We start from the raw sequence: 57671 nt of genomic DNA, 5'->3' as shown, positions 1-57671 counted from the left end.
TCGTGAACCAATATTTCCAGGATTGCACTGATTTCAAGAACAAGGTCGACCTTTTCAGATCTTCTCAAGACGATACAAATTCAATCGTGCTGAACATTCTCGACAATCCCGAAAAAACTTCCTGTAAATAAAAAAAGCTCCGTAATTGGAGCTTTTCTTTTATAAATTGGCGATCGCCCGCTTGATTCGCGAAATCGTCTCGTCTTTCCCGATCAATTCGATGATGTCGAACAAATGCGGGCCTTTTAAGGCACCCACAAGGCTCAAACGCAACGGTTGCATGACTTTGCCCATTCCGATCTCGTTTGACGCCATCCAGTCTTTTACGATCGTTTCTACGTTTGCCGATGTGAAATCCTCGATCGATTCGAGCAATTGAAACAAATCGCTCATCAATGCCGGCGTTTCTTCTTTCCAGTTTTTGGATGCTTTCTCATCGTATAAAGTTGGGGCTTCGAAGAAATAATCTGAAAGTTCCCAGAATTCCGAGACGAAATGCGCGCGTTCCTTGATCAACGAGACAATTTTCGCAAGTTTGGTTTCGTTGGTTGAAATTCCCTTTTCAGATAGCGTAGGAGCGAACAACTTCGCCAATTCCTCATCAGATTTCGAGACAAGATATTGGTGGTTGAACCATTTGTTTTTCTCCGGATCGAACTTTGCGCCGGCTTTGTGCACGCGATTCAAATCGAAACTTTGTGACAATTCGTCCAGCGAGAAAAGTTCTTTTTCTGAGCCGTCGTTCCAGCCCAACAGCGCGAGGAAGTTTACGACAGCTTCGGGGAAAAATCCTTTTTCTCTGTAACCCGATGAAAGGCCATCTTCCGTTTTCCACTCGAGCGGAAACACCGGAAAGCCCAATTTGTCGCCGTCTCTTTTCGATAATTTTCCGTTTCCGACAGGTTTCAGAATCAATGGCAAATGTGCGAATTCAGGCGCTTCCCATCCGAAAGCACGATATAGCAAAACGTGCAGCGGAAGTGACGGCAGCCATTCTTCGCCGCGAATTACGTGAGAAGTTTCCATCAAATGATCGTCTACGATATTCGCCAAATGGTAGGTTGGCATTCCGTCGCTTTTGAACAGGACTTTGTCGTCCAAAAGGTTCGTGTCGAATTTTATTTCGCCTCGGATGATGTCCGTCAGCTGTAGAATCTCGTCAACCGGCGTTTTGAACCGAACCACGAATTCTTCACCGCTGGCGATTCTTTTTTGTGTTTCTTCAGCTGAAATGTTCAACGAATTGTCGAGTCCGCCGCGAACCGAATGGTTGTAGATGAAGGTTTTTCCATCAGCTTCGGCCGATTTTCTTAGGTTGTCAAGACTTTCCGCCGAATCGAATGCGATGTAAGCGTTGCCCGAGTCAATCAATTGGTCGACATATTGTTTGTACAAATCCTTGCGCTCGCTTTGTCTGTAAGGCCCGAACTTTTCGTTTTTCCCGACGGTTTCCGAAGGTGAAATTCCAAGCCATTCCAAGGCCTCGAAAATGTATTGTTCGGCTCCGGGAACGAATCGGCTTTGATCCGTATCCTCGATCCTGAGGTAAAAAACGCCGCCGTGTTTCTTGGCGAACAAGTAGTTGAAAAGCGCTGTCCTGACGCCGCCTATGTGAAGCGGACCGGTCGGGCTTGGTGCAAAACGCACGCGAACTGGTCTTGACATTGTTGAAATTTTTTGCAAAGATAGGGAAGTCGATTGTCGAATGCCGAAAGTCCGGAAAAACCTGCAAGGTTTCCAAAACCTTAATAGGCCTAAAGTTCACCCACGAGCTTGAACTTTCTCGATGCCTTGGTGGTTCGTGTCCGAATAATTAACGTTTTGTGCAACATCAAAATTGTTACTTTTATCGGTTATAGAAAAATCTGCAATTGAAAACGTCAAATATCATTTACGACAAGCTCGAGGCTTTCATCAAAAAATACTACACGAACGAATTGATCCGCGGAAGTTTGTTCTTCGTCGGGCTTGGTTTGCTGTATTTTATTTTTACGCTTTCGGTCGAATATTTCCTTTGGCTCAAACCCGGAGCGAGAACGTTGCTGTTCTGGGCGTTTATTCTCATGGAGTTGCTGTTGTTGGCAAGATTCATTCTGTGGCCAATTTCGAAATTGTTCAAATTGCAGAAAGGCATCGGATATGACGACGCGTCGAAAATCATCGGAAGCCATTTCTCGGAAGTGAATGACAAACTCACGAATTTTCTTCAGCTTTCATCCGATACAAACCAATCGGAACTTTTGCTGGCTTCGATAGAGCAGAAGGCGAGCACGTTGCAACCAATTCCTTTCGGGAACGCGATCAATTTCAGGAAGAACAGGAAATTTTTGCCGTTGGCTTTGCTTCCGATTTTGTTTTTTGCCTTTTTCTACATTTCCGGCAACCAGGAATTCCTTTCGCAAAGTTTGAACCGCGTGGTGAATTACCAAACGCAGTTCCTTCCTCCGGCGCCTTTCAAATTCGTGATCCTGAACGATAAACTCCAAACGGAACAGAACAAGGATTTCGTCCTTCGAATCAAAACCGATGGAAAAGTCGTTCCAGAAAATGCGATGATTTTTATCGGTGATGAAAGTTATTATATGGAATCGGAAAGGGCAGGTGAGTTCCAATTCAAGATCAACAAGCCGAGTTCGAACCTTGAATTTCACGTGGAAGCGAATGCCGTCCGTTCGAACGATTTTGAATTGTCGGTGATTACCGTTCCTTCGATTGCGAATTTTGAAATGGTGTTGAATTATCCGGGTTATCTCAACAAAAAATCGGAGGCAATCAAAGGAACCGGAAATGCGATTTTGCCCGAAGGCACGCGCGTTACCTGGAAAATGAACACGCAGGCGACGCAAAATGTCGATTGGAAAGACGAGGCGAATTCGTTTCCGTTCCTGAAATCGGACAATCAGTTCACGCTTTCCAAAAGTATCACACAAAACACAGATTATCAAATACTTACATCAAATAATAAGGTTTCGAACTACGAAAAGCTCAATTATAGGATTTCCGTAATAAAAGATCAACATCCGACGATCACTGTGGGTAATGCGCCCGACACTTTGAAGGTCGAGAAGAACTATATTTTGGGTCAAGTGTCCGATGATTACGGGCTTTCGAAACTCCAGATCGTGTATTATCCGAAGGGAAGTCCAACTGCTTCCAAGCGTGGAACAATTGCCGTCAAGCACGATGTGTTCGATCAGTTCGTGTTTGCTTTTCCTTCGACGCTTCCGGTTGAGCAAGGTGTTTCTTACGAGTATTATTTCGAGGTTTTTGACAACGATGCGCCACATGGATTCAAGAGCGCGAAGTCGTCGGTTTTTTCTGATAGAATCGCCACTGAGCAAGAGAAAGAGGATGAGAATCTGCAACAGCAAAATTCCAACATCAACAGTCTAGAGAAGTCTCTGAAGACTCAGGAGAAGCAAATGTCAGAGCTCGATAAACTTCGGAACACCGGAAAAGAAAAAGAGAATCTCGAGTTTAAGGACCAACAGAAAGTCAATGATTTCATCAAACGTCAGCAACAGCAGAATGAGTTGATGAAGGATTTCTCAAAGAAGCTTGAAGAGAATCTGGACAAGTTCAAATCTGAAAAGAAAGACGAGTTCAAGGAAGAATTGCAGCGCCGTTTGGACAAGCAGGAAAAAGACTTGGAAAAGAACCAGAAGTTGCTTGATGAACTCAAGGAATTGAACGATAAAATCAGCAAAGAGGAATTGTTCGAGAAGATGGATCAGTTCAAACAGAACGCAAAAAATCAGACAAAAAATCTTGAGCAACTGGTAGAATTGACCAAGCGTTATTACGTTGAAAAGAAGGCTGAACAAATTGCCGATAAACTGGAAAAATTGGCTGAGAAGCAAGACAAGCTTTCAGAAAATGAGAGTCAGAACAGCGCTCAAAAGCAAGATGAAATCAATAAGGAATTCGACAAAATCCAGGAAGAAATGGATCAACTCGAAAAAGACAACAAGGATCTCAAATCTCCAATGGATATTCCGAAGACCGAAAATCAAGAAAAAAGTATCGAAGACGATCTAAACAAATCAAAGGACGAACTTCAGAAAGAGAACAAAAAAGCCGCCAAGCCCAAGCAGAAAAGTGCATCCAAGAAGATGAAGGAGATGGGCAACAATATCATGATGTCCATGGGCGGTGGCGAGATGGAACAAATGGAGGAAGATGTTAAGATGTTGCGTCAGATTCTTGATAACCTACTGGCTTTTTCTTTTTCGGAGGAAGACTTGATGAAAGACTTCAAGAACCTCAAACGAAATGCTCCTTCATACAACAAAAACCTTAAGTCACAACAGGATTTGAAGCAGCAATTCAAGCATGTCGACGATAGTTTGTTTGCGATGTCGCTGCGCAATCCGAAGATTACAGAGAACGTAACGACAGAGATCGGAAATGTGCATTACAACATCGATAAGTCTTTGGATGCTTTTGTGGAAGCCCAAGTTGGAAAAGGAACTTCGCATCAACAGTATGCGATTTCGTCAGCGAACAAACTTGCCGATTTCCTCAGCGAAATCATGAACAGCATGCAAATGCAAATGCAGATGTCGATGGGCGGCGCCGGCGGAAAGAAGCCATCTCCAGGGCAAGGTCAAGGAATGCAGCTTCCCGACATCATCCAAAAACAACAAGGTCTTGGCGACAAGATGAAAGATGGCATGAAAGACGGAAAAAGTCCAGGCGATAAAGAAGGGCAAGGTGACAAACCGGGTGATAAAGGAAAACAAGGCCAGCAAGGCGGACAACAAGGCCAAGGAAAAGGGCAGGGCAAGGGCGAAGGTCAGGGTCAAGGCGAGGGCCAAGGCCAGAACGGAAAGAATGGAAAAGATGGAAAGAGCAACGGCCAAGGTGAAGGTTCGCAAGGAGACGACGGTGAAGGCGATGCACAACAGATCATGGAGATTTATAAGGAACAACGCCAGTTGCGTGAAGCTTTACAAAAAGAGCTGAACAAGCAAGGATTGGGCGGCCAAGGGCAGAATGCCATAGATCAAATGAAACAGATCGAAAAGCAGTTGTTGAACAAAGGTTTCAATAATGAAACGCTTCAAAAAGTACTCAATTTGAAGTACGAACTTTTGAAATTGGACAAAGCCGTGCAACAACAAGGTGAGGAAAAGAAGCGCCAGTCAGAAACGAACAAAAAGGAGTTCAACAATCAAACGAGCGCACTTCCAAAGGCGCTTCAGGATTATTTGAACAGCATTGAGATATTAAACAGACAAAGCTTACCTTTGCGCTCCAATTACAATCAGAAAGTTCAGGAATATTTTAAGGGAAATGATAAGCTTTAATTACGAAACCGAATTCGAGATCAGTGATGAATCTACTTACGAAAAGTGGATATCTGACGTTATTTTATCCGAAGGAAAAAAAGAAGGTGACATCAATTACATCTTTTGTGACGACGAATATTTGCTCGATATAAACCAAAAGTACCTCGATCACGACACGCTTACAGATATTATTAGTTTTGATTATTCTGTCGGGAATGAATTACATGGCGACATTTTTATTTCTGTCGAAAGGGTGAAGGAAAACGCAGCGGAGTTCGGCGTAGCATTTGAAACCGAATTAAGACGCGTAATGGCGCACGGTGTTTTGCACTATAGCGGATACAAAGATAAATCCGAAGCTGACGAGGTTGTAATGAGGAACAAAGAAGAGGAAAAGATGCAAATGTTCCACGTGGAACCTTAAACATCTAAATGTCGAATTTGATAGGCGTGTTTCACGTGGAACATTATGTTTGAAAATGTTTATGATGTTATAGTGGTCGGTGCGGGTCACGCAGGTTCGGAAGCAGCAGCGGCTGCAGCCAATTTGGGCTGCAAGACGCTTTTGGTTACGATGAGCTTGCAAAACATCGCGCAGATGTCGTGTAATCCGGCGATGGGCGGAATCGCGAAAGGACAGATTGTTCGGGAAATTGACGCTTTAGGCGGATATTCGGGAATTATTTCTGACAAGACTGCGATTCAGTTCAAGATGTTGAACAAGTCGAAAGGCCCCGCAATGTGGTCGCCGCGTGTTCAAAGCGATCGAATGCGTTTCGCTGAAGAATGGCGTTTGATGCTTGAGGGAACACCAAACCTTGATTTCTATCAAGAAATGGTTCGCAGCCTTTTGATTGAGAATGGAAGAATCACAGGAATCACAACTTCTCTCGGCGTTGAGATTAAAGCTAGATCTGTGGTTTTGACGAATGGGACTTTTTTGAACGGATTGATTCACATCGGCGAGAAACAATTTGGCGGTGGAAGAGCAGGAGAGAGTGCCGCGTTCGGAATCACAGAAGATTTGGTCAATGCTGGATTCGAGGCCGGACGAATGAAAACCGGAACACCACCGCGCGTTGACGGACGTTCGCTTGACTACAGTAAAATGAATGAAGAAAAAGGCGATGTAAATCCGCAGAAGTTTTCTTATTCAGATGTCACGCAGCCGTTGAAGATTCAGCGGTCTTGTCACATGACTTACACTTCGCCAGAAGTTCACAATATTTTGAGAGAAGGATTTGATCGTTCTCCGATGTTCAACGGTAGAATCAAAAGTCTTGGCCCTAGATATTGTCCGTCGATTGAAGACAAAATCAATCGGTTTGCCGATAAAGAAAGACACCAGTTGTTCGTTGAACCTGAAGGTTGGAATACAGTAGAAGTTTACGTTAATGGATTTTCTACTTCGCTGCCGGAAGATATACAATACAAAGCGCTCAAAACCGTTGCGGGTTTCGAAAATGTGAAATTTTTCCGTCCCGGATATGCGATTGAGTACGATTATTTTCCCCCAACCCAATTGAAACACACACTTGAGACAAAATTGGTCGAAGGTTTGTATTTCGCTGGTCAAATCAATGGAACGACGGGTTACGAAGAAGCGGCATCGCAAGGATTGATGGCCGGAATAAATGCGGCGCTAAAAGTTAAGGGACGAGATCCATTTATTCTGAAACGCGACGAAGCTTACATTGGAGTTTTGATCGACGACCTGATCACGAAAGGAACGGAAGAACCTTATCGCATGTTCACGTCGAGAGCGGAATATCGCACGTTGCTTCGTCAGGATAATGCCGATTTCAGGTTGACTCCCAAATCTCACGCAATTGGGCTAGCTTCCGATGCAAGGTTGAGGCGAATGGAACACAAACTTCACGAAAGTGAAAAGATGGTAAGTTTCTTCAAACAGACAAGCGTTTCGATGGAAGAGGCAAATCCCATCTTGGCTGACAAAGAAAGTGCACCAATGACTCAAGCGGACAAGATGTTCAAAGTTTTCTCGCGTCCGCAGATAGAACTTGATGATATTTTGAAATTTGAGAAAGTAAAAGAGTACATCGCCGAAAACAATCTGGACACGGAAATTATCGAGCAAGCTGAAATACAAGTTAAATACTCGGGCTATATCGAAAAAGAGAGAAATAATGCCGACAAGCTTACACGTTTGGAGGACGTTAAAATTCCTTCCGATTTTGACTATCAAAAGATAAAGTCGATGTCGATCGAAGCGAAACAGAAACTTTCCGCAATTCGTCCGGTCACGATTTCGCAAGCTTCAAGAGTTAGCGGCGTTTCGCCCAGTGACATTTCTGTTCTGTTGGTTCACATGGGCAGATAAGTTTCACGTGGAACGAATCATCTGAAGGCTTATAAATAAAGAGATTGCCGTGATTTTCATGGCAATTTCGTTTTTAAAATAGATATGGAAATAGAGAAAGATAAACTTTTTTTGACGGTAAAAGACCATTCGGTTTCAGGAGAATCCTTCAATTTGATTCGGGATTCTGAACTCGATCTGCTTTATACATTTCCAAAACCTGAAGAAAAAAAACTCGCTTCATACTACGAAAGCGACGACTATATTTCACATACGGATGGAAAACGGTCCATTTTTGAAAGAATTTATCAAATTGTAAAGAAAATTGCGTTAAAAAACAAGCTGAAACTTGTCAATTCGATGCAAGCTTCAAAAGGCAAAATTTTAGACATTGGCGCGGGAACCGGGGATTTCTTGTCAGTCGCAAAAGAAGATGGTTGGCAAGTCGAAGCTATTGAGCCAAGTTCAAAGGCGAGAAAGGTTGCCGAAACGAAGGGAATTTCTTTTAGTGAGGAAACTTCTGCATTCACTGACGAGTCTTTTGATGCGATTACAATGTGGCACGTTTTGGAACACGTCCCAGATCCGGAAGCGCAGTTGAGAGAACTTCACCGTTTGCTAAAACCTGACGGATCGATAATCATAGCAGTTCCAAATCACAAATCATACGACGCAGAATTCTACGGCGAAAATTGGGCAGCGTTTGATGTGCCGAGGCATTTGTGGCATTTCTCGAAAAGCTCGATCGACAAATTGTCCGCGAAAGCGAATCTGAAATTGATAAAGACATTGCCGATGCCTTTTGACGCTTTTTACGTAAGTCTTTTGTCGGAAAAATACAAGACTGGCAAGATGAACCCAATAAAAGCTTTCTTTAACGGACTGAAATCCAACGCAAAAGCGAAAAAAACGGGTGAATTTTCATCTTTGATCTATATCATCCGCAAACCGAAGCTTTAAATCGGAATCAAATACGGCTAAAAACCATCCACCTAACCGAATTTTTATATTTTTACGCGATTTTTAAAAAACCGAAATACAATAATAGAATGAAAAAGACACTCGCAATAGTCGCAATCGCCATCGCAATGGCATCTTGTAACAAAGACGCACAACAGGCTCAGTTTAAAACGGCTTACGTCGATACTGAGAAATTGATGAAGGAATCTGTAGAGATGAAAGATCTCGAGGCGAAATACAAGACAAAAGGCGACGAGATGAGCAAGGAGTTGAAGGCAGAAGCTGAGCGTTTCCAAAAAGATGCGGCTGCGTTCCAAGCAAAAGCGCAACAACTCGGACAAATCTGGGCGCAACAAAACAGCGGTCCTTTGGCACAAAGACAGCAGCAATTGCAATATGCACAAGAGGGAATTTTGCGCCAGCTGCAAAGCGAAAGTGGCGTGGAACAAGATTCACTTGTGTCTAGAGTCGAGAAGTTCCTAAAAGATTTCGGGAAGGAAAAAGGCTACGATTATGTATTTGGAACAGGTGCGTCTGCATCGGTTCTTTATGCGAAAGATCAATATAATATCACCGACGAAGTCATCAAGGCTTTGAACGCGAAGTATGAAAAAGATGGCAAAAAACCTGCGGCAAACGACCAAGCCAAAGTAGAAGCAACGCCGGCCGAAAAAAAATAATTCCGAACCAGGAATAACAAAAATGCTTCTCATCAAGGGAAGCATTTTTTATTTCTGAAATCCAGACGATTAACCAAATTCTTTGTATTTTTCGGGAATCTAATCCACGCCAAAATGATACTATCTGACGCCGCATCCTACGTCTTGCGATTCATCAACCAAACCGATCGCTCCATATTTCTCACCGGAAAAGCCGGAACAGGAAAAACGACACTTCTAAGGGAAATCATCAAGACTACGCACAAAAATACGGTCGTGGTCGCGCCAACTGGAATCGCCGCATTGAACGCTGGTGGCGTCACGATTCACTCCATGTTCCAACTGCCGTTCGGTGGTTTTATTCCAGATTTTACTGCACCGACATTTTCAGATTCCGTAAAGTTCGAAACGCGAGAAAGTTTGCGTCGCCACTTCAAGATGAGCGCCATAAAACGCAGCGTTATCCGAAACATGGAATTGCTCGTGATCGACGAGGTCAGTATGCTTAGGGCCGATTTGATTGACGCCGTAGATTTCATGATGCAGACGGTTCGCAAGAAAAGTGCCCCGTTTGGCGGTGTGCAGGTTTTGTTTATCGGCGATTTGCTGCAACTTCCGCCTGTTATCAAAAATGAGGAATGGGATACGCTCAAGAACTATTACCGCGGAAAATTCTTTTTCCATTCACATGTTGTCCAACGCAATCCGCCTTTGTACATCGAGCTTACGAAGATTTACCGTCAAACGGATGACGCGTTCATAAACATCCTGAACAATCTTCGCAACAACATCGTTTCACGTGAAGACATCGCCGTCCTGAACTCGCATGTGCAACCTGACTTCAATTTGCGTGAACATCCCGGATTCATTACGCTCACGACTCACAATTACAAAGCCGATGCGATCAATTCGGCGGCACTTGAAGTCCTAGATAAACAGACTTTTGAATATAAGTCAGAAATTACTGACGATTTCCCCGAAAGGATTTTTCCGATAGAGGAAACGTTGCGATTGAAAGTGGGCGCACAAGTGATGTTCGTAAAGAACGATCTGTCGAACGAAAAACTTTACTACAACGGCAAGACCGCGACAGTCGTGTCTTTGTCCGATCAGGAAATCCTCGTGAATTTTCCCGAAGAGAACAAAACGATTCCAGTTGAGCGCTATGAATGGCAGAATATCCGATATGTCGTAAATCCGTCCAACAAAGAAATCACCGAAGAAGTTCTGGGAACGTTCGTGCAATATCCCATCAAGCTTGCCTGGGCGATTACCGTCCACAAAAGCCAAGGATTGACTTTCGACAAAGCCGCGCTTGACGTAAGCGACATTTTCCAGCCAGGACAAGCCTACGTCGCTTTTTCGCGCCTTCGTTCGTTAAACGGCCTGATTTTGCTTTCCGCGCTGCGTATGAACGGGCTCGCGAACGACAGAGATGTTATGGAATACGCCGAAAACAAGTCGGAACTCGATGTCCTGGAGAATTCGCTCAAAAACGAGAGTAAAAATTTCACGCGCAACTATCTCAAGAACAGCTTCGATTGGCTCGATTTGGCGCAAAGTTGGCGCAATCACAAGTTCAGTTACAATCAGGAAATCACCAAAAGCGAAAAAAGCAACCACAGGATTTGGGGCGAAAACCAATACGCGACAATCGAAAAATTGCTTGATCCGGCGGCAAAATTCTGTTTGCAACTCGATCGGCTTTTTGAATCGGAAAATCCTGATTTGCAGTTTATTTCAGATCGGATAGAAGCGGCGGTGCACTATTTTCTGTATCCGATGGACAACTTGGTTTCGGAACTTTTTCTCAAAATGGAAGAGGTGAGGAGAATCAAGAAAACGAAGGAATTTTACTCCGAACTGCTTGATTTAGAGGAAGAACAGACCAAAGCCGTGATCTCGCTTTTGCGGATGAAACGTTTTGTGGAAGTTTTGGTTTCGGGCGAAGAATTGTCCAGGGAAAATCTGTCGACGGCCAAAATCCGAAATTATCGCGACGACAAAATTCGCGAAATCCGGGAGCGTTTCAGTCAAAAATTCGGGGAAGTTATCGTCGAAAACGACAATGTTACGATCGAACGTCCGACGAAGAAAAAAGGCAGGAAAGAACCCAAGAAAAGTACAATTCTGGAAACCTTCGAACTTTGGCAGCAAAATTTGTCGGTGGAAGAAATTGCCCAACAGCGAAAATTCACCAAACAGACGATTTACGGACATTTGATAAAACTCGTCGAAAACAAAACTATCGTAGTTACGGACATTCTGACTCAAGATCGCGTCGACGCACTTTCGGAAGTTTTCGTCGGATTCAAGGAAAGCGACACCGTCGGGATGCTGAAAGAAAAACACGGGGAAGAATTCAGTTGGGACGAACTCAAATTATACCGCGCAACGCTCGATTTCAGCCAAGCCAATACACAGCCATCACCGCAGGAATAAAGTAAATCGCAATGGTTCGCGCTCCGTCGTAATCTTTGGCGATCCTTTGTCCGAAAAGCAGGAAAATCAACGTGATGCACGAGAAAACGGCTCCGTAAAATCCGTAGTTTCTTTCACCGTTTGTCAAAAGTTGGATGCTTCCGACGACACAAAAAATGCCGGCTGCGAGCTCCAATGCCAAAATGACGAACAAGGCCATCGGGACACTCGAGCGCAAAAACGTCTTCGAAAAATGTTCCTTCAGCCAACCCACGTTGCCTTTCCAATCGGTAACCTTGTCGTATCCTGATTGGATAAAAGTCACTGCCAAAAACAAAAGAATGAGTATGGATGCGTAGTTCATAGGTTATTTTTTGTGGATGAGACGTGTGAGTTTTATCGAAAGGTCAGTCAAGATTATCTTGGCGTTCCCGTTGCGTTCGATGTGGTAAATGGCGTCGGAAAGTTCGGCAAAAATTTCCGAAATGTTCTTGTCGTTCACAAAAGGGGCAAAGTTCTCGAGTTTGAATTTGTCGACTTTCGGTTCGAAATACACCAGCGGCGAGGCTTGGTAATTGAGCAAAAGCGCCTGTCTAAAAATGTCGATGCAGAAATTGAGGAACTTTTTTTGGGTTTCGCGTCCCAAACCGGCAATGGTTTCGCTCCAAGAGATCAGATCGTTTATCGCCGAAGCATTTCCTTTTGCGCGAAAAGCCGCACGAACCCATTGCACAAACCATTCTTCAAACGGCGTGTCTTCACCGTCTTCGTGCAGTAAATGCAAGGCTTTGTTGAAATTTCCCTGAGCCTGGCGCGCCAGGCGCAAAGCATCACGCGGCACCATATTTTCTTTGGCGACCAAAGTGTCGGCAATGATTTTTTCGGGAATGGCGTTGAATTGCAAAACCTGGCAACGCGAGCGGATCGTCTGCAAAATATCTTCCTCGTGTTCCGAAATCAGGATGAAAACCGTCATCGGTTCCGGTTCTTCTAGCAATTTGAGGATTTTGTTCGACGCTTCGACATTGAGTTTGTCAGCCATCCAGATTATCATGACTTTGTATCCGCCTTCGAATGATTTGAGAGCCAAAGCTTTGAGGATTTCCTTCGCGTCTTCAACCCGAATTTCACCTTGTTTGTTTTTGACGCCCAAAATCTGGTACCAATCGAAAAGACTTCCGTACGGATTGTTCTTCAAGAATTCGCGCCATTCGAGAAGGAAGTCGAGACTTTTGGGGCTTTTCTTGACATCGTCGGTTGTGACTGTCGGATAGACGAAATGCATATCCGGATGTTGGAAATGCTCGAATTTGAGATTGCAGGATTCGTTTCCGCCTGAATTTTCGTTTCCGACATTTTTGCAAAGCACGAATTGTGCATAAGCGATCGCGGCGGCCAAAGTTCCGCTGCCTTCGGGTCCGACGAAAAGTTGCGCGTGTGGAATTCTCCCGGACGAAGCACTCGTCATCAGGTGATTCTTGAGGTGTTCCTGACCAAGGATTTGGGAAAACTGCATGGCGCAAATATAGCGCATTCGGGTAAAGAGCCAAGCGCGAAAAGTCAAGGTTTGCGCCAACTCCGCAGGAAATCCGTATTTTACCGCTTTAATTTTAGTCGGGCCGACTCAGCAAGTACTTTTGTTATGAGAATGGGATATTTTGCCAAAAGAAATTTTGCGTTTTATGCGACGCATGCGTGTTTGTGCGTAGCGTTTTTGATGCTGCCGTACATCTTTACGGCGGAAGGCAGTTTCTTGCGGATTCCCAAAATATTGTCCAACGGACACGATCGCACGTACTTTTCGGTGTATTTCTGCCTGCTGCTTTTTTTCTATCTGAACTATTATTATCTCACGCCACGACTTTATTTCGGACAAAAGAAAACGCTGTACTTTTTCATTCTCTCGCTGTTTTTGTGCTTTTTCCTTTTTATGGCGTTCTTTTTCGATCGTCCCGAAGTAACGCTTTTTGGCGAAGGAAGTCCAGATTTCAAACATCCAGTACAAGGTATTCCGCATTCGGCACCGAAAATTGTCGAGTTCGGAGACGCGCCAATGATGAAACCGAACCAGCACGCGCACACGATCCTGATTTACCTCACGGGGGTTCTGGCGAGTTTGTTCCTGTCGATTTCGCGTCGACTGCAAGCCACTGAAAGCGACAAGATGGAAGCCGAATTGTCACTGTTGAAGGCGCAGATCAATCCGCATTTTCTTTTCAACACGCTCAACAGCATTTACGCTTTGGCCATCCGAAAGGACGAAAAAACCGCAGATTCGGTTGTGCAATTGTCTGAGCTCATGCGCTATATCATGAACAACGCCAATACGCACCAGATCGAGCTTGACAAGGAAATCGTGTACATCAACAACTATATCGCGTTGCAGAAATCGCGACTTGGCGACACGGCGAAAATCGAATATATGTGCGTCGGAACGCTTTTCGGAAAAAAAATTACGCCCTTGATTCTCATATCGTTCATCGAAAATGCGTTCAAACACGGCGTGAATCCCGATGAAATTTCCGAAATTCAAATCAGCATTGAGATTGTCGGAGATCATTTGACGCTTTTCGTGGCCAACAGAAAAGTGCATTCGGTCAGCACAGAAGGCGGAATCGGAATGGCCAACACGATAGAAAGACTCGAAATGTTGTACGCCGGACGCCACAATCTGCAAATCAAGGACGACGAAGAAAATTATTCGGTAAAATTGAACATGGATTTATGATACGAGCCATTGCCCTCGATGACGAACCGCCTGCTCTCGACGTACTAAAAGCGCTTTGCGAACAAATCGATTACGTCGATCTTCAAAAAACGTTCACTAAGGCCGAAGAAGCGATGAAACACTTGCGGAAATATCCGGTCGATCTTTTGTTTCTCGATATCAATATGCCATCGGTTTCGGGCATCGATTTCTACAAGAATCTGCCGCACAAGACGATGGTGATTTTTACGACGGCTTATTCCGAATATGCAGTCGAAGGTTTCAACCTGAACGCAGTCGATTACATCATGAAGCCGTTTTCGCTTTCGAGGTTTACGCAAGCTCTCGAGAAGGTCAAAACGCAGATGAATTACCAAAACCAGAACGCCGAGCAGCAATTTCTTTTCATCCGTGCCGATTACAGTCTGGTCAAGATTCCAATTGCCGATATTTTGTTCATCGAAGGTTTGGACGACTATCTCAAAATCCACATCCAAAATCAAAAAACCGTTGTCGCGCGCATGACCATGAAAGCGATTATCGAAAAATTGCCTTCCAAAGATTTTATCCGCGTGCACAGATCGTTTATCGTTTCAATCAACAAAATCGAGAAAATCCGAAATAAGATGGTGCATGTTGGCGAAGAGGAAATTCCGGTGTCGGCGAGTTACGAAAAGGATTTTCTGGCGGCGATACAAAAAGACGTGTAATGCAAGGTTTCGTGCGGTTTTCGCTCAGGCGGATTATCGACAAAGATTCCCAATCGACTTGGGACAAAGCCTTGTTTGACGCGACTTGGTTCGAATACAAACTTCAGATTCAGAACTTCGGGAATTTCGCACGGTACGAATCTTTTGCCGACTTTCTCAAAAACGAACCGAATGCCGAGACGATCCATTCGAGGGTAAGTCCGGCGGTTTATCCCAGCATTCAGATTCTCGACGGAAAACTTCCTGTGGTTTACGATGCGAACGGCGAGTCGCTTGCGCTGAACCAATTTTATTTCGAAATCCAGAATAGCGATTTTCTCGACCAATCGAAGCATAAGATTTCGGTTGATTTGATTTCCAAACAATTTTTCCTGATTTCAAGTTCGGCCAACGGTTTTTTGGTTTGCGATGCCTCGGATGCGGACGATTTTCAGAACGGACAAGAACTTCGCACGTTGCTGATCGCGAACCAACATTTGCTCAACATCTATTCGTTCAAAAAATCGTGAAAGCGCAAATTTATACGGGTACAAGTCGCGAAAAATCTGAATCGGAGTGGCACAGAAATCTAAGTCTTTTTGATTTTAACAAGGAATTTCGTTCAAATTTTGGACTGATTTCAATTTTTGACGAGGAAACTTTGAGCGCAAATCGTACAAAGGAGTATAATTTTAAAAGCGGATCAATTGTGGTTGTTCCGATGATCGGCGCGATTATAGTTTCACTTTTCCAAAAAGAAATCACGCTTTCTCCTGGCGAAATTTTGTCGGTCGATGCTTCGCAATTGGAGTCCGTTTCGAATCCTTATGAACGGGAACAAATCAATTTCTTGATCATCCGCGTAGACGAAAAATCCGAAATTGAAACTCAAAATTCGCTTTCGGATGAACACAATGTCTTGCAGAACGCTTTCGAGATCGGTTCGACCAAAGGTTTTTTGGGAATGTTCGACGGACGCCAAAAAGGCGAGTTCAAAACCGAAATTTCAAAAGGACTTTTCGCATTTGTGATAAACGGCGCTTTCGAGTTCGACGACCGATTACTTGAAACCCGCGACGCATTATCGATTTCTGAAGCTGAAAATCATGACTTCGAAGCGCTGTCGGGCAATGCGATATTGCTTGTAATCGAAACAAAGCTTGATTCGCGATAACGATTTCATTGCGTTTTTACCTCGAAATCTTTCGCTTTTACCTCATTAACTTTTTTGTTTGGAAGTGTTCTTGTTGATTTGTTCAAGAATTTAACCAAAACCACAAATGGAGCGCAAAGTTTTCCTTAAAAACAGTTTAGGATTTTTGGGAATGGCCATGTTGGCACCAGAAATGCTGAAAGCGACACACCTCACGCAGGCGTCGGTCGAGGAAGCTTTGGATTGCACCGTGACGAATTCCGAAACCGCCGGACCTTTTCCTACGATAAATCCTTCGTCTTACGCGACCTCGAATATCGTTGGCGACCGAACCGGTGTCGCGTTTACCGCCAATATTTACATCAAGAACAAAAATGCCGCTTGCGCCGCTTACCAAAATTGCATCATCGATATCTGGCATTGCGACAAAGACGGGAATTATTCCCAATACGGCGGCACGGGCATGCAACCAGCGAATTACACCGCTTATAACTTCCTCCGCGGAAGACAAACCACAGACGCCGACGGAAAAGTGACTTTCACGTCTATTTTCCCAGGCTGGTATACGGGTCGCGCGACCCACATTCATGTCCATATCTATACGGCCTCTGGAACTTCGCTTCTGGTTACGCAAATCGCTTTTCCGGAAGGCGCTTCGAGCGCCGTCAACGCCGTAAATGCTGCCACCGCTTACGGTTACACGAAAGGGATGAACGGTTACACGTACAACGCCAACGACAATGTTTTTTCTGATGGAGTAACCAGCGAAATGTCGGCCGTTTCTGGCTCGCTTTCTGGCGGATACACTTTGGAACACACCATCTACGTGAACGGTCCATCTCTGGGTGTGGACGATTCCGAGCGCCAAAACGCGGTTATCGGGCAGAATTATCCGAACCCATTTCAGGAAGCGACGACAATTCCGTTAATTCTGGAAAGTGCGTCGAACGTTTCACTGACTGTCTTTGATGGCAACGGCCGCCAAACCGGAATGCTCAAGAAATTCAGCCTGAACGCCGGCGCCAACAATCTTAACATCACAAGAAGCGAATATTCACTTTCGAGCGGTACTTATATTTTTACCGTGAAAGTCCAGAACGCTCAAGGAACATTCACCCAAAGCCGAAAAATGCTGGTGAAGTAACTCAATTTATTACAACCTGTTTTACGCAAAAACCTCTTATGTCCGCGCCTACTAGGACATTTGAGGTTTTTCTTTTTGAAGGTTCCGTCAAGCGGAAATGCGCCTCGGCCAAAAAACTTATATTTGCCTAATCTCATACAAATCAAACCACAATGAAAACCGTAGACAATTTCGATTTCAAGGATAAAAAAGCGCTGATTCGCGTTGATTTCAATGTTCCTTTGGACGAGAATTTCAAAGTTACAGACGACACGCGCATCGAAGCTGCAAAACCGACTATCGAAAAAATCCTCAAAGACGGCGGAAGCGTCATTTTGATGTCGCACTTGGGACGTCCGAAGGGAAAAGAGGAAAAATATTCGTTGAAACATATTTTGGACAAGACCTCTGAAGTGCTTGGCGTGACTGTAAAATTCGCCGAAGATTCAAGAGGTGAAGCGGCCAAAAAAGCTTCGGAAGACTTGAAACCGGGCGAAATCCTGTTGCTTGAAAACCTGCGTTTTTACAGCGAGGAAGAAGCCGGAGATGAGAACTATGCGAAAGAACTCGCGTCTTTGGGCGACATTTATGTGAACGACGCTTTTGGAACGGCGCACCGCGCGCACGCTTCAACTACGATTATAGCCAAATTTTTCCCGAACGAGAAATGCTTCGGATTGCTTTTGGCCAAAGAAATCGAAAGCTTGAACAAAGTCTTGAAAGACAGCGAAAAACCGGTCACGGCAATTTTGGGCGGATCGAAAGTTTCGACGAAAATCACGGTAATCGAGAACATTCTCGACAAAGTGGACCACATGATCTTGGGCGGCGGAATGACCTACACATTCATCAAAGCGCAAGGCGGAGAAGTTGGCGATTCAATCTGTGAAAACGACAAATTGGATCTGGCTTTGGAAATTCTCAAGAAAGCAAAAGAAAAAGGCGTGCAGGTTCACATTCCGGTTGACGTAATCGCGGCCGATGATTTCAACAATAACGCAAATACGAAAATCGTCGACGTAGACAAAATTCCTGACGGATGGCAAGGTCTTGACGCGGGTCCGAAGACTTTGGAGAAGTTCAAGAAGGTCGTTTTGGAATCGAAAACCATTCTTTGGAACGGCCCGGTTGGGGTTTTTGAAATGGAAAATTTCGCCAACGGAACTATCGAACTCGGAAATTATATAGCCGAAGCCACGAAAAACGGAGCATTTTCGCTTGTTGGCGGTGGAGATTCGGTTTCTGCAGTGAAGCAATTCGGCCTTGAGCCAAAAATGAGTTACGTTTCTACCGGTGGCGGTGCGATGCTCGAAATGCTCGAAGGAAGAACATTGCCTGGAATCGCCGCGATTCTTGACTAATATCTGACAACATAAAAACCAAAAGGCTGTCTTTGTGACGGCCTTTTGTGTTAATAATATGCATCGGAATGTTAAAAAGTATACTCCAAACACGAATTTGCAGTTATAAGATTAGTGAATTTTGTTATAGTATTACTATGTTTGCAAATCCCAAAAAGTTGGAAGATAGCTTTTTGGCACGTTCTGTGTTACTGTGCACAAAATTTTCAGAAGTATAACCTATCACGAATTGAAGTCTTTATGCTGTAGGATTTCCCGCATGAAAAGACCATAAAAACGTAGAGAATGAATCTAAGAAATGCCACACTTTCTTTACTGCTGACAATCTCGGCTTCGGCATTCGCCCAAGACGCGGCGAGTTCGGAACAAGCAGTAAAACCTGAGATCAAACAATCTTATCTCGATTCCATAAAAAGTACTTTCGTGTACGACAAAATGGCCGCCTGCGTAGACAGCCTCTGGATGAAGGAACTCACGAACCCTGAAATTTTCAACGATCTTTCGGCCGATATCAGAAACCTCGACTTGAATCGCAGCGTCGATTACAACGACGGTTGGTCAACAGAGCTTTTCAAGAAAAGGCTCGCCGAAATGGACTCAAAATCTCCGTTCAACATCGAGTACAATGCCGGACTCGAGAACCTCACCAAGAATTTTCTAAAAAACCGCAAACGCGCCTACGAACGTCTGATGGCCATCTCGGAATATTATTTTCCGATGTTCGAGGAAGCGCTCGCAAAATACAACGTTCCGCTCGAGATCAAGTATTTGGCTATCGTCGAATCGGCTTTGAACCCGAAAGCGGTTTCAAGAGTAGGAGCGACCGGACTTTGGCAGTTCATGTACCAAACCGGGAAACAGTACAATCTTAAAATCGATTCTTATGTCGATGAAAGAAGCGATGTGTTGAAAGCCAGCGAGGCTGCGGCTCAATACATGGCGAACATGTACCGCATTTTCGGAGATTGGGATTTGGTTTTGGCCTCGTACAATTCCGGACCTGGAAACGTTGCGAAGGCGATCCGTCGCTCTGGCGGAAAACAGAATTTTTGGAATATCAGGAAACATCTTCCGCAGGAAACAGCCGGTTATGTTCCCGCTTTCCTTGCCACGATGTACATTTACGAATATCACAAAGAACACGGAATCGTGCCGAACCGCGCGATGGTAAAGCATTTTCAGACCGATACGGTAATGGTCAAAAAGCAATTGTCTTTCAAGCAACTGTCTGATTTGCTCGACATTCCGATGGCGCAATTGCAGTTGCTGAATCCGTCATACAAATTGAACGTGATTCCGGCGTACTTCGACAAAATGCATTACCTGAGATTGCCAAATGACAAAATGGCGATTTTCACCTCTAACGAAGAGAGGATTTACGCTTACGCGGATCACGAAAATGCACGCCGCGAAAGACCTTACAGCGCAATTCAATCGGCTTTGGCCTCGAAAGATTCAAGTCGTTCGAACAGACAGAAAGTCTCCGATGACGGATTCGTGACCAAAACACACGTCAAATACCACAAAGTCCGCAAAGGCGATAGCTTGGGTGAGATTTCAGACAAATACGGCGTTTCGGTTGCGAGCATCAAACGTTCGAACGGACTTCGCAAAAACGTAGCGCCACTCGGAAAAACGCTCAAAATCGTAACTACGGAAGCTGTCGCGGTAAACGCCAGGAAAAAGGACGAACCAAAAACGGAAGTCGCTGTGGCCGAAACCAAAAAACAGGATGCGGTTGCGTCGACCACGGTTTCGTCAGCGACGATTCTCGGATCTGAAAATCCCCAGTTTTACGTAGTCGAGAAAGGTGACAATCTCGCTGCGATCGCGTTGAAATTCAATGTTTCGGTTGAAGATCTGAAAAAATGGAACAACATGTCTAACAGCGTTGTGCGACTGAATTCGAAATTGAAAGTTGCCGATTTGGTAAATGGGGAAGATTCCGTAGCGAAATCGAGCGACGAACCAAAATACAGAACGACAGAATACACGGTTGTGCGCGGAGACGCTTTGAGTGTGATTGCCAAGAAAAACAATGTGTCGGTCGAAGATTTGAAACAATGGAACAATCTGTCAGATGACAATGTTATGGTCGGCGCGAAATTGGTCGTGGCCAGAACAGAAGTTTCCAACGACGTGGCATCGGTTGAAAAACCATCGAAAAGAGACAAATATGCTGCGGCGGCCAAAAAAGTCGAGGATCACTATTACGTGAAAAAAGGTGATTCTCTGTTCAGCATCGCCAAGAAATCGGGTGTAAGTGTTTCCGAATTAAAACAATGGAACGGCATAAGCGGCAACAATCTCAAACCGGGAATGAAGCTCAAGATTAGCGGATGACCACAAAATATTGATTACTTTTAGGGCTTTGTTCAACTCATGAAGAAAGCCCTTTTTTTATTGCTTTTTTTGCCGATCGCCTTTCTTTCGTGCGACAGGAAAAAGGCCGATGCGAAAGCTTCCGAGAACTACAACCAGATTTCGCTTATCATCGACGACGTGCTTTGGAACGGTGAAATTGGTGATTCGTTGCGCAATAAATTCGCATCTCCGGTTTTGGGTTTGCCTCAGGAAGAACCGCTTTTCACGATCAATCAGTATCCGGTGAAGCTGCTCGAAGGTTACACGACAAACAGCCGAAACATCATCGTTATAAAAAAAACCGACCGAACAAGTTTCGAGATCAAGCAAGATCAGTTTATGACGCCTCAAAACGTCGTTTACATCTACGGGAAAAACACAGCCGATATCATCAATCTGATTGAGGAAAACGCGCCCGAAATCATAAACAGAATCAGGAATACCGAAATCCGGCAGGCGCAAATCCATTTGAGGAAATCGCTCGCAAGCGACAAAGCCGTCGAGGCCAAATTCAAGGTTGCGCTCGACATTCCGCCAGATTACCGAATGGTGATGAAACGCCGCAAATTTCTTTGGTTCAAAAAGGAAATCGTCTCGGGAAGTACAAGTATCATCATTTACCAGATTCCCGAAAAATTTATCGGAACGCCTACTGTCGGAAAGATTGTGGACGTTCGCGATTCCATCGGAAGAAAATACATCCACGGCACAAAACCAAATGCCGATATGATGACTGAAAACTCCTATACGCCTTATTTCTCGAATTTGTCGATTGACGGACACCGCGCTTTCGAAACCCGCGGAACCTGGCAACTGAACAACGATTTCATGTCCGGACCGTTCCTGAATTATTGCATTTACGACGCCAAACGCCATATTTACATCGTCGCTGAAGGTTTTTGCTACGCGCCGTCACGTGAAAAGCGCGAGTTGATGTTCGAATTGGAAGCCATCCTGAAAACGCTTCGTTTCCCTTCTAAAAAATAAAAATGGAATTAAAATTCAAAATAAAGCGTTTTGAGGCGCTTTCTGCTGCCGAGCTATACCAAATCCTGCAATTGCGTTCTGAGGTCTTTGTCGTCGAGCAAAACTGCGTTTATCAGGACATAGATGGAAAGGATGACGTTGCGTTACATCTGTTTGGGGAAATCGACGGAAAAATCGTCGCTTACGCGAGGTTGTTCGACAAGGGAATTTCTTACGAGGAAACTTCTATCGGGCGTGTCGTTGTTGCGCAAAACGTTCGCGCGAACAAATTTGGACACGATTTGATCCGCGAAGCAATAAACGTCATTTCGGATGAATTCGGGCAAACCGAAATCGCGATCTCGGCGCAATTGTATCTCAAGAAATTCTATGAATCTCACGGTTTTGTGAGTGAAGGCGAAGAATATCTGGAGGATGATATTCCGCATATTCACATGAAACGCGCATAAAAAAACCCGAACAAATCGGGCCTGATTTTAGATTTTGGTGATTACCAATTCAACGCGTCGGTCGTATTCGAAATCTTTTCCAAGCGGCACTTTATTCCCATAACCCTTGAAAGTCATGCGCTCTTTCGCGATTTTTTTGACCGCGAGATATTTGTAGACGGCCTCGGCGCGATTCGTGGAAAGTTTGCGCTTTTTGGTCGCCAAATCGATGGCTTCGTTCTGATAGGGCGGAACACAGCAAACATGTCCCTGAATCTCGAAATTTAAGTTTTTTTGTTTTTGGAGGATTTTGGCCAACTGATCAAGTTGCGTCTTGGCCTTGAAAGTCAGTTTGCTGCTGCCGCGTTCGAACAAAAGGTTTTCGAGATAGATGTGATCGCCAATGACGGGATTCTTTGGAATCGCGGTGTACATTCCCGGAAGCACGATCTTTGGCAACGGACGCAGGTTCAAAACCACGTCGACGCGCCTGTTTTTGGAGCGCTTCTCCGGAATTTTCTCGGGTTCCAAATCGTCTTCGATCGTGATTTTCCCTTTTCCTTCGATGGTCACGATAACTTTGCTTTTGATTCCGGCGGCAACGATTCGTTTTTGGACTTCGGCCGCGCGTTGGGTGGAAAGTTTGGTGTTGTACGCATCTTTTCCGCGGTCGTCAGTGTATCCGAAAATTTCTATGGATTCGATTCGCGTGGAGTCGGCTTTCTTGATAAAATCGACTACGGCTTTGCCCTGATTGGCGTCGAGCGCGAATTTGTCGAATTGAAAATAAACCGATTGGACAACGTTTTCCTGAGCATGACCGATGGCGCACAGGAACAATAGCGACAGTAAGGTTTTCAGACGCATTTTAGATCTTGAGTAACTTGTTGTATTCGGCCGGAGCGTTCAAAATTGCGACGGCTTTCTTGATTTCGGAATTGTTCTTCGTGTAATATTGGTAAAGGCCTTCCTTGTACTGGTAGCGTTTTATGGCTTCATCGCGGATAAGCTCCTTGATTTCATTCTGGTTTTTCGAGATTTGCGCATCCTCACTTTTTTGCAAAGCCGACAAAAGCGACTGGTATTCCGTTTGGATCGAGGCGTCGATTTTTTCTTTTTTGGCCGCTTCCAATGTTTTTTTCAAAGCGACTTCGGTATCGGTGTCAAAAGAGAAATTCGTTTTTTTGAGAAAGGCTTTGAAATCGACGAAATCAGCATCGGAAATGGCCGGAACCGTTTTGTCGTTGCCCGGATGTTTGTAATAATAATCGGTTACGTAATTGAAAATCCCGTCGTTTTTGATCAAAGCGTCAGAGATTGGGCTGGCTTTTGCTTCAGAAAGTTCAACGTCAGGCTGAATTCCGCCACCGTCAAAGACCGTGCGTCCTTTTCGGGTTTTGAATGCATTGTATTTGGCCGCTTCGGTTCGGATCGCTTTTCCGTCCTTGTCGCGGTGCGCGTAATCCAAAGCCTGTATGCATCGGCCAGAAGGCGTGTAATAACGCGAGATCGTAACTTTGAGCTGCGTTCCGTAAGTGAGATCTATCGGACGTTGCACCAAACCTTTTCCGAAACTTCTGCTCCCGACAATCACCGCGCGATCCAAATCCTGCAGCGCGCCCGAAACGATTTCCGAAGCTGATGCCGACTTTCCGTCTACCAAAATCACCAAAGGAATCTCGGCGTCGACGGGATCGCGAGTTGTTTTGTAGGTATTGTTGTGTTTCTCGAGCTTGGATTTCGTGGTCACGATCACTTCACCCTTCGGAACAAATAAATTGCAGATGTTCACCGCTTCGGCCAAAAGTCCACCGGGATTGCCTCTCAAATCGAGAATGATTCTTTCGGCTCCGTCGCGTTTTAAACTTTCCAAAGCTTCTTTGGTTTCCAAAGACGCGCGTTTGTTGAATTGGGAAAGCACGATATAACCGGTTTTGTCGTCGACTTTCGAGAAAAACGGAACGGCTTTGAGCTCGACTTCGTCCAAAACCAACTGCGTCGTCATGACTTTGCCCTGACGTTTGTACTTGAGATCGATCTTGGTGTTTTTCGCGCCTTTGAGCAATTGGCCGGCGTCTTCCTTGAAATCGATGAGACTCACGTCGCCAATCTGGACAATTTCATCTCCGGCTTTGAGTCCGGCTTTGTCTGCCGGATAACCCTTGTACGGTTCTTTCACGATCAAAACGCCTTCTTTGCGCGTTAAAAGCGCTCCGATTCCTGTGTATTCGCCCGTATTGTTGATCTTGAATTTAACCACATCGGCCTCGTTGAAATAAACCGTGTAAGGATCGAGATCGGCGAGCATGTTCTTGATCGCGTGATCCATGAGTTCGCCCGGATTCGTCTCGTCTACGTAATTCTCGTTTACGGCCTTGAAGAGTTCGGTGAAAATCTCGATTTGTTTGGCAACTTCGAAAAAGTCTTCCCTAAAACTGGCGCCAACGAACAAAAGTCCGGCTCCGACAGCGGGAAGCACATATCTTTTCTTAAGGAAAGTGTACATGATTCAATTGGTTTTCCGTCTTCTGAATCGCTTGCGGAAGAACAGTATGAGGGCGACTAAAATAATAATAAAAGGCCACATTTCGAGCAGGCCGACCAAGAAATCCAAAAGGCCGTTCAAGCCTGAAACCACGGCGTTCCAGATTTTGCTTCCAAAGGAAACCGACGCACTTTCCTTTTGCGGAACATTTTTGTAGAAAGTGATGGTGAAAGCGCTCATGTCGACTTGCGTCTGTAGATAATTCAAACGCGCTTGCTTGGCTTCGATTTCTTCCCTGATTTGCGAGAGTTTTTCCTCAATTTCAAGCATTTCCGAAACCTTGTTGGCTTTTCCCAAAAGTTGCAGATAGCGATTTTCGAGCGCCTTTTGGGTTTTGACTCGCGATTCGTTGTCGATGTACTCGGCTGTGACGTTTTGGGAAGTGATGTTCTTTTCGTCAAAAAAAGCGACTCCTTCGGAGATTTGGGTAAGGAAAGCATCGAAATTTTTCGCCGGAACGCGCACCAAAATAGTTCTCGAGACTTGGTCATTTTCTTTGGTTTCGCTGTCGTCTTGCAGAAAACCACCGAATTTTTTTAAAGAGGAAAGGATGCGCCCGCTGGTTTTAGAAAGGTCGTCGGTCTGGAATTTGAGATCGGCCGAACGGATGATTTTCTGCTGGATTTGTACGACGGGTTTCACGAAGTCCACGCGATCGACTTTTGGTGGAAGCGGTGAGGCCATAACTTTCATGTCGGCGGCGGGAGCGGATTCCTCGACTGCAGCGACTTCTTCGGTGGTTTCCGCGGAAGCATAATAAGTTTTGTCGGCAGGCTCCGATTTTTTGTTGCATCCGACAAGAATGCAAGCCGAAAGCAAGAGCGTAAAAATTGTTTTCATTGGTGTTGGTTTGTGTTAGAACGAAAACAATCGGTAAAAAAGTATTATCGGTTTTCATCCAATTTCGGAAGATCCCGCACTTTGAATTTCTCAAAAAGTGCGATGGTTTTGGATTGGATTTCCTCGTGCGAAAGTCTGTCTTTGGATTGGTACAAAAACATGAAAGCATAAGGTTTGTCGAGGTTTTCGAGCAAAATGTGTTTGTTCAACCGATAGGCTTCGCGCAACTGTCGTTTGAAAATATTGCGATCGACGGCTTTTTTGAAATTGCGTTTGGAAACCGAAACGCCCATTTGGATCGTTTCGATTTCGTCCGGATTTTCGACGTAAACCAAGCGCAAAGGGAATTTTGAAACCGATTTTCCTTCGGAAAACAATTTTTCGATCGTCTTTCGGCTTTTGAGTTTTTCAGATTTTGGGTAAGTGAACGCCATATCGGCAAAAGTACGAAAGTGAGTCGGGAATCGCTTCTACAGGTTTTTCGGGGAAATTTCTACAATGCTTCCACAGGTTTCCACAGTTTTGTGTCCGACGGAATGCTGCCGGATTTTTGTCGGAATAGTTATTTTTCATCTGATAATCAGCCGTTTGATGAATCGGTATAAGTCATTTCCGACACGTTTCGGATAGCGGCACCGAACTTGCTTCTTCTGAGCAAAAGAAACAACAACGAAATAACATACTCATGAAAAAATTGCTTTTTTGCGCCATGCTCTTGACCGGAGCTTTCGCATCTGCACAGGAAACAAAAAAAGAAACCAAAACTACTAAAACTGAGACCGCGACTCCGGCGACTTCTACGTCAACTTCGACTACGACTTCTCCTGATGCCAAAAAAGCGTCCCAGACAACAACCACAACCACTTCGTCACAGACTCCGGCAACTACAACTAGCCCAGCAACCAAAACGGAGACGACCACAACAGAGAAAAAAGCTGTTCCGGCTCCGACAAAATAAGGAATGTGTGACAACCATTGAGAAAAATGCCCTTGGAAACTGCAACGAATTCTGAGGGCATTTTCTTTAAATGAAAATCGTGTAAATCTTGGGTAAAATGCTGAAACGCAAAACACTCAAGGCTGACGTAACTTTACATTATAGAAATTGACGTTCTGAAAATATAAGCGCTATCCGCAGGTTGAAGAAACAACTGCTGGCAAAAAAAGCGGATAACTACTACAACTCAACAACAACTCAACACGAAGTCCTGAGATCAAATTTCAGGCGCATTTCAGGGAAAAGCCGATGATTTGGCATACCTGAAAACAGAAACCCTTCTAAAGTAAATTTGGAAGGGTTTTTTGCTTTTTGGACATATCGACTTCAGCGGAAAGCTGTCCTAGAATCAATCGGCAGAATGCGTGATCTGTCGCTTCACATTTTTTCCAAGTTGCTCGAAACTGATTTCGGTCACGCCGCCTTCATAGTTCAAGGTCATGAAAATCGCCTTTCCGGAAAGTTTGTAATCGATGTCGATCAGGCCATTTTCTCCAACTTTGACGATCGTGTCGTTTTTGGGCAGATACGGCAAAAGAAGTTTTGCATCCTCGAATTCTTTCGAGATCAAAAATTGACCGTAAGCTTCTTGAATGCTGAGGTTTTTGATGTTGGCGGTTTCTTTTGAAAGCATTCCGTCAGGCAAATCGTCGGCTTTTTCGGGAATCTCGAACCGGCAACTTTTTGCGAGTTGTTGCAAAAGCGATTCCTCGAGGTGCATTTTCTTTGGATTTTCAGGATCGGATGTGATGTCGTAAAGTTCTTTTCCCGACGGAGTAAGTTTGAGCCAAGCGATCGTGCTTTCGTTCTTTTGCTCGTTTTCTACAGCATTTTCCGCATAAACTTGAATCGTGATTTCGTCTTTTGCCTGCGATTCGATCCGGACAAAAAACGCGTCGTAATCCTTCAGATTCAAACCAGATTGTCGGGCAAGAACTTTGAGAATCGTATCGCAATCGGACGCTTTCTGGTTGTCTATAATTGTTTTTTCCTTCGGATTTTTGTTGCACGAAAAAAGCGCGATAAAGCAAAAAGCCACAACTAGATATCTCATAGAACAGATTTTTTCGGATAAAAAAAGCGGACTGAAAAGCCCGCTCTAAAATAGAAAATCGAAAGTTATTTTTTCCACGAATTGTTTTCGGGTTTGACGTCGGCCATAAGTCCGCTGGGATCGATCTGGATTGTTTTCACCTTTCCGGATTTGATCGGAATCTTGAATTCATAAGTCGGCATCGCCCAAGCCCAATCTTGCAAAACCGTGCGTTTCAAACTCGGGTAAGGACTCGGTTTTTCGAAACTCATCATGCGAAGCGGAACGTAGAAGTATTCTTTCGTACCGTTTTCGAATTCGACGATAAGATCGATCGGCATTGGCATTCGCCCGATTCTTTCGAGCGTAACCGAAGTCGCGTCGGCAGTTTCGCTTACCGATTTTATGCCGTAATCGATCGTATTCGTGGTTTGCGTCCAATCTGTCAAATACCAATCCAGAATCGCGCCCGAAGTTTTTTCTGCCTCGCGTTTGATGTCATTCGGAGTTGGATGTTTGAACTTGAAATCGGCATAATACCGCTTTATTGCTTTCATCAGATTCTCCCGCCCGATCACGTAAATGAGTTGCGAAAGGAAAATCTCGCCTTTGCTGTAAGACGTGATGCTGTAAACGCGATTTTGGTCAAATCGATCGGAATGCGTCGACTGCGGCTGTTCGACACCCGAATTTGCCATGGAATTGTATCCGCGATAAGCGCCAGCCCAAGGATTTTCAGACTTTTTATCGGCGATCTCGTTGAGTCCGAAGTCTTCGAGGAATGACGTGAAACCTTCGTCCATCCAACCGTGTTTGCTCTCGTTCGAAGCCAAAACGTGCTGAAACCACGAGTGCGCCATTTCGTGAGCGGTGACGCCCAAAAGTCCGTCGAATTTGCCCGTTCCCATAATCAAGGTGCACATCGCGTATTCCATTCCGCCGTCGCCGCCTTGAATCACCGAATATTGCTCGTAAGGATAATTGCCGACGGTTTTGTTATAAATGTCCATAAGACGCGCCGTCGCAGGTTGCAAATCTTTCCAATTCTTGTTGAATTCCGCATTGTCGAGCCACAAAAAATGCAATTTTACGCCGTTCGGTCCGTCGAAAACGTCGTGGTTGTATTTTGGATCGGCGGCCCAAGTGAAATCGTGAACCATCGGCGCCACGAAATGCCAGGTCAAGGTTTTCGCCTTTTTCGGATATTCGACCGTTTTTCCCTTGTCCTGATAGCCATGCCCAATCTCGTTCGGATTCTGCAAATAACCCGTTCCGCCCAAAACGTACTCTTTGTCGATCGTGATCTTCACGTCGAAATCGCCCCAAACGCCGTGGAATTCACGCGCGATGTAAGGATCGGTGTGCCAGCCTTCGAAGTCGTATTCGGCCAATTTCGGATACCATTGCGACATCGAAAGATCGACACCTTCGGAATTATTGCGTCCGGAACGACGGATCTGAACCGGAACCTGTCCGTCAAAATCAAGCGAAAAAGTCGACTTGGCGTGCGGCAGAATCGGTTTTGCCAAAGTGACTTCGAGGATTGTCCCGACTGTTTTGGCATCCGCGGAAGCGCCGTCCTGCTTGAAATTGTCGATTTTCAGATAACCGATTTCTTCCGGTTTCAACGCGGCGATGCGACTTTTGACGATGTCTTTTCCGTCGGCGCCTTTGGTTTTGGTGACCATTCGTCCGTCAGGATCTTTAATCGATTGGATTCTCGCGTCCATCTCGCTTCCGGGTTGGAAGGCGTTGTTGTACAGATGATAGAACACGCGGCGCAAGGTATCGGGTGAATTGTTCGTGTACTCGAGCGTCTGTTTTCCTTTGTATCTGTAAGTTTTCACGTCCATGGAAACGTCCATTTTGTAATTGACGTGCTGTTGCCAGTAACCGTTTTGCGCGTGGACTGAAATGCATCCGAAAAGCGCGAGTAAAATCATGTTTTTCATATTCCCAAAAATAAAAAAAACGGAAGGGTTACTTCCGTTTGATTTGAAACTAGTTCCGCTTATTTTGACATTTGTTCGGCCATGATCAAAGCGTTGTAGGCGTTGACCATTTTGCCCGAAACACTGGCGTTCGTAAACGGACGCTTTTCTTCCTTATCGCCCAAAACGACTTCGAAAGTGACCGGCACGCCAGAATCCATGATGATTTTCTTGACTTGTGCAGCCGAAAGTTTCGGATAGTAAGATCTTATCAAAGCCGCGACACCAGCCGCATTTGGAGACGCCATTGACGTTCCTTGCTCGTATTTGTATTTGTTGTTCGGAACTGTTGCGTATATTTTGGAACCCGGCGAGAAAATGTCTACATTTTTCTGTCCGTAGTTCGAGAATCCGGCTACCAAACCTGGTCCGTAAGTGTTGTTCAAAGCTCCGATTGTCAAGACGTTGTCAGCGAATTCCGTAGCTCCTGAATCGTCAGAATCGTTAGGAAAATTCGCGTTTGCCGGATCGTCGAGATCTTTTCCGTCGTTGCCGGCAGCGTGCACGATCAGAACGTCTTTGCTCGCGGCATATTTTATCGCGTCGTAAACCCATTGTTTGTGAGGCGAATAGCTTTTTCCGAAACTTCCGTTGATGACTTTCGCTCCGTTGTCAACCGCATAACGGATTGCCAATGCGATGTCTTTGTCATACTCGTCACCGTTTGGAACCGCGCGAACTGCCATGATTTCGGCTGTTGTAGAAACACCGTCTCCGCCTTTTCCGTTTCCGCGAATCTGTGCGATGATTCCCGCAACGTGCGTTCCGTGCAACGAAGCTTCTTTGTCAAGCGCGTAAACACGGTTGTTTCCGTATTTTTTGTCGTTGATGTCTTCCGGATTGTCACCTACAGCTTTACGTCCGTCGAACTCAAGGTTCAATTGGTAGTTGAGTTGGTCGAAAACCTGTTTTTTGTATTCGTTCAGGTCTTCGTTGAAGTTCGGGCCAACCTGTTGGATGACGCTCATCATCACCATTTTGCTTCTGTTGAGGTTTTGGTCAGAAGTGGAAATGCCTTTGAGTTCATCCAAAGTATAATTGTCTTTTTTCAGATGCGCCTTGATTTGCTGATTGGCGGCGAAAATGAAATCGACCTGTTGTTTCCCGGCAAGTGCCTGCTGATATTCGTCGTCGAACGCGGCTTTCATTTTTTTGTACTCGGCCGATCCGTCGTCGCCTTTCTTCAACATACGCGTCAATTCGAGGTTTTCGTCGTTCGAGTCGCCAAGGAAATTCCATCCGTGGACGTCATCGATATAACCGTTATTGTCGTCGTCGATTCCGTTTCCTGCGATTTCCTTCGGATTCGTCCAAATCATGCCTTGCAGATCTTCATGGTCGATATCGACGCCTGAATCGATAATCCCGACAACGACTTTTTGCCCTTTTTTGCCATTGAGCAATTCGGCATAAGCGCGATCGACGCTCATTCCGGGAATCGAGTCTTTAACCGGATCGAGGTCGCTCCAGCGTTGCAAAGCAGGTTCGGCAAGTTGGCCTTTTTTGGCGGTAATTACAGTTGAAGCAGAAATAGGAGCGACGGCAGTCTTGGTTGCGCCACATCCGGTAAGCATCGCCGCGATAAGAGCTGTCGCGACATAAGGAGTGTATAATCTCATTTTTTGAATGTTTCTATTTTTTAAAATGGGTCTAAAAGTATCGTCTTTCGTTACAACGAATCTTCCGATTAACAGAAAGTTATGACGATTTTTTTATTTTTTGGACATTTTTTCGGCCATCAAAAGCGCGTTGTAAGCGTTCACGACCGTGCCGCCGCGGCTGGCTTCGGAAAACGGTTTTTTCTCGCGCTTGTTTCCAAGAACGACCGTAACGTCTGGCTTCACTCCAGAAGTCATCAAGATCTGCTTGACTTGAGCCGCCGACAATTTCGGATAATAAGAACGGATCAAAGCGGCAACTCCGGCCACATTCGGCGCGGCCATCGAAGTTCCTTGCAGATAAGCATATGTATTTTCCGGAGTCGTGGCGTAAATGCGCGTTCCCGGTGAGAAAACGTCCACGTTCTGTTTTCCGTAGTTGGAAAATGGCGCGACGAGATTTTCGCCGTAAGTCGAATTCGATGCACCGACGGTAATCACGTTTTCAGCGACTTCCTTGTTGGTTTTGTCGAAATCCATCGGGAAATTCTGGTTTTCTACCAGGTCGATGTCGTTTCCGCTGTTTCCGGCGGCCATCACGATAAGCACGTCTTTTTTGGCTGCGTATCTGATTGCATCCCAAACCCATTCCGGATGCGGCGAATAAGCTTTCCCGAAACTTCCGTTGATGACTTTTGCGCCGTTGTCGACCGCGTAGCGAATCGAAAGCGCGACGTCCTTGTCGTATTCGTCTCCGTTCGGAACGGTTCTTACGGGCATGATCAAAACGTTTTCGGCCACGCCATCGCCACCGAATTCATTGCCGCGAACTTGCGCGATGATTCCGGAAACGTGCGTTCCGTGGGTTGTCGATTTTTTGTCCGGGCCGTAAACTTGGTTGTTTCCGTAGTTTTTCTTGTCGAAATTATCCGGATCGTCCATTTTCATCCGTTCGTTGTAATCGACGTTCAAGGTTACGTTTACCTGAGATTCGGCGCGTTCTTTCGAGCTTGCCACGAACTTGTCGAGTTCTTCGGGTTTCATGCGGCCAAGCAACGTGATCACGCGAGGTTTAAGGCGCGTCACCAAAGTGTCTTTGCTGTTGAATTTGTTGAGATCGTCGACCGTGAAATCGTTTTTGCCGAGTTCTTTTCGAATCGACGAAAGCGCTTTGATCATGTCCTCGCTCGACTTGAGGTTTTTCTGAGCCGCTTTGTATTGTTTGTCAAAATCGGCTTTCATGGTTGCATAACCTGGCGCATTCGGATCGGATTTTTTCACCATACGCGTAATTTCCAACGTCTCCGCGACAGCGTCACCCAAAAAGTTCCAACCGTGAACGTCGTCGATATAACCGTTTTTGTCATCGTCGATTCCGTTTCCTGCGATTTCCTTGGTGTTCGTCCAGATTTTGCCTTTCAGATCTTCGTGATCGATGTCGACGCCAGAATCGACTACGCCCACGATTACAGTCGTACTTTTCTTGTTTTTGAGCAATTCCTTGTAGGCGCGGTCGACGCTCATTCCGGCGACGGAATCTTTCTCGAGATCAAGATCGCTCCAGCGCTTGAGGTCGTTTTCGGCTAAAGGCTTTTTCTTAGCCGTCACATTTTTGGCCGAAACTTGGGCCGTTGCGTTGAATGTGACAAAAAGTGCGGCGATCGCAAGAGCCGAAAGTGTTTTTGAGGAGAATTTTTTATTCATGTTGTTGTTTTTATCGTCAGAAAATTTCTTCGCAAGTGAAGGTTTCTTTAAGTCGGATGCCGCGTTCTGTCTGTTCTACGGTAATGACTTGGTTGTGAGCGTCGTGTTCGAGCACAATGTAGAAATTATCGGCCAAAGCGTCGGTCAGGAATTTGCTCTTTTCGGGCATCGTCAAAAGCGGACGCGTGTCGTAACCCATCACGTAATTTACCGGGATGTGTCCGGCGGTCGGGATCAAATCGGCCGCGAACGCAATTGTTTTCCCGTTGTAATCGATATACGGAATCATCATTTTTTCGGTATGTCCGTCCACATAATAGATTCCGAAACCAAGTTCAGAAGTCGCCTGGAAGTCAGACTTTGGATTTTGCAGAAAGTTTAATTGGCCGCTTTGTTGCATCGGAAGCAAATTTTCGGATAGAAACGACGCTTTTTCGCGAGCATTCGGTTTTGTCGCCCAGTCCCAATGGTTTTCGTTCGTCCAGAATTTGGCGTTTTTGAAAGCCGGTTCGTAACCCGATTTGTCTTTGTTCCAGACGATCGAGCCGCCGCAATGGTCAAAATGTAGGTGCGTCATGAAAACATCGGTGATGTCATCTTTCGAAAATCCGTACTTGGCCAGTGATTTTTCGATGGAATGATCGCCCCAAAGCGAGTAATAGCCAAAGAATTTGTCAGATTGCTTGTCGCCCATTCCGGTATCGATGAGAATCAGTCGGTTGCCGTCTTCGATTAAAAGGCAGCGCGCGGCAATGTCGATGAGGTTGTTGGAATCGGCCGGATTGGTCTTTTGCCAGATGGTTTTCGGAACTACGCCGAACATGGCGCCTCCGTCGAGCTTGAAATTCCCGGCTTCAATCGGATACAATTTCATATTTCGGAAAATTTTTGCAGAAGTGAATCGCAAATGTAACGATTCGTTCTCCAAATGCCGAAACCATTGCCGATTTCTATCGCCTCATTCGTTATAAAAATGTTGGCGGATGCGGCCAAAAGTTCGTTTTACACTATCTTTGCGCATTATTTGAACGGAACCGAAAAAAATCGGGCCAAAATCCGAAAGACTGATTTGATTGTCAATTGATTGCGAAACAGGATTTAACCGATCGTTCCACTAATCACTAAAGTAAAAATCATGATAAAAGTTTCTGATTCTGCCAAGACCAAAGTCGTCCAATTGATGACCGAGGACGGATTTGACGCCACGATCGACTACGTTCGCGTCGGTGTGAAAAGCGGCGGTTGCTCTGGTCTTGAATACGTACTCAAATTCGACAAAGAACTGGGCGAAACCGATAAAGTTTTCGAAGACAACGGCGTGAAGGTCGCAGTCGAGAAAAAATCGTTCCTGTATCTGGCCGGAACTACTTTGGAATTTTCCGGCGGATTGAACGGAAAAGGTTTCATTTTCAACAATCCGAACGCGAGTCGCACTTGCGGTTGCGGGGAAAGCTTCTCGCTTTAATGTTTTAAGCCGACAAAAGGCTTTTTAACCTAAGACTTTTTATGTCAAAATATACAGAAGACGACCTCAAAGTCGAACTCGAAAATAAAGAATACGAATACGGATTTTATACCGATATAGAATCTGATACGTTTCCCATCGGACTAAACGAAGACATCGTTCGCGCGATTTCCCTAAAAAAGGAAGAGCCGGAATGGATGACCGAGTGGCGATTGGAAGCTTTCCGCGCGTGGAGCGAAATGACCGAGCCCGAATGGGCAAATGTGCAGTACAAGAAACCGGATTTTCAGGCGATCTCGTATTATTCGGCTCCCAAAAAAGTCGATCCGAGCAAAACGCTTGACGATGTCGATCCGGAGCTTTTGGCGATGTACAAAAAACTTGGGATTTCTGTCGACGAACAAAAGAAAATGAACAACATCGCGATGGATATCGTGGTCGATTCGGTTTCTGTCGCGACGACTTTCAAGAAAACTTTGGCCGAAAAAGGCATCATTTTTTGCCCGATTTCCGAGGCGATCAAAGAGCATCCGGAATTGGTGAAGAAATATCTTGGAACCGTCGTTCCGCAAAAGGACAATTTTTATGCAGCACTGAATTCTGCGGTTTTTTCCGATGGATCGTTCTGCTACATTCCGAAAGGCGTGCGTTGTCCGATGGAACTTTCGACCTATTTCCGAATCAACCAAGCCGGAACGGGACAATTCGAAAGAACTTTGGTAATCGCCGACGAGGAAAGCTACGTGTCTTACCTAGAAGGTTGCACCGCACCAAGTCGTGATGAGAACCAATTGCACGCGGCCGTCGTAGAATTGATCGCGATGGACGGAGCCGAAATTAAATATTCGACGGTTCAAAACTGGTTTCCGGGCGACAAGAACGGAAAAGGTGGCGTGTTCAACTTCGTGACCAAACGCGGACTTTGCGAAAAAAACGCGAAGATTTCGTGGACGCAGGTCGAGACGGGTTCGGCCGTGACTTGGAAATATCCGTCTTGCGTTTTGAAAGGCGACAATTCGGTTGGTGAATTCTATTCGATTGCCGTTACGAACAACTATCAGCAAGCGGATACGGGAACGAAAATGATCCATTTGGGCAAAAACACCAAGTCGACGATCATTTCCAAAGGAATTTCTGCAGGAAAGTCACAAAACAGCTACCGCGGACTCGTCCAGATTTCAGGCCGTGCTGACAACGCCCGAAATTTCTCCCAATGCGATTCGCTTTTGATGGGAAATAACTGCGGCGCTCACACATTTCCGTATATCGAATCCAAAAATCCGTCGGCGAAAATCGAGCACGAAGCTACGACTTCGAAAATCGGCGAAGACCAGGTTTTTTATTGCAACCAAAGAGGCATTCCGACAGAAAAAGCCATCGCTTTGATCGTAAACGGATTTTCCAAAGAGGTTTTGAACAAACTTCCGATGGAATTTGCCGTGGAAGCCCAAAAATTGCTTGAGATCTCGCTCGAAGGTTCGGTTGGGTAAATCGTAGCACAATTAAAAAATTTCCGAAAAATGAATTCGTATCAAGACATAATCAAGATTGATCCAGAAAAACGGTTTGGAAAACCTTGCGTTCGCGAGACAAGAATAACTGTTTACGATGTTCTCGGATATTTGGCATTAGGGATGTCGTTTGATGAAATTACATCAGATTTTCCAGAATTGACAACAGCTGACATCAAAGCCTGTTTGAGTTATGCCGCCGATCGGGAACATAGGCTTAAATCGGCGTGATGAAACTGTTGTTTGATCAGAATATTTCGTTCCGGATCGTACGGCTCTTAAAGGATCATTTTTCGGATTGCAAACATGTGAGTGACGTAAAGCTTCAGAACTCAAAAGACTTTGAGATTTGGCAATTTGCTGAAAAAGAAAATTTTACGATTGTCACCTTTGATCCTGATTTTTATGATTTGAGTATGGTTCGAGGTTTTCCTCCAAAAATAATCTGGCTCAGAATGGGTAATATATTGACAGCAGAGCTTGCTGATTTAATGATTAAGAACAAGTTGGCAATAGAAGATTTTCTTGCATTGAGCGAATCAGAAATTGCTTGTTTAGAAATAGATACAAAATAAAATGCTAGAAGTAAAAAATCTACACGCGAAAGTAGAAGACAAAGATATCCTGAAGGGCATCAATCTTTCGGTGAAAGCCGGTGAAGTGCATGCGATCATGGGACCAAACGGTTCCGGAAAATCAACGCTTTCGGCAGTAATTGCCGGGAACGAGCATTATGAAATGACCGAAGGCGAGATCATCCTCGACGGTGAAGACATTTCAGAATTGGCGCCGGAAGAGCGCGCTCACAGAGGCATTTTCCTGTCGTTTCAGTATCCGGTGGAAATCCCGGGCGTTTCGGTTACGAATTTTATGAAGACCGCGATCAACGAATCGAGAAAAGCGCAAGGTTTGGAGGAAATGCCAGCCAATGAGATGCTGAAATCGATCCGCGAAAAATCGGAACTTTTGGAGATCGACCGCAAATTCCTTTCGAGATCTTTGAACGAAGGTTTTTCGGGTGGAGAAAAAAAGAGAAACGAGATTTTTCAGATGGCGATGCTCGAGCCGAAACTCGCGATCCTTGACGAAACGGATTCCGGTCTTGACATCGATGCTTTGAGAATTGTCGCAAATGGCGTCAACAAACTCAAGTCTGAAAACAACGCAATTATTGTAATCACGCACTATCAGCGACTTTTGGATTACATCGTTCCTGATTTCGTACACGTTTTGTACCAAGGAAAAATCGTAAAATCGGGCGGAAAAGAATTGGCTTACGAACTTGAGGAAAAAGGGTACGATTGGATAAAATCGGAGAACTAAAATGGAGTTGAAAGAAAAATTAATATCGTCTTTCATGGCGTTCGAGGAGCAAATCGACACAGAAACTGCTTTGCACGACATCCGCACGACGGCACTCAAAAATTTCGAGGAGAAAGGCTTTCCGACCAAGAAATTGGAAGCTTGGAAATACACGTCCTTGAATTCGGTTTTGAAGAAAGATTTCACGGTTTTCCCAAAGACCGAATCGGCACTTGATTTCGCCGATGTCAAGAAATATTTCCTGCACGAGATCGACACTTACAAGATTGTTTTCATCGATGGTGTTTTTAGCTCGTTCCTGAGTTCGACAACTCACGACGGGCTCGATGTTTGTTTGATGTCGTCGGCCTTGACCAAACCGAAATACAAGATGATCATCGATGAGTATTTCAACAAGATCGCGTCGCAGGACGAAAGTTTGACGACTTTGAATACCGCTTTTGCCCGCGAAGGTGCGTTCATCAACATTCCGCGTTCGAAAGTCGCCGACAAGCCGATCGAGATCATGTATTTCTCGACCGGAAACGAAGCCGCTTTGATGGTTCAGCCGAGAAGTTTGGTGATTGCCGGCGAGAATTCTCACGTGCAGATTGTCGAGCGTCACCAAAGTCTGTCCGAAAACGCCGTTTTGACGAATGCCGTTACCGAAATTTATGCGAAAAAACGCGCTATCGTCGATTTCTACAAGCTTCAGAACGACAACGATTCGGCTTCACTGATTGACAATACTTATATTTCACAAAAGGAAATGAGTACCGTGAAAGTCCATACTTTTTCTTTTGGCGGAAACATTACGAGAAACAACCTGAATTTCTTCCACGAAGGCGAACACATCGACTCGACTCTGAAAGGAATCACGATCTTGGATGGCACGCAACACGTCGATCACCACACTTTGGTGCGTCACGCGACACCAAATTGCGAATCACACCAGAATTATAAAGGCATTTACGCCGACAAATCGACCGGAGTTTTCAACGGAAAGATCTACGTCGAGAAAGAAGCCCAAAAAACCGACGCTTTTCAGCAAAACAACAATGTGCTGCTTTCGGACAAAGCCACGATCAACGCCAAACCGCAACTCGAAATCTTCGCCGATGACGTGAAGTGTTCGCACGGTTGCACGATTGGGCAATTGGACGACAAGGCGATGTTTTACATGCAATCGCGAGGTATTCCGCAGAAAGAGGCGAAAGCGCTTTTGATGTACGCTTTCTCGAATGAGGTCATTGAAAGCATCAAGATTCCGGAGTTAAAGAATCGAATCAATAAATTGATTGCCTTGAAGTTAGGTGTCAATATGGGATTTGATTTGTAGTCTCGCGAAAAATAGTAATAGGAAGTCCGATTGAAAGTCGGGCTTTTTTTTGGCTGGAAGAAATCGGGGCTTGAACGTAATTTTTACTTTTTTCCGACCTCAAAAATACCACCACCACCCGCCCTAAATTTAGTGCGGTTCCGGATCAGTCAAGTACAGAAAATCTGTAAAAAATCTTAAATTTTGCAACCAAATCAGTACAAGTGCATCGGGAAACCGGCGCTTTCAATTCAAAGATAGTCCTCATATTCCAGAATCTTGCCCGTCAACCGATTTTCCAAATAAGAATTTCCACCGTCCTAGGCCAACAAAATTTCCTTCGCCTGACCATAATACAGCGAAATTTTGTCCGAATCCCAATGTTGAGGCGGACGTTGCAAATTCGTAATCCAATCGGCCAATTTGACTGCCCAAACTTCTTTCGGCTGAGATTTTATCCGATTCAAGCTGTCAGCGATAGGATTTTTCTGTGATTTATCTTTCGTAAGCGCTTTCACGCCATTTAAAACCGCATTTCCGAAGCGCTCGGCAATTTCTGACGCAGAAGCATCCGTGCCTTCCAAAACGTCGTGCAAAAGCGAGATTTGAATAGCGAAGTTGAGGTCAAAACCATTGGAATTTTGCGAAGCGACGATAATTTCCATGGCGACGTTACTCAAATGCACGACATAAGGCAAATCGCTCGACGGGATTTTTTGGTCGGAATGCTTCGCGGCCGCGAACTTCAATGCGGCTCGGTAAAGGGTCTGGAAGTCTTGCATCAGTTTTTTATAGGAATTAGAAATTTGTGGAAAACCACGCCTTTTCCATCGTCGAACCTGACCGACAAGTTCAGCGTATCAGACTGGATCAAAGCGCGATCCGGATTTATTCTCCAAGTTGAAAACCCTTTGTTGTCGCTGCTTTCGCGAGTTAATCCGATTGCGGAAAACGCCGTGGTTTTTGGATCGATATTCTCGGTTCGGAATTGCAGTGAACTCGTTTTTCCCCAAGTGAGATTCCTGCGCCCGTTGTCGATTGTCAGCGTTATTTTTTGGCTGTTTTTGGCATAAGTAAAAGTGTCGGTCTGCACGAAGGCCACGAGAACAAAAAGCAGTGTAATTAGTGGTTTCATGCTTGAATTGATTTTTGGATCGGATGCAAAACTGGTTTGGTTGACAAATGGTTGATTTTTTTTCGTTTTGACCAATTCCGTCACTTTACACTCGCAAGAATTTCCTTCAAAAACGTATCAAAATCGAACTTCTTGCCTTCGGTCAAACCCATTCTTACTATCACCAAATTTTTCGATGGAATGATGAAAATGCGTTGGCCTTGGAATCCGTTGGCCGAAAAGGTTTCACGTGGCACGTTTGGCAAAATTCCGCCGCGATTCAGCCAGAAATGTCCGCCGTATTTTCCTTCTGAACCTTTTGTTTCCGATGTTACGAAATCGAGCCATTTTTGGTCGAAAACCTGATCGCCGTACCAATTTCCTTTGTGCAGATAAAGCAATCCGAATTTCGCCCAATCGCGCGTCGTTGCCCAAGCATACGAAGATCCGACGAAATTTCCCGACATGTCAGACTCGACCAACATCGAATGCATCCCGATTCTATCGATCAAATCGGAATACCAAAAGTCGAGATATTCCTGATGCGTTTTGAACTGTTTGCGAAGCACTCCCGAAAGCAAATTGCTCGTTCCCGAGGAATAATTCCAGTGCTCGCTAGGCTTGAATTCGGGCTTTTTCCCGAGTTGGGCGCGCGTCATGTCTTTGGACAGAAACAGCATTTTAGTAACGTCCGAAATCGTTTCGTAATTTTCTTCCCATTCGAGCCCGCTGTTCATTCTGAGCAGGTTTTCTACGGTGATTTTTTTTCGGTCATCGGCTTGCCATTCGGGAATTTGCACGGGTTTTCGAATGTCGAATTTGCCTTGTTTTTCAAGAATACCGAACAACGTCGCCATCACGCTTTTCGTCATCGACCAACCTAGAATTTTGGAATCTTTCGAAAATCCGGGCGCGTATTTTTCGGCGATGATCTTGTCTTTGTAAATCACGATCACCGAACGCGAGCGCCGGATTTTCTCGTCGCCTTTATCGAATGCCGAAGCGACGACCGAGTTCAATTTTTTGTAGTCGATGTTCGGGAAAACCGTGTCTTTTTGATCTTCGCTTCCGACAGGAAATGGCGCTTTCAAAAATGTCGCCGGACGATTTGGCGTTTCGACGGGCGCGTTCAAATCGAATTTGTCGTCAATCAAAACCGATCCCAATCCTTGTCGCCAAACGGCTTTTCGAGGTTTGAGTCCAAAAACCGATGCCGTCACCGAATGCGATTGGTCGTCAATCTCGATGTTCGCCTGATTCACCAATGGAATGTCGTTGTCGTCCTGCATTATCGTTTCAAGTGACCGATTGTCGATAAACCTGCAACTGGCCGCATTTTTTGCCGCAAAACCTGAAATAAGGTCGAGTTTCGGATAATTCCAAAAGGCGATTATCGCCAGCAAAACGAAAAATGTCAATGGAATCCAGTAGCGTTTTTTCATGATTTATTCGTTTAGGAATTTTTTGACCGCTGCTCGATAATCGAAGTTTTTTTCCCGAATCGTGCGTTTGATCGTGTCGTATTTTCCGTTTTTCAAGGTTGTCCGCGTAACCAGAACGCTGTCGCCGCGAAAGCCGAAGTTGACCCGTAGCTTTTTGAGCAACACGAAATTGGTGTCCTTTGAACTGTGAATTTTATAGTCGTATTCGCCTCCGCCCGAGCTTTCAGAGATTATTCGTTTTCGTTTTTCGTCCCAAGTCGTCCCCATTCCGGAAGCGATGCCCGAAAGAGTTTCGCTGTGGATAAATTTCCCGTTGCGTTTGTCGAAGAGATAGAATTCCGAAATCACAGCGTTGCGATTTCCGATGTTTCCGAGGAAAAATGCCAGATCGTTCTGGTTGTCGAAATTGTAGTCGGCATACTCGAAATCAAGTTTTTTTTCGTTCGGAAACTCAAATTGATCCGACTGGAATTGTTGTAGATAGTTGCCTTTCTTGTCGAAGACCTTCACCGTCGTCAAGCCTTTTCGCTCGTGCGGATTCCAGTTTTGGACGTCAATCTCAAATATAAAATCACCTTTTTTGAGGCGTTTGTTCAGATGCGAAAGTTTCGGATTCATAGTCGAATCTACAATTCTGTTGAAATCTTTCTCTGGAATCGGTTGCAGATTTATGGAATCCGAAGCGACAAAAAATCCGTTTCCTTTTTTGATTCCCAAGTAATCGCCCGACGCGACTTTGTTGGACAGATCGATGCGCGTAAAAAATAGCGAATCATTTCTGAAAACACCGACAATGCTGTCTTTCTCCCGAAAATAAGCGCTGAACTTATAGCCGTGAATCGAGTCGTTTGTGCGGATGAAATGGTAATAGTCCCATTTTTGGTCGTGCAGGAAGAGATCGATCGGTTTTTTGTCGGCACAAGAAACCAAAAGACATAAGGGCAAAAGTAAAAACAGGGATTTTTTCATTCTTTTCGGTTGAGATGAAGTTAATGAATTTGTGTTGGACTGGATAAATCCGACCTGCTTTAATCCGAAAAATCCCACTTCCAAAATACAAATCGATTCGTCAGGCAACAAAATTTGCAATTCTCTCATTTTCAGTTTAATTCGTTGGGGATAAAATGAGCATTGTAGTATATTGGCCCAAACGACAAAGTAAAAAACATGAAAAAAATGATTCTCCTCGCGGCGCTGATCGCACTTTCGAGTTGTAAAAATGACGTAAAATCTGGCGAAAATGCGTCAAGCGAAGAACTGAATTCCGAAAACGCAGCTGTAGAAAGCGAAGGTTCGTCCGAAATCGTGACGCAACCGTTTTATGACGACAAAGGTCAACTCATGGCAACGGTCGAACTTCCGGCGAATTGGCATCTGAACAATAAAAAAGGCGGTCCGTCGATTTTTGGTCCCGGCGGAATTTCTGTTTTCGACATTCCGATGCGAAATTTCATGTACTCGAACGATCCTTATGTCGCGCAATCGTATGTCCAAAACGGCGGAAAACTTCGTCCATACTCATCGGCCGCCGATGTCGTAAAACAGGATTTGCTTCCGGTGGCGCAACGTGAAGGCTCGAAATTAATTTCAGTGACGCAGCTTCCAGATGTTGTCAAAGTCGATAAAAGCGTCAGTGATATGTTGTATAAAGTTGGCCCGATGAACCAGCAATTCGAAGCCGTTTTAAGCGAGTGGGAAGACAAGGACGGAAATCCATATGCGATCGTCGTGCACTTGAACGGAAGCCAAATAGGAAACACGATCATGTGGAATTACTACTGCAACGGACTTAACAGCCCGAAAGAACGGTACGATTCAGCCAAGCAAACTTTCGTAACCGCTTTGGAAAGCATGCGCTACAATCCCAGATATTTCGATGCCTACAACCAAAGTGAACAAAATAAAGCCAGCGCAAGTTGGGCCGCGCATCACCAAAGAATGCAATCGCGCCAACAGGCTTTCGATTCGCAACAGGCCGCGCACCGCGACAAATGGGAAGCGATCAACCAGTCGAGTATGGCCGCTTACAATTCGGCGAATGCTGCTTCTGACAAAAACCACAACCGTTTCCTGAACTACATAAAAGATCAGGAAACCGTGACAAATTCAGGCGATGGGAAGCGCTATCAGGTGGAAACAGGTTCGAACCAATATTACGTGAACGATCAAGGACAATACATTGGGACGAATGATCCGAATTACGATCCTAACCGCGATCAGAATGTGAATAACCAAACCTGGAACCAAGCGCAAAAATCCGATTGAAACATTTAACAAAAAGTACAGAAAATCTGTAATGTTGATGTGTTTTTATCTCCGAACTTGCAAGACCTAACAAATCTTGGAGATTTGTTAGGTCTTGCAAAACCCACAAATTGATGTGTTTTTTCAAATGCCGAGAAGCCGTTTAAATCGCATCTGAACCCAAAAACAACCTATATTTGGATAACGCCAAAACCCTCAAACGTGGATATCCAAAATGAAAAAGCCGCCGAAATCCTCTACCAGAAAGGGATTTTGAACCAAGACGAACTCGTCTCGATAAAAGCCTACAAATCGCTCGGGATTTTTTCGGTGCACCACGAATTGCTGCTATTCCTTTACATCGCGGTTTTGCTCGTCGTAAGCGCGTTGGGAATTTTGGTCTATGAGAACATCGACACCGTCGGGCACACGATCTTGATTGGCCTCACGCTTATTTCGGCGGCGGCTTGTTTCTATTTCAGTTTCAAAAAAGCACCGGCATTTTCTACCGAGGAAACCTTTTTCGAAAATCCTGTTTTCGATTACGTCGTACTGTTAGGAACGATGCTCACGGGCGTATTTTTCGGCTATCTGCAATTTCAGTACAATCCGTTGGGAAACACCTTCGCGCTGGCTTCGGCCTTGACGAGTTTGGTCGGATTTTTCGCCGCTTACAGATTCGACAATCGAAGTTCGCTTTCAATCGCCATCACGACTTTGTCGGCGACGATCGGGATTGCGATAACGCCGCGAGCCGTGATGGAACTTGACATTTTCGAGAATCTTCCGATGTTCGTTTCCGGAATCGCGCTCGGAATGCTGCTCGTCGTTTGGGGAGAAATCAGTCAGCGAAAAAACATCAAACGCCATTTCGCGCCGTTTTTCTTCGGGTTCGGACAACATCTTATAGGAATTTGCTGCATCGTCGGACTCATCCAGGATTATTGGCCGATTTTCCTCATTGTCATGGCGTTGGCGATGGTGTATTTCTTCCGAAAAAGCCATCAGCAAGAATCGACGGCACTTTTCGTGTTCACGATTTTGTACTCTTTTTTTGGTGCGAACATCGCGCTTATCCGACTCATAATTCTCACGGAATCTGACGAATTGGCGATAATGTCGGCTTATTTCGCGCCGTTTTTCTACATCGGTTCGATCGCGCTTTTCATAAAATCAATCCGAAAATTCAATCAGGAACACTAATGATAGCCTACGACAAAGAGTTGCTGGAAAACACTTTCGCAGTCGAGGCTGCCGAAGACCTAAGAGACGGAAAATTCATTTCGGACGAACAATACAAACTCGCCAAACAAAGTTTTGTCACGCTAAAAACCAATCGGAACATTTTCCTTAGAATCGCCTTCTTTCTACTTGGCGTTTTCTGTTATTCGGCCATGTCGGGCACTTTTGGGCTTATGTTCGCCTCGATGTTGGAGAATTTCGGATTCATGGCGTTTTGCCTTGCGATAATCGGTGCGATAGTTACCGAAGTCCTGTCGCGCGGCCAATATTTCGCCCACGGACTAGACGATGCGGCGATTTTGGGATGCCAGCTCTGGACGGGAATCGCATTCGGAATCACTACGGAATCACCAGCGATCGTGTGCCTTTCCGTGTCTATTGTCGCCGGAATATGCGCGCTGCGATATCTGCACACCTTGTCGGTTATCGTTTCTGTTGCCGCTTTCGTGGCGTTTATCGGAACGTTGACGTTCGATATGCACGTGATTTCGGAGATTTATCTGACGGTGATTTTATTCGTTTTCGCGATCGTTTTGTTTTTCATCCATCGAACATTAAAAACGAGAAAGAATGCGATTTTCTACAATTGGCCGCTTTTGGCTTTGGAATTTTCGAGTCTGGCCGTTGGTTATTTTTCGATGAATTATTTTGTTGTCAGAACTTTGGCCGAAGATCAAATGGGATTTCAGGTAACGCCGGCAAACGACATTCCGCTAGCGATTCTATTTTGGATTTTCACATTTGGCTTGCCGCCGATTTTCGTCTATTTCGCTATCAAAACGAAAAACCGACTGATGCTTTGGGTCGGGATTCTCACCTTGGCGTTCTCGATTTTCAGTTTCCGATATTATTACCACGTGCTTCCGACAGAATGGGCGTTGCTTTTGGGCGGATTGCTTGTGGGCGCGGCGAGTTTGTTTTGCATCCGAAAGTTGAAAGGACGCGAAACCGGAGTGACTTTCGAGAAAGACAGATTGCACGATTCGCGCGCATTGTCAGTGGCGCAAGCAGTGATCGTGAATTCGCACGCGATCCAAAACATCCCGACAAACGGCCCGATGGAATTCGGGGGCGGCGGATTCAGCGGCGGCGGAGCGGGCGAAAGTTTCTGATCATTCGATTTTCGAGAATGCGATATCTGAAACCGAACCTTCAGCGCTCACCAAAAGGCTTTGTATTTGGCCATGATGCGACAGGATTTCTCCTGATTATCCGATACCCGATTTTCCCGTTCAACGACATCAGCGAAACTTATCCGACCATTCCATTTTAAGATGTATTTATCGGTTTCATAACCAAACAAGCCGTAAATTTGCGCCAAATCGAAACCAAGATGTTTGACATCCAAAAAGTAAGAGCCGAATTTCCGATCCTGACCCAAAAAGTCAACGGGAAACCACTGGTTTACTTCGACAATGCCGCCACTTCGCAAAAGCCGCAAATCGTGCTCGATGCGATCTCGAACTATTACAGCGAAATCAACGCCAACATTCACCGAGGCGTTCACAAATTGAGCCAATTGGCAACCGACGCTTACGAACGATCGCGTGAAACGATCCGCCAACATATCAACGCCAAGCATACTTATGAGGTTTTGTTTACGGCCGGAACAACTCACGGCGTGAATCTGGTGGCCAATGGATTCGCTTCGATCTTGAAACCCGGAGACGAGATTTTGGTTTCGGCACTAGAACATCACAGCAATATCGTGCCTTGGCAAATGCTTTGCGAGAAAACGGGAGCGATTTTGAAAGTCATTCCGATGAATTTGGATGGCGAGTTGATTATCGACGAATACGTCAAATTGTTGTCCGAAAAAACGAAAATCGTTACCGTAAACCATATTTCGAATGCGCTTGGCATCGTGAATCCGATCAAGTTCTTGATCGACAAAGCTCACGAAGTTGGAGCCGCGGTTTTTATCGACGGAGCTCAGGCCGCGCCGCATCTGAAACCCGATGTTCAAGCACTCGATTGCGACTTTTACGCTTTTTCAGGACATAAGATTTGTGGTCCGACCGGCACCGGAATCTTGTACGGAAAAGAAGAATGGCTCGAAAAATTGCCACCGTATCAAGGCGGAGGCGAAATGATCAAGGAAGTGACTTTCGAGAAAACGACCTATGCCGGATTGCCGCACAAATTCGAGGCCGGAACGCCGAATATTTCGGGCGGAATCGTTTTGGGAACGGCGGTCGATTACCTAAACGGCATCGGATTTGAAAATATCCAAAAGCAGGAAAACGAACTCCTGGCTTACGGAACGCAGAAATTGCTTGAGATCGACGGGCTCAAAATCTTCGGGACGTCCAAAGACAAAACTTCCGTAATTTCGTTCAACCTCGACGGAATCCATCCGTATGACGTCGGGGCGATTACCGACAAGATGGGAATTGCCGTGAGAACCGGCCACCATTGCGCCCAACCGATCATGAATTTCTTCGGAATCCCTGGCACGGTTCGTGCATCTTTCGCGTTTTATAACACAAAAGACGAAATTGACGCTTTGGTCGCATCGGTCAAAAAAGCCCAATTGATGCTTGCTTAAAAACACCAGATTATGAAATTTATCTCGATGATTTTACTAGCGGTTTTCCTTGGAAAAGGATGCGATAGCCAACAGGAAAAAGACCTTGCCTCGGCCGTTGTCGAATACACGGCCAATACCAGAGGTTTTTTCTACAAGATTACGATCCAGGACAAACAGGTTTTGGTTTCAAGAGACAGAAATGGTTTCCAGAAGCCCGAATCGAAAGCGATTCCGGAAGCCGAATGGAAAGCCTTGGTCGCCGAATTCTCGAAAGTCGATCTGGACAAATTGTCGACGTTGAAAGCTCCGACCGAAAAGCGCTTTTACGACGGAGCGGCAATCGCGAACCTGAAAGTGACTTACAAAGAGAAAACTTACGAAACCACAGATTTCGACGATGGTTTCCCGCCGGCCGAGATCGCGACTTTGGTCAATAAAATCACCGCTTACAAGCCATCCAGAGAATGACGATAAAACAAATCCAGGACGAGATAGTTGACGAATTTTCAATGTTCGATGAGGAAAATTGGGACGAGCGCTACCAATATCTGATCGACCTTGGAAAGTCGCTTCCGCTGATCGACGACAAATACAAGACCGAGGACAATCTTATCAAAGGTTGCCAATCGAGGGTTTGGCTTCACGCCGATGAAAACGACGGAACAATCGATTTTACAGCCGATTCGGACGCGATAATCACAAAAGGTCTGATCGCGATTTTGATCCGCAGTTTTTCGGGCCAGAAGGCTTCGGATATTTTGGCATCGGATACGCAATTCATAGACGAAATCGGGCTGAAAGAACATCTTTCACCAACACGCGCCAACGGACTCGTGTCAATGATCAAACAAATAAAAATGTACGCGCTGGCATTCCAGTCGCAGCAATAATATGGAAACAGAAATCGATACAGCAGAATTGGGCGAAAAAATCGTCAAGTCGCTAAAAGGCATTTACGATCCCGAAATTCCCGTGGACATTTACGAACTCGGATTGGTTTACGACGTTATGGTAAGCACTGATTTCGAGGTGAAAATCCTTATGACGCTTACGTCTCCGAATTGTCCGGTGGCCGAAAGTCTGCCCAAGGAAGTCGAGGAGAAAATCGCCAAGATCGAAGGCATAAAATCGGCTGAGGTCGAGATTACTTTCGATCCGCCGTGGAGCAAGGATTTGATGAGCGAGGAAGCGAAGTTGGAACTCGGAATGTTGTGATGCAAGAGGAAGAAATTATCAACCGCGTCGCGAACAGCGCACTTGAAGTCTTTGATCTCGAAGATTATTATCCGAAAGGACAAAGGCTCGAAATCGATTTGTCGCAATGGCTTCTCGAAGGATTTTTGCTGCGCGAGAAAGACTTCCGCGAGAGCTTGAAAAATCACGATTGGACGCAATACCAAGACGCTTACGTAGCTGTTTTTTGCAGCACGGATGCGATTTTGCCGGCATGGGCGTCGGTTTTGGTCACGATGCATCTGGCCCCTTTTGCCAAGCGGATCGTTTCGGGTAAAATCGACGACATAAATTCGGCTTTGTACGAGGAAATCTTGTCCAAGCTTGATTATTCTGATTTTGCCGATAAACCCGTGATCATCAAAGGTTGCATGAAAAAACCGGTTCCGATGAGCGCTTACGTTCTGGCTGCACAAAAGCTTCAGCCCGTGGCGAAAAGCATCATGTATGGCGAGGCTTGTTCGGCTGTTCCGCTTTACAAACGACGATAAAATCCTACGTAACCCGTTTTGAAACTTTATATTTGTGTCATAACCTAAAATGAGACGAATATGAGAAACAAAGTTTTGTGCGCGTTTTTGTTTTTGAGCGCATTCGGACTTCAAGCCCAGGATTCGACGGCCGTCACGACCGACACGATCAGTCCGTGGACAGCCAAAGGGAACGCATCCTTCCTGTTCAACCAATCGACTTTTGACAATTGGGTTGCCGGAGGTGAAAACAACATTTCGGGTAACATCGGTGTCAATTATGACGTCAATTACAAGAAAGATGAGTGGAGTTGGGACAACAAATTCATCGCTTCTTACGGATTGGTGAAAACCAAAACCAGTTCGTTCGCCAAGAAAACAGACGACAGGCTCGAGATCAATTCGTTGCTGGGAAAACAGTTCACCGAAGTTTGGCATTACTCGTTTTTCCTGAACTTCAGGACGCAATTCACCAAAGGTTACAAATATGACAAGGACGCGAACGGCGTCGAGATTCGCGAAGAATACACTGATTTCATGTCGCCGGGATATTTGTCATTCGGACCCGGAATCGCCTGGAAAAAGCGCGACGATTTCAAGTTCAATTTCTCTCCGGTGGCTTCAAAACTAACTTTCGTCGATGCCGGACGAACGCTTCCAAACGAGGAATATTTTGGCGTGGCCGAAGGAAAAAGTGTCAGATACGAATTTGGAGCGAACCTTTCCGGAATGTACAAATTCGTGTTGCTAGCCAACGTTTCAGTAGAAAATATCCTGAATTTGTACACGAATTATCTCGAAGATCCGCAAAACGTCGATTTGGATTACCAACTGAACGTCGTGCTCAAAGTCAACAAATGGCTTACTACAAACATCATGTTCCAGACGATTTATGACGATAACGCTTTCCGCGGATTCCAGATCAGACAAGTCTTTGGAGTCGCGATCAACTACGGATTCTAACGAAACTTATCTTAAAACAAAAAGCCTCTCGTTACTGAGAGGCTTTTTTTATTTGTCTTCTGGCGCTTCCTTGAAATCAGGATAAAGGAAATTGTTGTAAGGAAATCTCGAGATATGGATCTTGCGCACGGCTTCGTAAACGATCTCCCGAAATTGCTCGAAATTCTCCTTGTTCGTAGCCGATATGAAAATCGCGTTCTTGTCGCCCAAATCGTTCATCCAAGTCGATTTCCATTCGTTTAATGTGTAATGGCGCTTGGTTTTCTCTGTGATCAGATCGTCTTCTTCGATCGTCAGGTGTTTGTAAGCGTCGATTTTGTTGAAAACCATGATCGTCGGTTTGTCGTCGCTCTTGATTTCCTTTAGGATTTGGTTGACCGATGCGATGTGATCCTCAAAATCAGAATGTGAAATGTCGACTACATGCAGCAAAAGGTCGGCTTCTCGCACTTCGTCCAACGTACTTTTGAACGATTCTACCAATTGTGTAGGAAGTTTTCTGATGAATCCGACGGTATCCGAAAGCAAAAACGGCAAGTTCCGAACCACGACTTTTCTAACCGTCGTGTCAAGCGTGGCGAAAAGTTTGTTCTCGACAAAAACGTCGCTCTTTCCGATGGCGTTCATCAAAGTCGATTTCCCGACGTTCGTGTATCCGACCAAAGCCACGCGAACCATTGCGCCGCGGTTTCCTCTTTGCACCGACATCTGTTTGTCGATCACCTTGATTTTCTCTTTCAGAAGCGCGATTCGGTCGCGAACGATCCGTCTGTCTGTCTCGATTTCGGTTTCACCCGGTCCGCGCATCCCGATTCCACCTTTTTGGCGTTCCAAGTGCGTCCACATTCCCGAAAGTCTCGGAAGCAAATATTGGCATTGGGCGAGTTCGACCTGCGTTCTTGCGTAAGAGGTTTGCGCTCTTTGGGCGAAAATGTCGAGGATGAGGTTTGTCCTGTCCAAGACTTTGCAGTTCAATATCTTGGAAATGTTCTTTTGTTGGGAAGGCGAAAGTTCGTCGTCGAAAATTACAGTGCTTACTTTAAATTCGATTATGTATTCCCTGATTTCCTCCATTTTTCCGGTTCCGAGGAATGTCTTCGGATTCGGCTTCTCCATTTTCTGGGAAAAGCGTTTGACGACAGTTCCGCCAGCTGTAAATGTCAGGAATTCGAGCTCGTCGAGGTATTCGGTGAGTTTGTCTTCGGGCTGGTTTTGGGTAACAATCCCGACGATGACCGTCTTTTCTATATCTAATGTTTGTTTTTCTAGCATCTGAAAAAATTATTTGCAAAAATAAGCATTAAATTCATACAAAAAATGCGGTGCAAGGCCTATTCTAAAAGGGTTTTTTGAGAAATTTTAGCGAAAATGAGCGAAACTCTGCTTTTTCCAAATTTTTAGTTAAATTTACGCCTCAAGCTACTAACAATTTCTAACAACCAAATTTCAACTCCATGAAAAAAATTACTTTTTTTCTTGTGCTGCTTCTATTGGGGTTCACGGGATTTTCACAAATCCATGAGACTTTCGATGACGCCAGTGTAACGGCTCCTACCGCTTTAGGGCCGTGGACGCTTCCTAGCGGGGCGTGGCGGATTGCAGACAACGGCGTAGGTACAACCAACTGGACAATCAGTTCCACATCGGTTTATCCGGCCTATTCCAATCCGAATGCGGCTTACATCAACCGACAAAACATCGGTGCGGGAAATGTTTCCCAGGATTACTTGATTTCACCGGCTTTTCCGTTGCCGGCAAACCCACAGATGCGCTTCCAAAGCCGGACGACGCTTGCGGGTTTCCAAAATACGGTATTTGAGGTAAGAGCAGCATTGGGAACTTCCGATCCGACGAACCTCGCCAACTTCACTTATTTGTTGGGAACCTGGAATGACGATGTCATAAACAGTGTTTTCGATCAATATGAACAAAAAGTGATCGATCTTCCTGACTTTGGAGGCGCGACAACCATTTACATCGCTTTCGTCAAAATCACTACCCAAACCGGAGCTGCCCAAACTGGTGAGCGCTGGTTGGTTGACGATGTGCACGTAGACCAGAAATGTAACGATTCTGAAGTGGAAACTTTGGACTCATCCGCTTCGACGGCCTCCAGCATTACGCTTGACTGGGATGCCGCCGGAAACAATCAATGGGAAGTGCTTGTGCTTCCTGCCGGTGTTCCTCTGGCAAATGCCGGAACGCCTATCGTGGTAAACGGATTGCCAACAGTTACTGTCACGTCAACTACCGAGACAGTTCCAGCGCCTTTTACCGCTTTGACTTGTTATGTTTATTATGTACGATCGATTTGTTTCTTCCCAGGAGAATGGGTCGGACCATCAGATCCTGTCTGTACGCAAGCTTTGCCACCAGTTTGTGGCGGAAATTACGTAGATAGCGGCGGTGTCGATGGCAACTATTCAAACAACGAATCTTCAACGATAACGATCTGTCCGCAAAACGCGGGCGATGTCGTTACGGTAACTTTCACGGCTTTCAGCGTCGAGAGCAATTGGGACGGAATGTATGTTTACGACGGAAACGGAACGAATGATCCGTTGATCCCGAGTACAAACGGTCCGGGTAACGGAGACCTTACGACACCCGGAGCTTATTGGGGCAACTCGATTCCAGGCCCGTTCGAATCTTCGAGCGCCGACGGATGTTTGACTTTCCAATTCATCAGTGACGGATTCCAGAACCAAGCCGGATGGGCGGCGAACGTGACATGCGGGCCTGCGCCAACTTGTCCGAAACCGACTGCGCTTACAGGATTGTCGGCTACCGACCAATCGGTTACTTTGTCTTGGACGCCGGTTGGACCTGGAACTACTTTCGAAGTATTGGCTTTGCCTACAGGTTCGCCTGCTCCGGGCGCCAATGCGACAGGAATCCAGACGACGAGTACGACTTTTACTTATCCCGGATTGGCTTCCGCGACTTGTTTCGACTTTTATGTTCGAACACGTTGCAGCGATACCGATATAAGTTCGTGGTCGTTCAAAATCACTTATTGTACGCAAATCACTCCACCTGTTTGTGGCGGCGTGTTCACCGATACTGGCGGACCAAATGCCAATTATCCGAACAACTCAAACTCTGTTGTTTCGATCTGTCCGCAAACACCTGGCGAAATCGTTACTGTGACTTTTACGTCTTTCAGTGTCGAAAGCACTTGGGACGGACTTTACATCCACGACGGAGATTCCTTGAACGACCCGTTGATTCCAAGCAACAACGGTCCTGGAAATAACGGAAACCTTTCTACGCCGGGTGCGTATTGGGGAACGGCTAACCCGGGAACATTCGAAGCATCGAGTGCCGACGGTTGTCTTACTTTCCAATTTTTCAGCGACGGCTTCGGAAACGAACCGGGATGGTCAGCGACTGTGAACTGCGGGCCACCGCCAACTTGTCCTAAGCCAACTGCGGTTACTTTGGGAACTCCTACGGCTACCGAAATTCCAGTGAGCTGGACTGCGGTTGGACCTGCAACGACCTGGCATGTTTATGCCGTTCCTTGCGGATCGACGCCTCCATCTGCGACCGATCCTGACTTTGTCACTGCAAACGCGACTTCGGTTACTTTGACAAACCTTGATTCTGCAACTTGCTACGACATTTACGTTTTCGCGATTTGTTCTCCAACTGACGTAAGCTCACCTGCGGGACCAAGAACGGCTACGACTTTGGTTGCGCCTCCTGTTTGCGGTGGCTTCTTCATCGATCAAGGCGGACCTGCGAACTATCCGAACCAATCGAACTCTGTGGTTACGATCTGTCCTGAAAACACGGGAGATCAGGTTACGGTAACCTTCACGATGTTCAACACCGAGGAAAACTGGGACGGAATCTACGTTTTTGACGGAGACAGCGTCAACTCGCCAATGATAGCAAGTGACAACCCGGCAGGTTTCGGACCTTTGACGGAACCCGGAGCTTATTGGGGCAATACGATCCCTGGTCCGTTCACATCATCGGCGGCCAACGGATGTTTGACTTTCTGGTTCCTGAGCGACTTCTCTTTCAACGAAGAAGGTTGGTTGGCCAATGTTGCTTGTCTTCCTCCGCCAACTTGTCCTAAACCTACAGCCGTCACTATCGCTGACACATCCGCTACGACGGTAACCGTAAGCTGGACAGAAGTCGGATCGGCTACACAATGGCACGTTTTGGTATTGCCGGCTACAGCTCCGGTTCCGGACGCGAATACGCCAGGATGGGAAGTTGCCAATGCAACGACTTATACTTACGGAAATATTACTCCGCTCACTGCGGCGACACAATACAAGGTTTACGTTCGCGCTTTCTGTAGTGCCGATGACATCAGCCTTTGGTCGAACCCGAAATCATTCTCTACCGCACCTGAAAACGACGAGTGTACGGCTGCTGTCGTAGTTCCGGTGAATCCGGGTGTTCCTTGCGTCGATTCTGTTTCCGGAACTTTGATTGGAGCAACTGGTTCTACTCAGGCGAATACCTGTACGGGAACGGCTGACGACGACGTTTGGTTCCAGTTCACGGCTTTGACCACGGCTCAGGCGATTACTTTGAGCAATATCCAAGGAAATGCTTTCAGCCTAAATATGGCTGTTTACCAAGGCGATTGCGCCGGAGGACTTACTTTGGTTGAATGTTCGGAAACTTTCACCGATCAAATGACGGTCAGTCCGCTTGTTCCGAACCAAATTTATTACGTCAGGGTTTGGACAGAAACTGCAACGCCAAATCAGAATTCGACTTTCGATTTGTGCATCACTACAGTTCCACCGCCAATCTACACCAGTATCACAGATTACACGATCGAGGAATTGGTGACTGACATCTTGATCAATTCAGATTGCGCCAGCGTGACGAACATCACTTATTCTACCGGAACGAATTTCGGTTCGACTCCAGGCATCGGATACTTTGGCCAAAACGGCTCGTCGTTCCCGTTCCAGGAAGGTTTGATCATGACGACCGGACATGTTTTGAATGCACCAGGTCCGAACTTGAATGTTCTGGACGACGGAAATGCAGAAATGGACACGTGGGGCGGCGACGACGACTTGGAGAATATCGTTTTTCAAGGAACCGGCCAAACGATGATTTCCTACAACGCATCGATATTGGAATTTGACTTTATTCCGATTACTCCGACAATCAGTTTCAACTTTTTGTTCGCCTCAGAAGAATACGGGATTTTCCAGTGCGATTACTCGGATGCATTTGCGTTCTTGTTGACCGACACTGCTACGAACACAACGACCAATTTGGCGGTGATTCCAAGCACGAACACGCCGGTTTCTGTAATCACGATTCGCGATACTGCTTATAACGGTGGTTGCGGTTCGGTGAATCCTCAGTATTTTGATGAATATTATTTATTGCCGGAAGGTGCCGATCCACTTTCGGCTCCAATAAACTACAATGGTGTAACGGTTCCTTTGACCGCCACATCGACTGTTACGCCGGGTACGCAATACCATATCAAATTGGTTATCGCGGATCGACTTGACGGTAATTATGATTCGGCAGTTTTCCTTCAAGGTGGAAGTTTCAACATCGGAGACATCCAGTTGGGACAAGATTTCCTTGAGGCAGATGGAACGGCGCTTTGTTCAGGTTCGTCATTCGTGCTTGACAGCGGACTCGATCCGACACTTTACACTTTCCAATGGACGCAAGACGGAGAAATCATTCCTGGTGCTACCGGTGCGACGATTACCGTTACGGAATCTGGAGATTACGGCGCAACTGCTACTTACAACAACTCGACTTGTAGCGCGACAGATTCGGTTACCATCGAATTCTATCCGCCATTGCAGCCGGGCACACCACAAAATCTCGTGGCATGTAACAGTACTGGTTTTGCACAATTCACTTTGAGCGATGCCGATGCGCCTATTCTTGGAGGATTGAACCCTGCGATTTACAGCGTGACTTACTATTTCTCTGAAGCCGATGCAAATGGACAAGTAAATCCACTTCCGAACATTTACACAAATGTTGTGCAGTACGACCAGACAATTTGGGCTAATCTTCACACGCCATCCGGATGTTTCGCGGTCGTATCGCTGCATTTGATCGTTCAGGATTTGGCGCCTGTATTTACGGTTACACCAGATTTCTCGATGTGCGCTGGCGCTGCGGGAACAATTACTGTAACTCCTGGAAACTTCGATCCTGCAAGTGTGACTTATTCTTGGACTTTGGGTGCAGATCCACTTCCAGATACGACTCAAACGATAAGCGTGACGCAAGCCGGAACTTACACCGTTACGGTCAATAATGCCGGATGTACGGGTTCAGCTTCTACGGTTGTCACTTTGACGCCTGGGCCGGTTGCTCCGCCAGATGTCACGGTTTGTGATTCTTACATTCTTCCGACTTTGCCTTCTGCGGGTAATTATTTCACCCAATCGGGCGGACTCGGAACGCCTTTGTTTGCGGGCGATGTCGTGAATCAGACACAGACGATCTATGTGTATTCGGCAAGTTGTCCGAATGAAGACAGTTTTGTGGTTACAATCACGACTTTGTCTGCTTTTGTTCCGACGATAACTGACGGATGTTCTCAATACGTCCTTCCAGATCCGGGAACGAACAACACTTACTACACAGCTCCGGGCGGACCGACTGGCGGTGGAACGGTATTGAACGCCGGTGACGTGATCACTCAGGACGGAACGATCGTATACGTTTATGCCAACGACGGAATTTGTACAGCTGAAAGCAATTTTACGGTGACAATCGGAAACATCACGGCCATCACGATGCCAGATGTAACCAACTGCGGACCGTATACATTGCCTGCTTTGCCTGCAAACCACACTTACAATACAGCATCTGATTGTTCAGGAACCGTTTTGGCGCCTGGAAGTACAATCAATGCGACACAAATTGTTTATGTATGTGCGGTTTTGGGTACTTGTTCAGATACGTCAGAGTTCTTGGTAACGATTTACGACCAACCGACTGTCGGTACATTCCAGCCAGTCGTTGAATGTAATAGTTACACACTTCCGACGTTGACTTCTGGCGGTTACTTCTCCCAAACAGGAGGTGTGGACCCGATCACGAATCTCACGCTCGGCGTAGGAACTTACACGGTATATGTTTACGTTGCTCCGGTTGCCGGCTCACCATGTACGGCTGTCGAGACCAGTTTCACTGTTGCCGTTTCGGCTACGCCTACGGCAGATGTTTTACCAGATGTCACGAATTGTGAAGGAGTTTGCTTTACGCTTCCTGCACTGACTCCGGGCAATACTTACTGGTCAAACGGAACGCAGTTGAACGCTGGCGATCAAGTTTGTCAAACGAGTACTATCACGATCCGTGCGGTATCTCCTGACAACGCTCAATGTTTCACGGAATCCACTTTCACGGTAACGGTCGGTGACGCGCCACAGTTCACGATCGATGGCGGCTGCCAGAACAACGTGTACGTGCTTACGGCCACTGCTGTGAACTACGACGCTGCTACGGCGTCCTACGCATGGTCGACGACCGACGGCCAGATCGTCTCTGGCGGCTCGACTGCCTCGGCGACGGTCTCCGGCGCTGGCACCTACACCCTTACGGTTACGGTCTCGGGCTGCGACGGCAGTGCGCCTTTCGTGGCTGCCACGACGAGCTGCACGATCCAGAAGGGCATCTCGGCCAACAACGACGGTGT

The 57671-nt window shown here is 45.7% G+C and carries 50 protein-coding genes (1 of these 50 running past the window's edge); 33 read left to right on the top strand and 17 right to left on the bottom strand.

Features of this window, described 5'->3' with window-relative positions; all coding sequences use genetic code 11:
- A protein-coding gene (locus EOO49_RS07855; protein WP_290844400.1) for a hypothetical protein crosses the window boundary here: on the top strand, positions 1-131 show its 3' portion. It extends 439 nt beyond the left edge of the window; the window shows 131 of its 570 coding nt (coding positions 440-570); its start codon lies off the left edge, out of view; the stop codon is at positions 129-131.
- 28 nt (positions 132-159) lie between these two features.
- Here the strand turns inward: EOO49_RS07855 and gltX are convergent, their stop codons facing one another.
- On the bottom strand, positions 160-1665 hold the full coding sequence (gene gltX, locus EOO49_RS07850) for a glutamate--tRNA ligase (RefSeq protein ID WP_290844398.1): 1506 nt from the start codon (positions 1663-1665) through the stop codon (positions 160-162).
- Positions 1666-1871: 206 nt separating this feature from the next.
- Between gltX and EOO49_RS07845 the strand changes: the two genes are divergently transcribed.
- The 6 genes from EOO49_RS07845 to EOO49_RS07820 all read left to right on the top strand — a co-directional run bounded on the left by EOO49_RS07845 (position 1872) and on the right by EOO49_RS07820 (position 11672).
- Positions 1872-5309, top strand: a complete 3438-nt coding sequence (locus EOO49_RS07845) for a DUF4175 family protein (protein ID WP_290844397.1) — start codon at positions 1872-1874, stop codon at positions 5307-5309.
- Positions 5296-5715: an rRNA maturation RNase YbeY gene (ybeY, locus tag EOO49_RS07840; RefSeq protein ID WP_290844395.1), complete on the top strand. Its 420-nt coding sequence runs from the start codon at positions 5296-5298 to the stop codon at positions 5713-5715. Before EOO49_RS07845 ends, ybeY begins: the two co-directional genes overlap by 14 nt.
- Positions 5716-5760: 45 nt before the next feature.
- Positions 5761-7632 carry a tRNA uridine-5-carboxymethylaminomethyl(34) synthesis enzyme MnmG gene (gene mnmG / locus EOO49_RS07835; protein ID WP_290844393.1) on the top strand — a complete coding sequence of 624 codons (1872 nt, stop codon included), beginning with the start codon at positions 5761-5763 and terminating at the stop codon, positions 7630-7632.
- A gap of 84 nt (positions 7633-7716) precedes the next feature.
- Positions 7717-8571, top strand: a complete 855-nt coding sequence (locus EOO49_RS07830) for a class I SAM-dependent methyltransferase (protein WP_290844390.1) — start codon at positions 7717-7719, stop codon at positions 8569-8571.
- Between the two features lie 89 nt (positions 8572-8660).
- Complete coding sequence (locus tag EOO49_RS07825) at positions 8661-9251, top strand: OmpH family outer membrane protein (RefSeq protein WP_290844388.1); 591 nt, start codon at positions 8661-8663, stop codon at positions 9249-9251.
- A 114-nt stretch (positions 9252-9365) separates the two neighbouring features.
- Positions 9366-11672, top strand: coding sequence for a helix-turn-helix domain-containing protein (locus tag EOO49_RS07820; protein WP_290844386.1), 2307 nt, complete (start codon positions 9366-9368; stop codon positions 11670-11672).
- Here the strand turns inward: EOO49_RS07820 and EOO49_RS07815 are convergent.
- Positions 11635-12015: a DoxX family membrane protein gene (locus EOO49_RS07815; RefSeq protein ID WP_290844383.1), complete on the bottom strand. Its 381-nt coding sequence runs from the start codon at positions 12013-12015 to the stop codon at positions 11635-11637. The two genes, EOO49_RS07820 and EOO49_RS07815, sit on opposite strands and share 38 nt — an antisense overlap.
- A gap of 3 nt (positions 12016-12018) precedes the next feature.
- Entirely contained in the window at positions 12019-13167 is a 1149-nt protein-coding gene (locus EOO49_RS07810) for a DNA polymerase III subunit delta' (RefSeq protein WP_290844381.1), read from the bottom strand.
- Positions 13168-13368: 201 nt separating this feature from the next.
- Here EOO49_RS07810 and EOO49_RS07805 point away from each other — a divergent pair, with 201 nt between their 5' ends.
- The 9 genes from EOO49_RS07805 (at position 13369) to EOO49_RS07765 (ending at position 22484) form a co-directional block, all read left to right on the top strand.
- Positions 13369-14379, top strand: a complete 1011-nt coding sequence (locus EOO49_RS07805; protein WP_290844379.1) for a sensor histidine kinase — start codon at positions 13369-13371, stop codon at positions 14377-14379.
- Positions 14376-15068, top strand: a complete 693-nt coding sequence (locus tag EOO49_RS07800) for a LytTR family DNA-binding domain-containing protein (protein ID WP_290844378.1) — start codon at positions 14376-14378, stop codon at positions 15066-15068. Before EOO49_RS07805 ends, EOO49_RS07800 begins: the two co-directional genes overlap by 4 nt.
- A complete protein-coding gene (locus EOO49_RS07795; protein WP_290844377.1) occupies positions 15068-15577 on the top strand; it encodes a hypothetical protein in 510 nt (169 codons plus the stop codon). The genes EOO49_RS07800 and EOO49_RS07795 overlap by 1 nt, the downstream gene beginning before the upstream one ends.
- A 191-nt stretch (positions 15578-15768) precedes the next feature.
- A complete protein-coding gene (locus EOO49_RS07790) occupies positions 15769-16221 on the top strand; it encodes a hypothetical protein (RefSeq protein WP_290844375.1) in 453 nt (150 codons plus the stop codon).
- 106 nt (positions 16222-16327) lie between these two features.
- Positions 16328-17344, top strand: coding sequence for a T9SS type A sorting domain-containing protein (locus EOO49_RS07785; protein WP_290844374.1), 1017 nt, complete (start codon positions 16328-16330; stop codon positions 17342-17344).
- Between the two features lie 152 nt (positions 17345-17496).
- Positions 17497-18684: a phosphoglycerate kinase gene (locus EOO49_RS07780; protein WP_290844373.1), complete on the top strand. Its 1188-nt coding sequence runs from the start codon at positions 17497-17499 to the stop codon at positions 18682-18684.
- A gap of 285 nt (positions 18685-18969) precedes the next feature.
- Positions 18970-21027 carry a LysM peptidoglycan-binding domain-containing protein gene (locus EOO49_RS07775; protein WP_290844372.1) on the top strand — a complete coding sequence of 686 codons (2058 nt, stop codon included), beginning with the start codon at positions 18970-18972 and terminating at the stop codon, positions 21025-21027.
- A 39-nt stretch (positions 21028-21066) separates the two neighbouring features.
- Positions 21067-22035: a DUF4837 family protein gene (locus EOO49_RS07770; RefSeq protein WP_290844371.1), complete on the top strand. Its 969-nt coding sequence runs from the start codon at positions 21067-21069 to the stop codon at positions 22033-22035.
- 2 nt (positions 22036-22037) lie between these two features.
- Positions 22038-22484 carry a GNAT family N-acetyltransferase gene (locus EOO49_RS07765; protein ID WP_290844369.1) on the top strand — a complete coding sequence of 149 codons (447 nt, stop codon included), beginning with the start codon at positions 22038-22040 and terminating at the stop codon, positions 22482-22484.
- A gap of 27 nt (positions 22485-22511) precedes the next feature.
- On the opposite strand, the gene EOO49_RS07760 is transcribed toward EOO49_RS07765, so the two are convergent.
- From EOO49_RS07760 to rnpA, 4 genes are read right to left on the bottom strand one after another with little or no spacing between them, the layout of a single operon-like run.
- Positions 22512-23330 (bottom strand): OmpA family protein, encoded by an 819-nt coding sequence (locus tag EOO49_RS07760; protein ID WP_290844367.1) that lies wholly within the window; start codon positions 23328-23330, stop codon positions 22512-22514.
- A 1-nt stretch (position 23331) separates the two neighbouring features.
- Complete coding sequence (locus EOO49_RS07755; protein WP_290844365.1) at positions 23332-24969, bottom strand: S41 family peptidase; 1638 nt, start codon at positions 24967-24969, stop codon at positions 23332-23334.
- A gap of 3 nt (positions 24970-24972) precedes the next feature.
- Positions 24973-25848 (bottom strand): DUF4349 domain-containing protein, encoded by an 876-nt coding sequence (locus EOO49_RS07750; RefSeq protein ID WP_290844363.1) that lies wholly within the window; start codon positions 25846-25848, stop codon positions 24973-24975.
- Positions 25849-25892: 44 nt separating this feature from the next.
- Positions 25893-26282 carry a ribonuclease P protein component gene (rnpA, locus tag EOO49_RS07745; protein WP_290844361.1) on the bottom strand — a complete coding sequence of 130 codons (390 nt, stop codon included), beginning with the start codon at positions 26280-26282 and terminating at the stop codon, positions 25893-25895.
- A gap of 251 nt (positions 26283-26533) precedes the next feature.
- On the opposite strand from rnpA, the gene EOO49_RS07740 reads away from it, so the two are divergent.
- Positions 26534-26806 carry a hypothetical protein gene (locus EOO49_RS07740; RefSeq protein WP_290844359.1) on the top strand — a complete coding sequence of 91 codons (273 nt, stop codon included), beginning with the start codon at positions 26534-26536 and terminating at the stop codon, positions 26804-26806.
- 388 nt (positions 26807-27194) lie between these two features.
- Here EOO49_RS07740 and EOO49_RS07735 read toward each other — a convergent pair whose 3' ends face one another.
- The 5 genes from EOO49_RS07735 to EOO49_RS07715 form a co-directional block, all read right to left on the bottom strand.
- Positions 27195-27899: a hypothetical protein gene (locus tag EOO49_RS07735; protein ID WP_290844357.1), complete on the bottom strand. Its 705-nt coding sequence runs from the start codon at positions 27897-27899 to the stop codon at positions 27195-27197.
- 65 nt (positions 27900-27964) lie between these two features.
- Positions 27965-29830: a M1 family metallopeptidase gene (locus EOO49_RS07730; protein WP_290844355.1), complete on the bottom strand. Its 1866-nt coding sequence runs from the start codon at positions 29828-29830 to the stop codon at positions 27965-27967.
- Positions 29831-29889: 59 nt separating this feature from the next.
- Positions 29890-31488, bottom strand: coding sequence for a S8 family peptidase (locus EOO49_RS07725; protein WP_290844353.1), 1599 nt, complete (start codon positions 31486-31488; stop codon positions 29890-29892).
- A 93-nt stretch (positions 31489-31581) separates the two neighbouring features.
- On the bottom strand, positions 31582-33171 hold the full coding sequence (locus EOO49_RS07720; RefSeq protein WP_290844352.1) for a S8 family peptidase: 1590 nt from the start codon (positions 33169-33171) through the stop codon (positions 31582-31584).
- Between the two features lie 16 nt (positions 33172-33187).
- Complete coding sequence (locus tag EOO49_RS07715; RefSeq protein WP_290844351.1) at positions 33188-34045, bottom strand: MBL fold metallo-hydrolase; 858 nt, start codon at positions 34043-34045, stop codon at positions 33188-33190.
- 261 nt (positions 34046-34306) lie between these two features.
- On the opposite strand from EOO49_RS07715, the gene EOO49_RS07710 reads away from it, so the two are divergent.
- From EOO49_RS07710 to sufD, 6 genes are read left to right on the top strand one after another with little or no spacing between them, the layout of a single operon-like run.
- Positions 34307-34636, top strand: a complete 330-nt coding sequence (locus EOO49_RS07710; protein WP_290844350.1) for an iron-sulfur cluster assembly accessory protein — start codon at positions 34307-34309, stop codon at positions 34634-34636.
- Between the two features lie 41 nt (positions 34637-34677).
- Complete coding sequence (gene sufB, locus EOO49_RS07705; RefSeq protein WP_290844349.1) at positions 34678-36126, top strand: Fe-S cluster assembly protein SufB; 1449 nt, start codon at positions 34678-34680, stop codon at positions 36124-36126.
- 30 nt (positions 36127-36156) lie between these two features.
- Positions 36157-36378: a DUF433 domain-containing protein gene (locus tag EOO49_RS07700; protein WP_290844348.1), complete on the top strand. Its 222-nt coding sequence runs from the start codon at positions 36157-36159 to the stop codon at positions 36376-36378.
- The gene (locus EOO49_RS07695) at positions 36378-36722 is read left to right on the top strand and encodes a DUF5615 family PIN-like protein (RefSeq protein WP_290844347.1); all 345 of its coding nucleotides are present in this window, start codon (positions 36378-36380) and stop codon (positions 36720-36722) included. Before EOO49_RS07700 ends, EOO49_RS07695 begins: the two co-directional genes overlap by 1 nt.
- Position 36723: 1 nt before the next feature.
- Positions 36724-37470, top strand: coding sequence for a Fe-S cluster assembly ATPase SufC (sufC, locus tag EOO49_RS07690; RefSeq protein WP_290844345.1), 747 nt, complete (start codon positions 36724-36726; stop codon positions 37468-37470).
- 1 nt (position 37471) lies between these two features.
- A complete protein-coding gene (sufD, locus tag EOO49_RS07685; RefSeq protein ID WP_290844344.1) occupies positions 37472-38788 on the top strand; it encodes a Fe-S cluster assembly protein SufD in 1317 nt (438 codons plus the stop codon).
- Positions 38789-39087: 299 nt separating this feature from the next.
- Here the strand turns inward: sufD and EOO49_RS07680 are convergent, their stop codons facing one another.
- The 4 genes from EOO49_RS07680 to EOO49_RS07665 all read right to left on the bottom strand — a co-directional run bounded on the left by EOO49_RS07680 (position 39088) and on the right by EOO49_RS07665 (position 42292).
- Positions 39088-39549 carry a bifunctional (p)ppGpp synthetase/guanosine-3',5'-bis(diphosphate) 3'-pyrophosphohydrolase gene (locus EOO49_RS07680; RefSeq protein WP_290844343.1) on the bottom strand — a complete coding sequence of 154 codons (462 nt, stop codon included), beginning with the start codon at positions 39547-39549 and terminating at the stop codon, positions 39088-39090.
- Positions 39549-39902: a hypothetical protein gene (locus EOO49_RS07675; RefSeq protein ID WP_290844341.1), complete on the bottom strand. Its 354-nt coding sequence runs from the start codon at positions 39900-39902 to the stop codon at positions 39549-39551. The genes EOO49_RS07680 and EOO49_RS07675 overlap by 1 nt, the downstream gene beginning before the upstream one ends.
- 80 nt (positions 39903-39982) lie before the next feature.
- Positions 39983-41323: a serine hydrolase gene (locus EOO49_RS07670; RefSeq protein WP_290844340.1), complete on the bottom strand. Its 1341-nt coding sequence runs from the start codon at positions 41321-41323 to the stop codon at positions 39983-39985.
- A gap of 3 nt (positions 41324-41326) precedes the next feature.
- Positions 41327-42292, bottom strand: a complete 966-nt coding sequence (locus EOO49_RS07665) for a hypothetical protein (RefSeq protein ID WP_290844338.1) — start codon at positions 42290-42292, stop codon at positions 41327-41329.
- A gap of 198 nt (positions 42293-42490) precedes the next feature.
- Here EOO49_RS07665 and EOO49_RS07660 point away from each other — a divergent pair, with 198 nt between their 5' ends.
- From EOO49_RS07660 to EOO49_RS07620, 9 genes are all read left to right on the top strand, one after another.
- On the top strand, positions 42491-43588 hold the full coding sequence (locus EOO49_RS07660) for a hypothetical protein (protein WP_290844336.1): 1098 nt from the start codon (positions 42491-42493) through the stop codon (positions 43586-43588).
- A 201-nt stretch (positions 43589-43789) separates the two neighbouring features.
- Positions 43790-44770, top strand: coding sequence for a DUF2157 domain-containing protein (locus EOO49_RS07655; protein ID WP_290844334.1), 981 nt, complete (start codon positions 43790-43792; stop codon positions 44768-44770).
- A complete protein-coding gene (locus EOO49_RS07650; protein ID WP_290844332.1) occupies positions 44770-45921 on the top strand; it encodes a hypothetical protein in 1152 nt (383 codons plus the stop codon). The genes EOO49_RS07655 and EOO49_RS07650 overlap by 1 nt, the downstream gene beginning before the upstream one ends.
- A 221-nt stretch (positions 45922-46142) precedes the next feature.
- Positions 46143-47357: a cysteine desulfurase gene (locus EOO49_RS07645; RefSeq protein ID WP_290844330.1), complete on the top strand. Its 1215-nt coding sequence runs from the start codon at positions 46143-46145 to the stop codon at positions 47355-47357.
- 12 nt (positions 47358-47369) lie between these two features.
- On the top strand, positions 47370-47807 hold the full coding sequence (locus EOO49_RS07640) for a hypothetical protein (RefSeq protein ID WP_290844328.1): 438 nt from the start codon (positions 47370-47372) through the stop codon (positions 47805-47807).
- Positions 47804-48229: a SufE family protein gene (locus EOO49_RS07635; protein WP_290844326.1), complete on the top strand. Its 426-nt coding sequence runs from the start codon at positions 47804-47806 to the stop codon at positions 48227-48229. The genes EOO49_RS07640 and EOO49_RS07635 overlap by 4 nt, the downstream gene beginning before the upstream one ends.
- A gap of 1 nt (position 48230) precedes the next feature.
- Complete coding sequence (locus tag EOO49_RS07630) at positions 48231-48554, top strand: SUF system Fe-S cluster assembly protein (protein ID WP_290844324.1); 324 nt, start codon at positions 48231-48233, stop codon at positions 48552-48554.
- Entirely contained in the window at positions 48554-49063 is a 510-nt protein-coding gene (locus tag EOO49_RS07625) for a DUF2480 family protein (protein ID WP_290844322.1), read from the top strand. The genes EOO49_RS07630 and EOO49_RS07625 overlap by 1 nt, the downstream gene beginning before the upstream one ends.
- A 60-nt stretch (positions 49064-49123) precedes the next feature.
- Positions 49124-50005, top strand: a complete 882-nt coding sequence (locus EOO49_RS07620) for a DUF3078 domain-containing protein (protein WP_290844320.1) — start codon at positions 49124-49126, stop codon at positions 50003-50005.
- 48 nt (positions 50006-50053) lie between these two features.
- Here the strand turns inward: EOO49_RS07620 and hflX are convergent, their stop codons facing one another.
- Complete coding sequence (gene hflX, locus EOO49_RS07615; protein ID WP_290844318.1) at positions 50054-51277, bottom strand: GTPase HflX; 1224 nt, start codon at positions 51275-51277, stop codon at positions 50054-50056.
- Between the two features lie 182 nt (positions 51278-51459).
- Between hflX and EOO49_RS07610 the strand changes: the two genes are divergently transcribed.
- Positions 51460-57671: choice-of-anchor L domain-containing protein (locus EOO49_RS07610; RefSeq protein WP_290844316.1), on the top strand; the 6212-nt coding region annotated here is incomplete at its 3' end.

This window comes from Flavobacterium sp. (assembly GCF_004295795.1).
Taxonomy (GTDB): domain Bacteria; phylum Bacteroidota; class Bacteroidia; order Flavobacteriales; family Flavobacteriaceae; genus Flavobacterium.
This window is presented reverse-complemented; position numbering and strand designations above follow the sequence as displayed.

Coding starts and splice junctions, on each gene's coding strand:
- EOO49_RS07635 (WP_290844326.1), top strand. CDS start 47,804: ATGACGATAAAACAAATCCAGGACGAGATAGTTGACGAATTTTCAATG.
- EOO49_RS07735 (WP_290844357.1), bottom strand. CDS start 27,899: ATGAGATATCTAGTTGTGGCTTTTTGCTTTATCGCGCTTTTTTCGTGC.
- EOO49_RS07720 (WP_290844352.1), bottom strand. CDS start 33,171: ATGAATAAAAAATTCTCCTCAAAAACACTTTCGGCTCTTGCGATCGCC.
- EOO49_RS07820 (WP_290844386.1), top strand. CDS start 9,366: ATGATACTATCTGACGCCGCATCCTACGTCTTGCGATTCATCAACCAA.
- mnmG (WP_290844393.1), top strand. CDS start 5,761: ATGTTTGAAAATGTTTATGATGTTATAGTGGTCGGTGCGGGTCACGCA.
- EOO49_RS07760 (WP_290844367.1), bottom strand. CDS start 23,330: ATGCGTCTGAAAACCTTACTGTCGCTATTGTTCCTGTGCGCCATCGGT.
- EOO49_RS07810 (WP_290844381.1), bottom strand. CDS start 13,167: ATGCAGTTTTCCCAAATCCTTGGTCAGGAACACCTCAAGAATCACCTG.
- EOO49_RS07695 (WP_290844347.1), top strand. CDS start 36,378: ATGAAACTGTTGTTTGATCAGAATATTTCGTTCCGGATCGTACGGCTC.
- EOO49_RS07715 (WP_290844351.1), bottom strand. CDS start 34,045: ATGAAATTGTATCCGATTGAAGCCGGGAATTTCAAGCTCGACGGAGGC.
- EOO49_RS07675 (WP_290844341.1), bottom strand. CDS start 39,902: ATGAAACCACTAATTACACTGCTTTTTGTTCTCGTGGCCTTCGTGCAG.
- EOO49_RS07710 (WP_290844350.1), top strand. CDS start 34,307: ATGATAAAAGTTTCTGATTCTGCCAAGACCAAAGTCGTCCAATTGATG.
- hflX (WP_290844318.1), bottom strand. CDS start 51,277: ATGCTAGAAAAACAAACATTAGATATAGAAAAGACGGTCATCGTCGGG.
- EOO49_RS07640 (WP_290844328.1), top strand. CDS start 47,370: ATGAAATTTATCTCGATGATTTTACTAGCGGTTTTCCTTGGAAAAGGA.
- EOO49_RS07650 (WP_290844332.1), top strand. CDS start 44,770: ATGATAGCCTACGACAAAGAGTTGCTGGAAAACACTTTCGCAGTCGAG.
- EOO49_RS07660 (WP_290844336.1), top strand. CDS start 42,491: ATGAAAAAAATGATTCTCCTCGCGGCGCTGATCGCACTTTCGAGTTGT.
- sufB (WP_290844349.1), top strand. CDS start 34,678: ATGTCAAAATATACAGAAGACGACCTCAAAGTCGAACTCGAAAATAAA.
- EOO49_RS07805 (WP_290844379.1), top strand. CDS start 13,369: ATGCTGCCGTACATCTTTACGGCGGAAGGCAGTTTCTTGCGGATTCCC.
- EOO49_RS07670 (WP_290844340.1), bottom strand. CDS start 41,323: ATGAAAAAACGCTACTGGATTCCATTGACATTTTTCGTTTTGCTGGCG.
- gltX (WP_290844398.1), bottom strand. CDS start 1,665: ATGTCAAGACCAGTTCGCGTGCGTTTTGCACCAAGCCCGACCGGTCCG.
- sufD (WP_290844344.1), top strand. CDS start 37,472: ATGGAGTTGAAAGAAAAATTAATATCGTCTTTCATGGCGTTCGAGGAG.
- EOO49_RS07620 (WP_290844320.1), top strand. CDS start 49,124: ATGAGAAACAAAGTTTTGTGCGCGTTTTTGTTTTTGAGCGCATTCGGA.
- EOO49_RS07740 (WP_290844359.1), top strand. CDS start 26,534: ATGAAAAAATTGCTTTTTTGCGCCATGCTCTTGACCGGAGCTTTCGCA.
- EOO49_RS07645 (WP_290844330.1), top strand. CDS start 46,143: ATGTTTGACATCCAAAAAGTAAGAGCCGAATTTCCGATCCTGACCCAA.
- rnpA (WP_290844361.1), bottom strand. CDS start 26,282: ATGGCGTTCACTTACCCAAAATCTGAAAAACTCAAAAGCCGAAAGACG.
- EOO49_RS07790 (WP_290844375.1), top strand. CDS start 15,769: ATGATCGGCGCGATTATAGTTTCACTTTTCCAAAAAGAAATCACGCTT.
- EOO49_RS07775 (WP_290844372.1), top strand. CDS start 18,970: ATGAATCTAAGAAATGCCACACTTTCTTTACTGCTGACAATCTCGGCT.
- EOO49_RS07730 (WP_290844355.1), bottom strand. CDS start 29,830: ATGAAAAACATGATTTTACTCGCGCTTTTCGGATGCATTTCAGTCCAC.
- EOO49_RS07830 (WP_290844390.1), top strand. CDS start 7,717: ATGGAAATAGAGAAAGATAAACTTTTTTTGACGGTAAAAGACCATTCG.
- EOO49_RS07800 (WP_290844378.1), top strand. CDS start 14,376: ATGATACGAGCCATTGCCCTCGATGACGAACCGCCTGCTCTCGACGTA.
- sufC (WP_290844345.1), top strand. CDS start 36,724: ATGCTAGAAGTAAAAAATCTACACGCGAAAGTAGAAGACAAAGATATC.
- EOO49_RS07625 (WP_290844322.1), top strand. CDS start 48,554: ATGCAAGAGGAAGAAATTATCAACCGCGTCGCGAACAGCGCACTTGAA.
- EOO49_RS07755 (WP_290844365.1), bottom strand. CDS start 24,969: ATGTACACTTTCCTTAAGAAAAGATATGTGCTTCCCGCTGTCGGAGCC.
- EOO49_RS07665 (WP_290844338.1), bottom strand. CDS start 42,292: ATGAAAAAATCCCTGTTTTTACTTTTGCCCTTATGTCTTTTGGTTTCT.
- ybeY (WP_290844395.1), top strand. CDS start 5,296: ATGATAAGCTTTAATTACGAAACCGAATTCGAGATCAGTGATGAATCT.
- EOO49_RS07825 (WP_290844388.1), top strand. CDS start 8,661: ATGAAAAAGACACTCGCAATAGTCGCAATCGCCATCGCAATGGCATCT.
- EOO49_RS07680 (WP_290844343.1), bottom strand. CDS start 39,549: ATGCAAGACTTCCAGACCCTTTACCGAGCCGCATTGAAGTTCGCGGCC.
- EOO49_RS07765 (WP_290844369.1), top strand. CDS start 22,038: ATGGAATTAAAATTCAAAATAAAGCGTTTTGAGGCGCTTTCTGCTGCC.
- EOO49_RS07700 (WP_290844348.1), top strand. CDS start 36,157: ATGAATTCGTATCAAGACATAATCAAGATTGATCCAGAAAAACGGTTT.
- EOO49_RS07725 (WP_290844353.1), bottom strand. CDS start 31,488: ATGAGATTATACACTCCTTATGTCGCGACAGCTCTTATCGCGGCGATG.
- EOO49_RS07795 (WP_290844377.1), top strand. CDS start 15,068: ATGCAAGGTTTCGTGCGGTTTTCGCTCAGGCGGATTATCGACAAAGAT.
- EOO49_RS07785 (WP_290844374.1), top strand. CDS start 16,328: ATGGAGCGCAAAGTTTTCCTTAAAAACAGTTTAGGATTTTTGGGAATG.
- EOO49_RS07770 (WP_290844371.1), top strand. CDS start 21,067: ATGAAGAAAGCCCTTTTTTTATTGCTTTTTTTGCCGATCGCCTTTCTT.
- EOO49_RS07750 (WP_290844363.1), bottom strand. CDS start 25,848: ATGAAAACAATTTTTACGCTCTTGCTTTCGGCTTGCATTCTTGTCGGA.
- EOO49_RS07815 (WP_290844383.1), bottom strand. CDS start 12,015: ATGAACTACGCATCCATACTCATTCTTTTGTTTTTGGCAGTGACTTTT.
- EOO49_RS07780 (WP_290844373.1), top strand. CDS start 17,497: ATGAAAACCGTAGACAATTTCGATTTCAAGGATAAAAAAGCGCTGATT.
- EOO49_RS07630 (WP_290844324.1), top strand. CDS start 48,231: ATGGAAACAGAAATCGATACAGCAGAATTGGGCGAAAAAATCGTCAAG.